The organism is Azonexus sp. R2A61, assembly GCF_021401135.1.
GTDB lineage: Bacteria > Pseudomonadota > Gammaproteobacteria > Burkholderiales > Rhodocyclaceae > Azonexus.
Genome location: NZ_JACBFO010000006.1, coordinates 115343 through 171582, shown reverse-complemented (window position 1 = coordinate 171582; position 56240 = coordinate 115343). Strand labels below are relative to the sequence as shown.

Annotated in this window: 51 protein-coding genes and 1 tRNA gene (2 of these 52 running past the window's edge); 35 read left to right on the top strand and 17 right to left on the bottom strand. The window is 65.3% G+C overall.

The annotated features are described in order from the left end of the window. Nucleotides 1-59: the beginning of an HD domain-containing phosphohydrolase gene (locus L0962_RS17285; protein WP_234087763.1), read on the bottom strand. 1039 nt of this gene lie to the left of the window's left edge; the window shows 59 of its 1098 coding nt (coding positions 1-59); it begins with the start codon at nucleotides 57-59; the stop codon falls past the left edge of the window. 135 nt (nucleotides 60-194) lie between these two features. Between L0962_RS17285 and ispB the strand changes: the two genes are divergently transcribed. From ispB to ampD, 6 genes are all read left to right on the top strand, one after another. Continuing rightward, complete coding sequence (gene ispB, locus L0962_RS17280) at nucleotides 195-1163, top strand: octaprenyl diphosphate synthase (protein WP_234087762.1); 969 nt, start codon at nucleotides 195-197, stop codon at nucleotides 1161-1163. 14 nt (nucleotides 1164-1177) lie between these two features. Beyond that, nucleotides 1178-1254, top strand: a tRNA-Pro gene (locus tag L0962_RS17275). 70 nt (nucleotides 1255-1324) lie between these two features. Continuing rightward, a complete protein-coding gene (locus tag L0962_RS17270) occupies nucleotides 1325-1552 on the top strand; it encodes a PP0621 family protein (RefSeq protein ID WP_234087761.1) in 228 nt (75 codons plus the stop codon). Nucleotides 1553-1554: 2 nt separating this feature from the next. Continuing rightward, complete coding sequence (locus tag L0962_RS17265; protein WP_234087759.1) at nucleotides 1555-3168, top strand: nitrogen regulation protein NR(II); 1614 nt, start codon at nucleotides 1555-1557, stop codon at nucleotides 3166-3168. Beyond that, entirely contained in the window at nucleotides 3126-4478 is a 1353-nt protein-coding gene (locus tag L0962_RS17260; protein ID WP_234087758.1) for a sigma-54 dependent transcriptional regulator, read from the top strand. Before L0962_RS17265 ends, L0962_RS17260 begins: the two co-directional genes overlap by 43 nt. Next, nucleotides 4475-5059: a 1,6-anhydro-N-acetylmuramyl-L-alanine amidase AmpD gene (gene ampD, locus L0962_RS17255; RefSeq protein ID WP_234087757.1), complete on the top strand. Its 585-nt coding sequence runs from the start codon at nucleotides 4475-4477 to the stop codon at nucleotides 5057-5059. The genes L0962_RS17260 and ampD overlap by 4 nt, the downstream gene beginning before the upstream one ends. Here the strand turns inward: ampD and L0962_RS17250 are convergent. Beyond that, nucleotides 5046-6206, bottom strand: a complete 1161-nt coding sequence (locus L0962_RS17250) for a pyridoxal phosphate-dependent aminotransferase (RefSeq protein ID WP_234087756.1) — start codon at nucleotides 6204-6206, stop codon at nucleotides 5046-5048. The two genes, ampD and L0962_RS17250, sit on opposite strands and share 14 nt — an antisense overlap. Before the next feature lie 64 nt (nucleotides 6207-6270). Further along, nucleotides 6271-8115 (bottom strand): phosphoenolpyruvate carboxykinase (GTP), encoded by a 1845-nt coding sequence (locus L0962_RS17245; RefSeq protein ID WP_234087755.1) that lies wholly within the window; start codon nucleotides 8113-8115, stop codon nucleotides 6271-6273. 245 nt (nucleotides 8116-8360) lie between these two features. Between L0962_RS17245 and L0962_RS17240 the strand changes: the two genes are divergently transcribed. After that, nucleotides 8361-10640 (top strand): NADP-dependent malic enzyme, encoded by a 2280-nt coding sequence (locus tag L0962_RS17240; protein ID WP_234087754.1) that lies wholly within the window; start codon nucleotides 8361-8363, stop codon nucleotides 10638-10640. Nucleotides 10641-10744: 104 nt separating this feature from the next. Further along, entirely contained in the window at nucleotides 10745-11800 is a 1056-nt protein-coding gene (pbpG, locus tag L0962_RS17235; protein WP_234087753.1) for a D-alanyl-D-alanine endopeptidase, read from the top strand. Between the two features lie 46 nt (nucleotides 11801-11846). Here pbpG and L0962_RS17230 read toward each other — a convergent pair whose 3' ends face one another. Further along, complete coding sequence (locus L0962_RS17230) at nucleotides 11847-12575, bottom strand: IclR family transcriptional regulator (RefSeq protein WP_234087777.1); 729 nt, start codon at nucleotides 12573-12575, stop codon at nucleotides 11847-11849. 130 nt (nucleotides 12576-12705) lie between these two features. On the opposite strand from L0962_RS17230, the gene L0962_RS17225 reads away from it, so the two are divergent. The 7 genes from L0962_RS17225 to L0962_RS17195 are packed head-to-tail and all read left to right on the top strand — an operon-like array spanning nucleotide 12706 to nucleotide 17830. Further along, on the top strand, nucleotides 12706-13449 hold the full coding sequence (locus tag L0962_RS17225; protein ID WP_234087752.1) for a (Fe-S)-binding protein: 744 nt from the start codon (nucleotides 12706-12708) through the stop codon (nucleotides 13447-13449). Continuing rightward, entirely contained in the window at nucleotides 13446-14891 is a 1446-nt protein-coding gene (locus tag L0962_RS17220) for a lactate utilization protein B (protein ID WP_234087749.1), read from the top strand. The genes L0962_RS17225 and L0962_RS17220 overlap by 4 nt, the downstream gene beginning before the upstream one ends. Before the next feature lie 2 nt (nucleotides 14892-14893). Next, the gene (locus L0962_RS17215) at nucleotides 14894-15595 is read left to right on the top strand and encodes an aldehyde dehydrogenase family protein (RefSeq protein WP_234087748.1); all 702 of its coding nucleotides are present in this window, start codon (nucleotides 14894-14896) and stop codon (nucleotides 15593-15595) included. Then, on the top strand, nucleotides 15592-16548 hold the full coding sequence (locus L0962_RS17210; RefSeq protein WP_234087776.1) for a D-2-hydroxyacid dehydrogenase: 957 nt from the start codon (nucleotides 15592-15594) through the stop codon (nucleotides 16546-16548). Before L0962_RS17215 ends, L0962_RS17210 begins: the two co-directional genes overlap by 4 nt. A 2-nt stretch (nucleotides 16549-16550) precedes the next feature. Beyond that, on the top strand, nucleotides 16551-17192 hold the full coding sequence (locus L0962_RS17205; RefSeq protein WP_234087747.1) for a lactate utilization protein C: 642 nt from the start codon (nucleotides 16551-16553) through the stop codon (nucleotides 17190-17192). A gap of 6 nt (nucleotides 17193-17198) precedes the next feature. Continuing rightward, on the top strand, nucleotides 17199-17612 hold the full coding sequence (locus L0962_RS17200) for a DUF2721 domain-containing protein (RefSeq protein WP_234087746.1): 414 nt from the start codon (nucleotides 17199-17201) through the stop codon (nucleotides 17610-17612). After that, nucleotides 17609-17830, top strand: a complete 222-nt coding sequence (locus L0962_RS17195; RefSeq protein WP_234087745.1) for an RNA-binding S4 domain-containing protein — start codon at nucleotides 17609-17611, stop codon at nucleotides 17828-17830. Before L0962_RS17200 ends, L0962_RS17195 begins: the two co-directional genes overlap by 4 nt. A 3-nt stretch (nucleotides 17831-17833) precedes the next feature. Here the strand turns inward: L0962_RS17195 and L0962_RS17190 are convergent, their stop codons facing one another. The 5 genes from L0962_RS17190 to ccoG all read right to left on the bottom strand — a co-directional run bounded on the left by L0962_RS17190 (nucleotide 17834) and on the right by ccoG (nucleotide 24792). Continuing rightward, nucleotides 17834-18475: a DUF47 domain-containing protein gene (locus L0962_RS17190; RefSeq protein ID WP_234087744.1), complete on the bottom strand. Its 642-nt coding sequence runs from the start codon at nucleotides 18473-18475 to the stop codon at nucleotides 17834-17836. Then, nucleotides 18472-19515, bottom strand: a complete 1044-nt coding sequence (locus L0962_RS17185; protein ID WP_234087740.1) for an inorganic phosphate transporter — start codon at nucleotides 19513-19515, stop codon at nucleotides 18472-18474. The genes L0962_RS17190 and L0962_RS17185 overlap by 4 nt, the downstream gene beginning before the upstream one ends. Before the next feature lie 94 nt (nucleotides 19516-19609). Beyond that, the gene (locus L0962_RS17180) at nucleotides 19610-22276 is read right to left on the bottom strand and encodes a PhnD/SsuA/transferrin family substrate-binding protein (protein ID WP_234087736.1); all 2667 of its coding nucleotides are present in this window, start codon (nucleotides 22274-22276) and stop codon (nucleotides 19610-19612) included. Further along, on the bottom strand, nucleotides 22273-23253 hold the full coding sequence (locus L0962_RS17175; protein ID WP_234087735.1) for an ABC transporter substrate-binding protein: 981 nt from the start codon (nucleotides 23251-23253) through the stop codon (nucleotides 22273-22275). Before L0962_RS17175 ends, L0962_RS17180 begins: the two co-directional genes overlap by 4 nt. Before the next feature lie 129 nt (nucleotides 23254-23382). Then, on the bottom strand, nucleotides 23383-24792 hold the full coding sequence (gene ccoG, locus L0962_RS17170) for a cytochrome c oxidase accessory protein CcoG (RefSeq protein ID WP_234087734.1): 1410 nt from the start codon (nucleotides 24790-24792) through the stop codon (nucleotides 23383-23385). 308 nt (nucleotides 24793-25100) lie between these two features. Here ccoG and L0962_RS17165 point away from each other — a divergent pair, with 308 nt between their 5' ends. The 3 genes from L0962_RS17165 to L0962_RS17155 all read left to right on the top strand — a co-directional run bounded on the left by L0962_RS17165 (nucleotide 25101) and on the right by L0962_RS17155 (nucleotide 29386). Further along, nucleotides 25101-26417, top strand: a complete 1317-nt coding sequence (locus L0962_RS17165) for a sigma-54 interaction domain-containing protein (RefSeq protein WP_367398038.1) — start codon at nucleotides 25101-25103, stop codon at nucleotides 26415-26417. A 195-nt stretch (nucleotides 26418-26612) separates the two neighbouring features. Next, on the top strand, nucleotides 26613-28484 hold the full coding sequence (locus tag L0962_RS17160) for a TolC family outer membrane protein (protein ID WP_234087728.1): 1872 nt from the start codon (nucleotides 26613-26615) through the stop codon (nucleotides 28482-28484). Then, nucleotides 28481-29386 carry an amino acid ABC transporter substrate-binding protein gene (locus tag L0962_RS17155; protein ID WP_234087727.1) on the top strand — a complete coding sequence of 302 codons (906 nt, stop codon included), beginning with the start codon at nucleotides 28481-28483 and terminating at the stop codon, nucleotides 29384-29386. Before L0962_RS17160 ends, L0962_RS17155 begins: the two co-directional genes overlap by 4 nt. A gap of 50 nt (nucleotides 29387-29436) precedes the next feature. On the opposite strand, the gene L0962_RS17150 is transcribed toward L0962_RS17155, so the two are convergent. After that, entirely contained in the window at nucleotides 29437-30147 is a 711-nt protein-coding gene (locus tag L0962_RS17150) for a response regulator transcription factor (protein WP_234087725.1), read from the bottom strand. A 164-nt stretch (nucleotides 30148-30311) separates the two neighbouring features. Here L0962_RS17150 and L0962_RS17145 point away from each other — a divergent pair, with 164 nt between their 5' ends. The 12 genes from L0962_RS17145 to L0962_RS17090 all read left to right on the top strand — a co-directional run bounded on the left by L0962_RS17145 (nucleotide 30312) and on the right by L0962_RS17090 (nucleotide 43458). Further along, the gene (locus L0962_RS17145) at nucleotides 30312-30698 is read left to right on the top strand and encodes an Hpt domain-containing protein (RefSeq protein ID WP_234087724.1); all 387 of its coding nucleotides are present in this window, start codon (nucleotides 30312-30314) and stop codon (nucleotides 30696-30698) included. A gap of 3 nt (nucleotides 30699-30701) precedes the next feature. Next, nucleotides 30702-33062 carry an ATP-binding protein gene (locus L0962_RS17140; protein WP_234087722.1) on the top strand — a complete coding sequence of 787 codons (2361 nt, stop codon included), beginning with the start codon at nucleotides 30702-30704 and terminating at the stop codon, nucleotides 33060-33062. Beyond that, nucleotides 33059-33433 carry a response regulator gene (locus tag L0962_RS17135; protein WP_234087721.1) on the top strand — a complete coding sequence of 125 codons (375 nt, stop codon included), beginning with the start codon at nucleotides 33059-33061 and terminating at the stop codon, nucleotides 33431-33433. Before L0962_RS17140 ends, L0962_RS17135 begins: the two co-directional genes overlap by 4 nt. Nucleotides 33434-33511: 78 nt before the next feature. Beyond that, a complete protein-coding gene (locus tag L0962_RS17130; RefSeq protein ID WP_234087720.1) occupies nucleotides 33512-33811 on the top strand; it encodes a c-type cytochrome in 300 nt (99 codons plus the stop codon). A gap of 105 nt (nucleotides 33812-33916) precedes the next feature. Next, nucleotides 33917-34909: an efflux RND transporter periplasmic adaptor subunit gene (locus L0962_RS17125; RefSeq protein ID WP_234087718.1), complete on the top strand. Its 993-nt coding sequence runs from the start codon at nucleotides 33917-33919 to the stop codon at nucleotides 34907-34909. Between the two features lie 3 nt (nucleotides 34910-34912). After that, complete coding sequence (locus tag L0962_RS17120; protein WP_234087716.1) at nucleotides 34913-38116, top strand: efflux RND transporter permease subunit; 3204 nt, start codon at nucleotides 34913-34915, stop codon at nucleotides 38114-38116. Beyond that, on the top strand, nucleotides 38113-38340 hold the full coding sequence (locus L0962_RS17115) for a DUF2892 domain-containing protein (RefSeq protein WP_234087715.1): 228 nt from the start codon (nucleotides 38113-38115) through the stop codon (nucleotides 38338-38340). The genes L0962_RS17120 and L0962_RS17115 overlap by 4 nt, the downstream gene beginning before the upstream one ends. A 58-nt stretch (nucleotides 38341-38398) precedes the next feature. Continuing rightward, nucleotides 38399-39973, top strand: coding sequence for a DUF4139 domain-containing protein (locus L0962_RS17110; protein WP_234087713.1), 1575 nt, complete (start codon nucleotides 38399-38401; stop codon nucleotides 39971-39973). A 46-nt stretch (nucleotides 39974-40019) separates the two neighbouring features. Next, on the top strand, nucleotides 40020-40886 hold the full coding sequence (locus L0962_RS17105) for an NAD(P)-dependent oxidoreductase (RefSeq protein ID WP_234087712.1): 867 nt from the start codon (nucleotides 40020-40022) through the stop codon (nucleotides 40884-40886). Further along, nucleotides 40883-41737, top strand: a complete 855-nt coding sequence (locus L0962_RS17100) for an NAD(P)-dependent oxidoreductase (protein ID WP_234087711.1) — start codon at nucleotides 40883-40885, stop codon at nucleotides 41735-41737. Before L0962_RS17105 ends, L0962_RS17100 begins: the two co-directional genes overlap by 4 nt. Continuing rightward, entirely contained in the window at nucleotides 41734-42474 is a 741-nt protein-coding gene (locus tag L0962_RS17095; RefSeq protein ID WP_234087710.1) for a flagellar brake protein, read from the top strand. Before L0962_RS17100 ends, L0962_RS17095 begins: the two co-directional genes overlap by 4 nt. Before the next feature lie 114 nt (nucleotides 42475-42588). Beyond that, nucleotides 42589-43458: a ZIP family metal transporter gene (locus L0962_RS17090; protein WP_234087708.1), complete on the top strand. Its 870-nt coding sequence runs from the start codon at nucleotides 42589-42591 to the stop codon at nucleotides 43456-43458. Here L0962_RS17090 and L0962_RS17085 read toward each other — a convergent pair. The 3 genes from L0962_RS17085 to L0962_RS17075 are packed head-to-tail and all read right to left on the bottom strand — an operon-like array spanning nucleotide 43448 to nucleotide 45541. Continuing rightward, nucleotides 43448-44596: an ATP-binding protein gene (locus L0962_RS17085; RefSeq protein ID WP_234087706.1), complete on the bottom strand. Its 1149-nt coding sequence runs from the start codon at nucleotides 44594-44596 to the stop codon at nucleotides 43448-43450. The two genes, L0962_RS17090 and L0962_RS17085, sit on opposite strands and share 11 nt — an antisense overlap. A 1-nt stretch (nucleotide 44597) precedes the next feature. Beyond that, nucleotides 44598-45278, bottom strand: a complete 681-nt coding sequence (locus L0962_RS17080; RefSeq protein ID WP_234087705.1) for a response regulator transcription factor — start codon at nucleotides 45276-45278, stop codon at nucleotides 44598-44600. Then, complete coding sequence (locus L0962_RS17075) at nucleotides 45260-45541, bottom strand: hypothetical protein (protein ID WP_234087704.1); 282 nt, start codon at nucleotides 45539-45541, stop codon at nucleotides 45260-45262. The genes L0962_RS17080 and L0962_RS17075 overlap by 19 nt, the downstream gene beginning before the upstream one ends. Nucleotides 45542-45564: 23 nt before the next feature. On the opposite strand from L0962_RS17075, the gene L0962_RS17070 reads away from it, so the two are divergent. After that, entirely contained in the window at nucleotides 45565-46200 is a 636-nt protein-coding gene (locus L0962_RS17070) for an EF-hand domain-containing protein (RefSeq protein ID WP_234087703.1), read from the top strand. A gap of 7 nt (nucleotides 46201-46207) precedes the next feature. On the opposite strand, the gene dmeF is transcribed toward L0962_RS17070, so the two are convergent. The 3 genes from dmeF to mtnA are packed head-to-tail and all read right to left on the bottom strand — an operon-like array spanning nucleotide 46208 to nucleotide 48919. Next, nucleotides 46208-47164, bottom strand: a complete 957-nt coding sequence (gene dmeF / locus L0962_RS17065; protein WP_234087701.1) for a CDF family Co(II)/Ni(II) efflux transporter DmeF — start codon at nucleotides 47162-47164, stop codon at nucleotides 46208-46210. Beyond that, complete coding sequence (locus L0962_RS17060; protein WP_234087700.1) at nucleotides 47161-47826, bottom strand: class II aldolase/adducin family protein; 666 nt, start codon at nucleotides 47824-47826, stop codon at nucleotides 47161-47163. Before L0962_RS17060 ends, dmeF begins: the two co-directional genes overlap by 4 nt. After that, nucleotides 47819-48919: an S-methyl-5-thioribose-1-phosphate isomerase gene (gene mtnA / locus L0962_RS17055; protein WP_234087699.1), complete on the bottom strand. Its 1101-nt coding sequence runs from the start codon at nucleotides 48917-48919 to the stop codon at nucleotides 47819-47821. Before mtnA ends, L0962_RS17060 begins: the two co-directional genes overlap by 8 nt. A 48-nt stretch (nucleotides 48920-48967) precedes the next feature. On the opposite strand from mtnA, the gene L0962_RS17050 reads away from it, so the two are divergent. The 3 genes from L0962_RS17050 (at nucleotide 48968) to L0962_RS17040 (ending at nucleotide 51401) form a co-directional block, all read left to right on the top strand. Continuing rightward, nucleotides 48968-50137, top strand: a complete 1170-nt coding sequence (locus L0962_RS17050) for a pyridoxal phosphate-dependent aminotransferase (RefSeq protein ID WP_234087698.1) — start codon at nucleotides 48968-48970, stop codon at nucleotides 50135-50137. A gap of 83 nt (nucleotides 50138-50220) precedes the next feature. Further along, nucleotides 50221-50646 carry a large conductance mechanosensitive channel protein MscL gene (gene mscL / locus L0962_RS17045; protein ID WP_234087697.1) on the top strand — a complete coding sequence of 142 codons (426 nt, stop codon included), beginning with the start codon at nucleotides 50221-50223 and terminating at the stop codon, nucleotides 50644-50646. Nucleotides 50647-50759: 113 nt separating this feature from the next. Beyond that, entirely contained in the window at nucleotides 50760-51401 is a 642-nt protein-coding gene (locus tag L0962_RS17040; protein WP_234087695.1) for a hypothetical protein, read from the top strand. Between the two features lie 3 nt (nucleotides 51402-51404). On the opposite strand, the gene glnE is transcribed toward L0962_RS17040, so the two are convergent. Beyond that, nucleotides 51405-54101 carry a bifunctional [glutamate--ammonia ligase]-adenylyl-L-tyrosine phosphorylase/[glutamate--ammonia-ligase] adenylyltransferase gene (gene glnE, locus L0962_RS17035; RefSeq protein WP_234087693.1) on the bottom strand — a complete coding sequence of 899 codons (2697 nt, stop codon included), beginning with the start codon at nucleotides 54099-54101 and terminating at the stop codon, nucleotides 51405-51407. 32 nt (nucleotides 54102-54133) lie between these two features. Between glnE and L0962_RS17030 the strand changes: the two genes are divergently transcribed. Then, nucleotides 54134-56240: the 5' portion of a YhdP family protein gene (locus L0962_RS17030; RefSeq protein WP_234087690.1), read on the top strand. Its footprint extends 1844 nt past the window's final position; the window shows 2107 of its 3951 coding nt (coding positions 1-2107); the start codon lies at nucleotides 54134-54136; its stop codon lies off the right edge, out of view.

Sequence of the window (56240 nt, the reverse complement as noted above, 5' to 3'; positions counted from 1 at the left end):
AATTCTTCGAGCGCTTCCTTGTCTTGAACGACGGGCGCGATGATGGCGCGGATGTCCATGGTTTTCCCCTCTCCTCCAATTCCGGAAGTTTAACAAACGGAAAGGGCCGGCAAGCCTCTTTCGAAGGTTCTCCGACCTTGACGATGGGGCAGGGGCCCCCTAACATTCCGCGCTTGACTGAATTGGCGCGCATCGTGACTCTGGAACAACTTTATGCCTTGATCGGGCCCGACATGAAGGCGGTGGATGCGGTGATCCGCGACCGTCTGCACTCCGATGTGGTTCTTGTCCGGCAGGTTGCCGAATACATCATCAACAGCGGCGGCAAACGCATGCGACCGGCCTTGGTCCTGCTCGTTGCCGGTGCGCTGGATTACCGGGGCAGCCACCATCACGAACTGGCTGCCGTCGTCGAGTTCATTCATACCGCCACGCTGCTGCACGACGATGTGGTCGACGAATCGGCGTTGCGGCGCGGGCGCGATACCGCCAATGCCGCCTTTGGCAACGCCGCCAGCGTGCTGGTCGGCGATTTCCTCTATTCGCGGGCCTTCCAGATGATGGTGGCAATCGACAACATGCGCGTCATGCAAGTGCTGTCCGATGCCACCAATGTCATCGCGGAAGGCGAGGTACTGCAGTTGATGAACTGTCACGATGCGGATGTCGACGAAGTCCGTTACATGCAGGTCATCCACTACAAGACCGCCAAGCTGTTCGAGGCTGCGGCTCAACTCGGTGCCATCGTCAGCCATGCCGAGCCGCAGATCGAGCGTGCGCTCGCCCTGTACGGCATGCATTTGGGCACCGCCTTCCAGTTGATCGACGACGTGCTCGATTATTCCGGCGAGGAAGCCGATACCGGCAAGCACATCGGTGACGATCTGGCCGAAGGAAAGCCGACCTTGCCACTGATCTACGTCATGCAGCATGGAACGCCGGCGCAGGCTGCGTGCGTGCGGCAAGCGATCGAGAGCGGTGGGCGCGATGACTTCCCGGCCGTGCTGGCTGCCGTGCGCAGCAGCGGTGCGCTCGATCATGCAAGACGCCGCGCCGAACAGGAAGCCGAGTGGGCAAGAGATGCGATTTCTTGCCTTGGGGATTCAAATTACAAAAAAGCTCTGCTACAATTATCCTTCTTTGCAGTTGAGAGAAATCACTGACGTCTCTCGGCCTTCGGAGTGTAGCTCAGCCTGGTAGAGCACTGCGTTCGGGACGCAGGGGTCGCATGTTCGAATCATGTCACTCCGACCAAATCAGAAAAAAAGCTCGGGAATTTCCCGGGCTTTTTTCATTTTGGCGATGGATTTGATAGGCTCGCAAGATGCTGAAATATCTACTCCTGTTCGCGGTACTCCTGGTGTTCTGGCTGGCCTGGTCCGCCCGGCGGCGGGCGCGCGATGATTCGGGCCCGGCCGGAACGCCGCCAGTCTCACGGATGATCCGCTGTGCGCATTGCGGTCTTTATCTGCCCGAAGGCGAGGCGCAGGCCGGTGGCGGCGAGCTCTATTGCAGCGAAGCACATCGCCGGGCCGGTCCCCGGCCGCTCTGACGATGCGCGATTGGTCCTGGCTGTCGTCGACCTGGGAGCCAAACTGGCGCTCGTTCCAGTATTTCAACCTGTATCGCCTGATTCTCGCGTGTCTGCTGCTGCTGGTCCTGCCGTTTCCGAACGAATGGACGAGTCGCCTGCATCTGCTTCCCTCGACATCGCTGTATTCGCTGCTGTTCGTCTATCTGCTTCTGCTGGCCGGCGGTTGGCTGGCATCCCGCTTCTGGCCGCAGCATTTCAATGCGCAACTGTCGCTGCAGGTCTTGTCCGATGTCGTTGCAATCAGTGCGCTGATTTATCTTGCCGGTGGCGTCAGCAGCGGTCTCGGATTGATCCTGCTGGTTTCCCTGGCCGCCGCCAGTCTGGTCGGCCAGGGCCGTCTGGTGCTGTTCTATGCCGCCTTGGCGTCGCTCGGTGCGCTGCTGGTGCAGTGCCTGTGCATCTTGCTGCAGGATGCCGATTTCGGGACGGTGATGCATGCCGGTTTCCTGTCCGCCGGCTATTTTGCGACTGCGGTTCTGGCGCGCCTGCTCGGCCAACGGGTGATGGCCAATGAAGATTTGGCGCGCCGCCGTGGCATTGCGCTGGAAAACCAGATCCGGATCAGTCGGCGCATCGTCGAGCGGATGCAGGACGGGGTCTTGATCGTGACCCGCGACGGCGAGATTCTGCGCCATAACCCGACGGGTGCGCAGTTGCTGTCCTTGCCGGCCGAGGGCGGGCGCTTGCAGGACTGTGCCCCAACGCTGGCGGCAGCGCTTGATCTCTGGTTGCAGGGGGCTTCGGACGATAGTCTCGCGCTGGCTGGCGCCAGTCATGGCGAGTTGAATGCCCGTTTCGAGCCGACGGCCAGCAGCGATGGCGAAGTGTTGATCTTCATCGAGGACATGGGCCGGATCAAGGAGCGGGCCAAGCAGATGAAACTGGCAGCGTTGGGGCGGTTGACCGCAAGCATCGCGCATGAAATCCGCAACCCGTTGTCGGCGATCAGTCATGCCGGGGAACTGCTGCGCGAGGAGCCGCTGGGCGCGGTGCATGACAGGCTGCTGCGCATCATCGGGGACAATACGGTACGCCTGGATCGCATCGTCAAGGATGTGCTCGAGCTTGGGCGACAGCGCATGGCCCAGGTTGAGCATGTCGATCTGCAGGAGTTCTGCGTCAGCTTCATCGAGTCGCTGGCCGCCAGCGAGCATTTGCCGGATGGCGTCATCAGCGCCGAGATCGTGCCGGGCTCTCACATCTGTTTCGACCCGGCGCAGCTCTACCAGGTGCTGTGGAACATCGGTAGCAATGCGCTGCGCCACGCCTCGCGTCAACCGGGCGCGGTGCGTTTTCAGGTCACCCCGGGCAAGCGGGCCGGTTCGGTAGAATTACACGTGTTCGATGATGGTCCCGGGGTGCCGGCTGCCGTTGCCGAGCAGATTTTCGAACCCTTCTTCACGACCCATCACCAGGGAACCGGCCTCGGTCTGTTCATCGCCCGCGAACTGTGCGGTGCCAATGGTGCAGAGCTGTTGCTGGCGCCGGGCGACGGCGGTGGGCATTTCATTGTTAGCGGGAGGAGCGACAGGTGCCTGTTGTCCGAAGCGAAAGACGTCCTCGCAGCGAGCTGAATCGTGTACTCGTGGTCGACGACGAGGCCGATATCCGGGAGTTGATCGACCTCACCCTGTCACGCATGGGCTTGGCCGCCGAATGCGCCGGCACCGTTGCCGAGGCCCGCGCGGCGTTGTCCGCTGGCGATTTCCAGTTGTGCCTGACCGACATGCGTTTGCCGGATGGCGAGGGCCTGGACATCGTGCGCCTGATCGGCGAGCGCTACCCGGAAGTTCCGGTGGCGGTGATCACCGCCTTCGGCAGTGCCGAGAATGCCGTGGCGGCGCTCAAAGCCGGCGCCTTCGATTACCTGGCCAAGCCGGTCGGGCTGGATCAGCTGCGGACGCTGGTCAAGTCGGCCCTGAGTTTGTCCGAGGTCGGTGGTGAAAACGATGCTTCCCGGGCGTTGACCGGAGACTCCGCCGGCATGCAGCAGGTTCGTGCGCTGATCGAGAAAATGGCGCGCAGTCAGGCACCGATCTACATCTCGGGCGAGTCGGGCAGCGGCAAGGAACTGGCGGCGCGCTTGATTCACCAGCGCAGTTCGCGGGCGGGGGGCCCCTTCGTGCCGGTCAATTGCGGTGCGATTCCGGAAAACCTGATGGAGAGCGAGTTTTTTGGTTACCGGAAAGGTGCTTTCACCGGCGCGGATGCCGATCGCGACGGTTTCTTCCAGGCGGCCAGCGGCGGTACGCTCTTTCTCGACGAGGTCGCCGACCTGCCCCTGGCGATGCAGGTCAAGCTGTTACGGGCGATCCAGGAAAAACGTGTCCGCAAGGTCGGTTGCGTGACCGAGGCGCCGGTCGATCTGCGCATCATCTGCGCCACCCACCGCAATCTGCGCGATTGCGTGGACAAAGGCAGTTTCCGCCAGGATCTTTACTACCGCCTGAACGTCATCGAACTGCGCATGCCGCCGCTGCGCGAGCGTCGTGAGGACATTGCGCCGCTGGTCGAAACAATCCTGCACAAGCTGTGCGGCGATGCGCCGCCCCGCCTGTCTGCCGAAGCGCTGGCGGCGCTGGAGCGCTATCCGTTTCCGGGCAATGTCCGGGAATTGGAGAACGTGCTGGAGCGTGCCACGGCGCTGTGTGCGGACGATTGCATCGAGGCCGCCGACCTGCAGATCGAACCCGAGTCTTGCGGCGATGCGCCGGCCGGCGGTTGGGGCAGCGAGACGCTGGACGATTATCTGAACCGGATCGAACGCCAGGCCATCCTCGATGCGTTGCAGAAGACCGACGGTAACCGTACTGCGGCGGCGCGCCTGCTTGGCGTGACTTTCCGTTCGATGCGCTACCGGCTGGAACGGCTGGGCATCGAATGACGGTAGCGGCAGACGAATGGCTGGAAAATGGCTGGCTGGCTGCGGTCGACCGCAAGGAATCGCCGAATTTCGGCGAACGGCCGATCGATGCCGAGGTGTCGTTGATCGTCGTGCATAACATCAGCCTGCCGCCCGGCGAGTTCGGCGGCAACTGGGTCGAGGATTTTTTCCTGAACCGGCTCGATGCTGCGGTCCACCCTTATTTTGCGGAGATTTCCGGACTCGAGGTGTCGGCCCATTTCTACGTTCGGCGCGACGGACGCATCGTTCAGTTCGTCGGCTGCGACCTGCGCGCCTGGCATGCCGGGCGCTCGCAATGGCGTGGCTGCGAGAACTGCAACGACTACTCGGTCGGCATCGAACTGGAAGGTTGCGACGATCGGCCGTTCGAGGCTGCGCAATACGCCGCGCTGGTCCGGCTGATCGACGCCCTGCGTCGGCGCTATCCGATCGCCGCGATTGCCGGGCACAGCGAAATTGCACCAGGGCGCAAGACGGATCCCGGCGATGCTTTCGACTGGGCCTTCGTGGCCGGCCGTTATCCCGGACTGCGCCCGGCCGCCGGGCTCAGCGACCGATGAAGCGGGCGATCCGGTCGACCGCCTCGGCCAGTCGGTCGAGATCGGTGGTGTAGGCGAAGCGCAGGTAGCGTTCCGGCGCATTGCGGCCGAAATCGAGCCCCGGTGTGGCCGCCACGCCGGCCTGTTCGAGCAGTTCGCCGGCAAAGCGGAAACTGTCGGCGGACAAGGCGGAGCAGTCGCAGTACAGGTAGAAGGCTCCCTCCGGACGGGCAACCACGCGCAACCCCAGGTTTTCCAGCGCCGGGGCCAGGAAATCCCGGCGCCGCCGGAACTCGGCCCGGCGTTCTTCGAGCAGGGCGATGGTTTCCGGCCGGAAGGCCGCCAGCGCACCGTACTGGGCCGGCGTCGACGGGCACAGCGTGAGGTTCTGCGCCAGCTTCTCGACATCGCGCACGAAGGCTTCCGGCATGACCAGCCAGCCGAGCCGCCAGCCGGTCATCTGAAAATACTTCGAGAAGCTGTTGATCACCCAGATGTCGTCGCCGGCAGTGCAGGCGGTCGGCGCGTCGGTTTCGTAGGTCAGGCCGTGGTAGATCTCGTCGACCAGGAAATGGCCCTCGCGTTCGCGGCAGACGCCAGCCAGCGCCTGCAGTTCGGCGTGGGTCAGCAAGGTGCCGGTCGGGTTGGCCGGGGAGGCGACCAGCAGGCCGGCCGTATCGCCGTGCCAGGCCGCCGCAACCTGTGCGGGTGTCGGCTGGAAGTTGCTTTCCGGGCCGACCGGGATGGCTTGCGGTCGACCCTCGTAGGCCCGGAAAATGTGCCGGTTGCAAGGGTAGCCGGGATCGGCCAGCAGCCATTCGCTGCCGGGCTCGACCAGGCAGGCGAAGGCGAGGTTCAGCGCGCCGGAGGCGCCGTTGGTCACGGCGATCCGGCGGGGCGGCAGCTCGATGCCGTAGCGTGTGGCGTAAAAACCGGCAATCGCCTCGCGCAACTCAGGCAGGCCGAGGGCCTCGGTGTAGCGGGTTTTTCCCTGGCGGATCGCGTCGACCGCAGCCTCGGCGATCGGCGCCGGCGTCGGAAAATCCGGTTCGCCGACTTCCATGTGGATGATGTCGCGACCTTCGGCTTCCAGCTGACGGGCGCGGGTAAACAATTCGACGACATGGAAAGGTTCGATGTCATCGAGACGGCTGGCGTGGCTGAGCATGTTCCGCTTCCTCAAAACAAAACGGCCACCCGCAGGTGGCCGTCGATCATACCGCTCCGATCGCTCAGGCGGCGTCCTTGAACAGCGACATTTCGAACAGTTCGCGCTTCAGGCTGAATTCCTTCGGCAGCTTTTCGCCCATCTTGTCGAACCATTCCTTGTGGCCGGCCAGTTCGGACTTCCAGGCGTCGGCATCGATGGTCGTCAGCTTGTCGAATTCGGCCTTGCTGATGTTGAGGCCGGTCCAGTCGATATCCTCGAACTTCGGCATCCAGCCCAGCGCCGTTTCCTTGGCGGCGACGGTGCCCTTGCAGCGTTGGACGATCCACTTCAGCACGCGCATGTTGTCGCCGAAGCCCGGCCACATGAAGTTGCCGTTTTCGTCCATGCGGAACCAGTTAACGCAGAAGATCTTCGGCGTTGCGTCGACGGCCTTGCCCATCTTCAGCCAGTGGTTGAAGTAGTCGCCCATGTGGTAGCCGCAGAACGGCAGCATGGCGAACGGGTCGCGACGCACGACACCTTGCTGGCCGAAGGCGGCCGCGGTGGTTTCCGAGCCGAGCGTGGCGGCCATGTAGACGCCGTAGTTCCAGTTGAAGGCCTGGTAGACCAGCGGCACCGTGGTGGCGCGACGGCCGCCGAAGATGAAGGCGGAAATCGGCACGCCGGCGGGATCTTCCCAGGCGGCGTCGACGGACGGGCACTGGTTGGCCGGGGCGGTGAAGCGGGAGTTGGCGTGAGCGGCCTTCTTGCCGGCCTTGCCGTCTTCCGGCGTCCAGTCGTTGCCCTGCCAGTCGATCAGGTGCGCCGGGGCTTCCTTGGTCAGGCCTTCCCACCAGACGTCGCCGTCGTCGGTCAGCGCGACGTTGGTGAAGATGATGTTTTCCTTGAGCGTGGCCAGGGCGTTGTAGTTGGTCTTGGCCGAAGTGCCCGGGGCGACGCCGAAGAAGCCGGCTTCCGGGTTGATGGCGTAGAAGCGGGTGACGCCGTCCTTGTCGACGCGCGGCTTGATCCAGGCGATGTCGTCGCCGATGGTGGTGATCTTCCAGCCGTTGAGCGGCTGGGGCGGGATCAGCATGGCGAAGTTGGTCTTGCCGCAGGCCGACGGGAAGGCGGCGGCAACGTAGGACTTTTCACCTTCCGGCGATTCGACGCCGAGGATCAGCATGTGTTCGGCCAGCCAGCCCTGATCGCGGGCCATCGTGGAGGCGATGCGCAGCGCGAAGCACTTCTTGCCGAGCAGGGCGTTGCCGCCGTAGCCGGAGCCGTAGGACCAGATTTCGCGGGTTTCCGGGTAATGCACGATGTACTTGACGGTCGGGTTGCACGGCCAGGCCACGTCCTTCTGGCCGGCTTCCAGCGGTGCGCCGACGGTATGCACGCAGGGAACGAATTCGCCGTCGGTGCCGAGCACGTCGAACACCTTGGCGCCCATGCGGGTCATCGTGCGCATGTTGACGACGACGTAGGCGGAGTCGGAAATCTCGACGCCGATGTGGGCGATCGGCGAACCGAGCGGGCCCATGGAGAAGGGGATGACGTACATCGTGCGGCCCTTCATGCAGCCCTTGAACAGGCCGTTGAGGGTTGCGCGCATCTTGGCCGGTTCTTCCCAGTTGTTGGTCGGGCCAGCGTCTTCCTTGTTCTCGGAACAGATGTAGGTGCGGTCTTCGACGCGGGCAACGTCGGACGGGTCGGAAAAGGCCAAGTAGGAATTCGGGCGCTTCTGTTCGTTGAGCTTGATCAGCGTGCCGGCTTCGACCATTTCCGCGCACAGGCGGTCATACTCTTCTTGAGATCCGTCGGCCCAGTGGATGCGGTCCGGCTGGGTCAGTGCGGCGATCTCGGCGACCCATTTCTTGAGACCTTCGTGCTTGACGTAGTCGGGGGCGTTCAGCGGTGCGGTCATGGCGGTTGTCTCTCTATAAGTTACTGATAATAGGAAGTTTCTGCGCCAGTCGCCGGAGTTGCCACCAAGACTACGAGCGGCATGGAAGCCGTCGGCTGGGAAGCCCATAATTATGCATGAATGGAAGGGAAATATCTACTTGACTTTCTCGGGCTAAGTGTTATCCGATGGGGGTTTCGGGTGTTGAAATGGTATGATTTCCCGCGATACGGTTGTTGTTTTCACAATATAAAAAGGAGGAAGACATGGATTCTCGTCAATTGCGCGAAGCCGCACTGCATTACCACCGCCAGCCCAAGCCCGGCAAGATCGCGGTGACCCCGATCAAGCAACTGACCAACCAGTACGATCTGTCGATGGCCTATTCGCCGGGCGTTGCTTTTGCCTGCGAGGAGATCGTCGCCGATCCGGGCGAAGCGAGCACGCTGACTGCCCGCGCCAACCTGGTCGGTGTCATCACCAACGGTACCGCCGTGCTCGGTCTCGGTCCGATCGGTCCGCTCGCCGCCAAGCCGGTGATGGAAGGCAAGGGCGTGCTGTTCAAGAAATTCGCCAACATCGACGTCTTCGACCTGGAGATCGACGAGCGCGACCCGGACAAGCTGATCGAGACGATCGCCTCGCTGGAGCCGACTTTCGGCGGTATCAACCTCGAGGACATCAAGGCGCCCGAATGCTTCTACATTGAGAAGAAGCTGCGCGAGCGGATGAAGATCCCCGTTTTCCACGACGATCAGCATGGCACCGCGATCGTGGTCGGTGCGGCCATCCTCAACGGTCTGCACCTGATCGGCAAGGACCTGACCAAGGTCAAGATCGTCACCTCCGGTGCCGGTGCCGCGGCGCTCGCCTGTCTTGATCTGCTGGTCATGCTCGGTGCGCCGGTCGAGAACATCTGGGTGACCGACATCAAGGGCGTGGTCTACGAAGGCCGCGTCGAGGAAATGGACGAGATCAAGGCGCGCTACGCCAAGCAGACCGATGCCCGCAGCCTGGGCGAAGTGATCGCCGATGCCGACGTCTTCCTCGGCCTGTCGGCCGGCGGCGTGCTGAAGCCGGAAATGGTCGCCAAAATGGCGTCGACCCCGGTGATCATGGCGCTCGCCAACCCGACGCCGGAAATCCTGCCCGAGCAGGTCAAGGCGGTGCGCGACGATGCCATCATCTGCACCGGCCGTTCCGATTACCCGAATCAGGTCAACAATGTGCTGTGCTTCCCGTTCATCTTCCGCGGTGCGCTCGACGTCGGTGCGACGACGATCACCGAGGAAATGAAGATGGCGGCGGTCAAGGCGATCGCCGAACTGGCGCGCGCCGAGCAGTCCGAAGTCGTCGCCTCGGCCTATGGCGAAAAGGTGTCCGGTTTCGGTCCGGAATATCTGATTCCGAAGCCTTTCGATCCGCGCCTGATCGTCAAGATCGCGCCGGCGGTGGCGAAGGCCGGCATGGATTCCGGCGTGGCAACGCGTCCGATCCAGGACTGGGATGCCTACCTGCAAGGGCTCAACGAATTCGTCTATCACTCCGGCCTGATCATGAAGCCGGTGTTCTCGCAGGCCCGCCTGACGCCGAAACGCATCGTCTTCGCCGAGGGCGAGGACGAGCGCGTGCTGCGTGCGGTGCAGGTGGTGCGCGATGAAGGGATCGCCTGGCCGGTGCTGATCGGCCGTCACTCGGAAATCAGCCGGCGCATCGAATCGGCCGGCCTGCGCATCCGCGAGGGCGAGGATTTCGAAGTGATCAACGCCGACGACTGCGCATTCTTCGATGCGCATTTCGAGGAGTTCTGGACGACCTATCACCGCTTGATGGAGCGCAAGGGCGTCTCGCCCGATTACGCCCGGCGCGAGGTGAGGCGCCGCAACACGCTGTACGGCGCGCTGATGGTCCGTCTGGGCTACGCCGACGGTCTGATCTGCGGTACTTTCGGTCGCCACGAGACGCATCGCGAATACGTGCAAAGCGTGATCGGCACGCGCGACGGACTGGACCGTTACTACGCGATGAACCTGCTGATGCTGCCGGGCCGCACCGTGTTCATCGGCGATACCTACGTCAACTACGATCCAAGCGCCGAGCAACTGGCCGACATGACACTGATGGCCTGCGAGGAAATCCGCAATTTCGGGATCGTGCCGAAAGTGGCGCTGTTGTCGCATTCGACCTTCGGCACTGAAAACACGCCGACGGCCGTGAAGATGCGTGACGTTCTGGCCGAACTGAACCGGCGAGCGCCGGAACTGGAAGTCGAAGGCGAAATGCACGGCGACGCGGCGCTCGACGAGCAGATCCGCCGGGCGGCCTTCCCGAACTCCCGTCTCAAGGGGCAGGCCAACCTGCTGGTGATGCCGACGCTGGATGCAGCGAACATCTCGTTCAACCTGCTCAAGGTCGCTGCCGGTGACAACCTCACCATCGGTCCGATCCTGCTCGGTGCGGCCAAGCCGGTGAACATATTGACGCCGACGGCCACGGTGCGGCGCATCGTCAATATGACGGCTTTGACGGTGGTCGATGCTTCTTGAATGTTGGCTTTAATTTTTCGCCCTATCCCCATGGTTTAATTGAAAAATATTTTCAGTTTGCTAAACTCGGATAAAATTCGGGCGCGATTCACGGAGGGATGGGGATGCGGCGAAAAATTCTGATTCTGGTGGCTTCTTGCGTCCTCGCAGCGGCCCCGCTGGCGGGGCATGCGGCCAAGACCAAGAGCGATGCCACGGCCAGCAAGAAGACGGCCGGCAAAACGGCCGCCAAGGCGGCGCCGAAAAAAGCCGCCAGCGGCAAGTCGACCGGAAAAACGGCCAGCACCGGCAAGACTGGCAGCAAGACCGTTTCGGCAAAATCGACCGGTGCCCGCAAAGTGGTTGCCGACACCCCTCGCAAGCCGCCGCGCAATGTGGTTTTCGACGACGATCCGGGCCGTCTGGCACTGAATTCGGCTTCCGCGCTGGTGCTCGATCAGGCCAGCGGCAAGGCCATTGTCGAAAAGCAGCCCGACGTGGTGACGCCGATCGCTTCGATCAGCAAGCTGATGACCGCGATGGTCGTGCTCGATGCCCGGCTCGATCTCAATGAAGTGATCGAGATCGGCCACGAGGATGTCGATTCGCTGAAGGGAACGCGCTCCCGCTTGCCGGTGGGCACCACGATGACGCGCGAGACCGCCATGCTGCTGGCGCTGATGTCGTCGGAAAATCGTGCCGCCAGTGCGCTCAGCCGTCATTACCCGGGTGGCCAGCGGGCTTTCGTGCAGGCGATGAATCGCAAGGCGCAGGCTCTCGGCATGTACAACACGCGCTTCGAGGAAGGCACCGGCCTGTCGAGCAATAACGTGTCGACGGCCCATGACCTGGCCCGGATGGTCACCGCGGCGGCGCGTTATCCTGAAATCCGCATGTACTCGACGACGGCCGAAGCCAAGATCGAGCTGAACGGTCGTATCCAGACTTTCGGCAATACCAATGCGCTGGTGCGCAGCGATACCTGGCAGATCGGTCTGTCGAAGACCGGTTACATTTCCGAAGCCGGCCGCTGCCTGGTGATGCAGGCGCGTGTCGCCGACAAGCCGGTGGTCATCGTGCTGCTCGATTCGCAGGGCAAGATGACCCGTGTCGGCGATGCCAACCGGATCAAGCGCTGGATGGAAAGCGCCGGGCTGACCAAGACGATGAAATCGTCCTGAGCAACGCGTGGTTCAGGTGCAATCAGGCCGCCGGCAGGCGGCCTTTTTATTTCCGGGGGCCGGCGTAGCCGAGTGCGTGCGACACTTCGTCGGCCGTTTCGCGTACTTGGCGGGCCCAGTCCGGGTCGTGGCGGTCGGCCGGCGCCGATACCGACAGTGCGGCGACGACATGCCCCTCGTCGTCGTGGATGGGGGCGGCGACGCACTTGAGGCCGAGTTCGGCTTCTTCGTCATCGTAGGCGATGCCGTGGCGACGAACCTTGTCGAGTTCCTTTTCCAGCGCCAGCAAGGTGGTCAGCGAATGCGGCGTCTTGCCCGGCAGGCCGGTGCGTTTGGCGTATTCGCGGACTTTCTGCGGCCCGTCGGCAGCCAGGAAGAGCTTGCCGAGCGAAGTCAGATGCAGCGGCGCGCGGCCGCCGACGAGATAAACGACGCGCACCAGCGAGCGGCCGGAGGATGTCCGTTCGAGATAGACGATCTCGTCGTCGTGGCGGGCACCGAGATTGATCGCTTCGCCGATCTTTTCATGCAGCGTCTGCATGAAGGGCAGCGCGACTTCGCGCAGGTTGATGCGCGATTTGACGATGTTGCCCAGTTCGAGCAGGCGAATGCCGAGACGGTAGCTGCCGGCGTCCTGACGTTCGACGAAGCGCGCGGCGGTCATGGCGGCCAGGATGCGGTGCGCGGTAGACGGGTGCAACTGGGTTTCCTGAGCGAGCTGCTTCAGGCTTGCCGCTTCCGGTGCGGTCGCCAGCGCGTCGAGCAGGGACATCATGCGCTCGATGACCTGGATGGATCCCGGGGATTTGGCGGAAGCGCCGGCAGGCTCGGACAACTGGATTCCTTTATTCTCGCTGTTTCAGTAGCATTCGCCACTGCGTCTTCTTGTGCGGCGCAATATTAGCATGCGCGTTGCCCTCTACGTTACCTGCCTCGTCGACCTGATGCGTCCCGCCATCGGTTTCGCCGCCCTGCGGCTGATCGAGGCCTGCGGCTGCGAGGTCGTCGTGCCGCCGGCCCAGACCTGCTGCGGTCAACCGGCCTGGAACGCCGGAAATCGCCCGCTGGCGATCGAACTGGCCAGGAAGGCGATCGGCGAACTCGAAAACTACGACGCGATCGTCGTGCCGTCCGGCTCGTGTGCCGACCAGATTCGCAACGTCTATCCGCAACTCCTCGCCGACCAGCCAGCCTGGGCCGAACGGGCCCGGCGCGTTGCCGGGAACTGCCGCGAGCTGACGACGTTTTTGCACGAAATGTCGCGGTCGACCGCAGAAATCCCCGATTTCCCCGGTGAATTCGCCGGCAGCGCGACTTACCACGATTCCTGCAAGGGACTGCGCGCGCTCGGCGTCAAGGAACAACCCCGCGAACTGCTGGCCAGGGTGCGCGGGCTGACATTGCGCGAGATGGACGAGTGCGAGGCCTGCTGTGGTTTCGGCGGCGCCTTCTCGGTGCGTTTTGCCGACGTGTCGACGCGTATCGTCGACGACAAGTGTGCGGCCATCGCACGGACCGGCGCCGATGCGGTGATCGGCGGCGACCTCGGTTGCCTGCTCAATATCGAAGGGCGTCTGCGCCGCCTGGGCGACCAGACGACGCGCGTGCTGCACATCGCCGAAGTGCTGGCCGGGGGCGACGGGTCGTGAGCGGCGCCTCGCAGGCGATGCATTTCAAGGCGCGGGCCGGCGACAAGCTGGCCGACCGCATCCTGCAGGGGGCACTGAAGAAGGCGCAGCCGCTGTTTACCGCCAAACGCCGCAAGGGCATGGCCTCGCTGGCCGCCGACGGGCTGGATTTCGCGGCAATGCGCGCGGCGGCACAGGCAATCCGCCAGCGCGTGCTCGACGATCTGGATGTCTGGCTGGAAATCTTCGAGGCGCGGGCTGTCGCTGCCGGCGCCGAAGTCCTGTGGGCGCGCGACGGCGCCGAGGCGGCGCGCCTGATCGTCGAACTGGCGCAGCGCGAGGGCGTGCGCACGGTGACCAAGTCGAAGTCGATGCTGTCCGAGGAAGCCGGCCTCAACGCGGCGCTGACCGCAGCCGGCATCCGGCCGGTGGAGACCGATCTCGGCGAATACATCGTGCAACTGGCGCAGGAGCCGCCGTCGCACATCATCGCGCCGGCGGTGCATAAAACCATCGCCCAGGTCGAAGCATTATTTGCCGAAGCGCACGGTCGACCGCAGCTGGCACGGACTTCCGCCGACATTCCGAAAATGGCCGACGAAGCGCGGCAGGTGCTGCGCCGCGATTTCCTGGCGGCCGACATGGGCATCTCGGGCGCCAATTTCCTGATTGCCGAAACCGGCTCGGCGGCGTTGGTCACCAACGAAGGCAACGGCCGCATGGTGACCACGCTGCCGCGCTTGCACGTGGTGCTGACCGGCATCGAGAAGATCGTGCCGACGCTCGAGGATTTCGCCACGCTGATGCGACTGTTGCCGCGCTCGGCGACCGGCCAGGACATTTCCAACTACGTGTCGCTGTTGACCGGAAGCCGCCGCGACGGCGATCTCGACGGCCCGCAGAAGACTGTCTTCGTGCTCGTCGACAACGGTCGGGCCGGACTACTCGGCGGCGCGTTCGAGCCGATGTTGCGCTGCATCCGCTGCGGCGCCTGCATGAACCATTGCCCGGTCTATTTCGCGCTCGGCGGTCACGCCTACGGCTGGGTCTATCCCGGGCCGATGGGCTCGGTGCTGACGCCGCTGTACACCGGGCTGGAAAATGCGCTCGACCTGCCGCACGCGTCCACCGGCTGCAACCAGTGCGGCAGCGTCTGTCCGGTCGGCATTCCGTTGCCGGACTTGCTGCATGGCCTGCGCGAGGCGCAGAATGCGCGCGGTCTGCGGCCGCCCGGCGAGCGCCTGACGATGCGTCTGTGGGGCTGGTTGGCCCGGCATCCGCGCAGTTATCGCCTGCTCATCCGGCTGGCCGCCCGCTACCTGCACTGGCTGGGCGACGACGATGCCGCCGGCCGGCGCATCCGCATTTTTGGCCTGGCGCCGGCGTGGACCGCAGGACGCGATCTGCCGGTCGGCCCCGGGCGCAGCTTCTTCGAACAATACGCAGCCAGAAAGAGAGACTGAACATGGAACTCGCACACGACGGCCCGATGGCCATTCCGCTGTGGATCGGCGGCCGGGCCTACCTGACGGTGGGCGACAGCTTCTTCGACGTGATCAATCCGGCGACCGGCCGTGCGCTGCGTCGCGTGCCGATGTGCAGCGCCGAGGAAAGTGCCAAGGCCGTGGCCGCCGCCCGCGACGCGCAAGCGGGCTGGCAGGCGGCGAACGGCGAGACGCGACGGGCCGCGCTGAGCGCCCTGGCCGATGCGCTGGAACGCTATGCCGGTCATTTTGCCCGGTTGTTGACCGAGGATCTCGGTCTGGACGAGGTGCGTGCCCAGGCCGAAGTCGGCGAAGCGGTGCACGCCCTGCGTGCGCCGTCGCCGGGCGAGTCCGGCGTGTGCGCCCTGGTGGTCGATGCGACGCGCCCGTTGGCCGGGCTGGCGGCCGCGGCGGCCGGCCCGCTGCTGGCCGGTGCGACGCTGGTCGTCAAGCCGAGCCCGCAGGCGCCATCGGTTGCCTACGCGCTCTGCGAACTGGCGCAACGGGGCGACTGGCCGGCCGGTGTGCTCAACCTGGTGCACGGCGACGGGCCGGCGATCAGCGGCCTGTGCGCGGCCGGCGTCGATCGCCTGATCTACGCCGGCGCACCGGCGCTGGGCGCCCAGGTCGGCCTGCTGGCCGAAGCGGCCGGTGTGCCGTTCGAATTGCGGCTGACCGACTGATGCGCATCGTCCAGCTCGAAGGCGAATCGCTGATTGCCGACCTCCGTCGTCCGGCGTTTGCGCACGAATGGATCGAACATCCGAAGAGCGCGCCGGCCGACGTGATCGAACGGCTGGCCGGCGCCGACATCGCAATCACCAACAAGGTGCCGATTCCGGCGGCTGCGGTCGACGCGCTGCCGCAGCTGAAAATGATCGCCATCTCGGCGACCGGCACCAACAATGTCGACCTCGACGCCTGCCGGCAGCGCGGCATCGTCGTCAGCAACATCCGCGGTTACGCCGAGCACACCGTGCCCGAACACGTCTTCGCACTGCTGCTCGCGCTGTCGCGCAACCTGATCGCCTGGCGCGAGACGCTGCTCGCCGGCGGCTGGCAGCGGGCCGAGCAGTTCTGCCTGTTCGATCACCCGATCCGCGACCTGCACGGCGCGACGCTCGGCCTGATCGGCAGCGGCAGCCTGGGCAACGGCGTGGCGCGCCTGGCCGAAGCCTTCGGCATGCGCGTGCTGCGGGCCGAGCATCGCGGGGCGACGCAGGTTCGCCCCGGTTACACGGCCTTTGCCGAGGTGCTGAAAGCCGCCGACGCGATCAGCCTGCACTGCCCGCTGAACGACGCGACGCGCGGCCTGATCGGCGAGGCCGAATTGCAGGCGATGCAGCGCTCGGCCCTGCTGATCAACACGGCGCGCGGCGGCATCGTCGACGAAACCGCACTGATCCGCGCCTTGCGCGAAGGCTGGATTGCCGGTGCCGGTTTCGACGTGCTGACCGCCGAGCCGCCGCCGGCCGATCATCCGCTGGTCGATCCGGCGCTGCTGGCGCTGCCCAACTTCCTGCTGACCCCGCACGTCGCCTGGGCCAGCCGGCCGGCGATGCAGACCTTGGCCGACCAGTTGATCGCCAATATCGAAGCGTTCGCGGCCGGCCGGCCGCAGAACCGGGTGGCCTGAACATGAGCGACGCCCGCGCGGCGATATTCGGGCAGCTCCGCGCCGGCCTCGGCAAGGGCGACGCAACGGCCCGCCGGGCCGCGCTCGAAGCGGCGTTGGCGCAGCCGCCGCGTGGACCGCAACCGCAACGACCGGCCGATCTGGCCGCGCGTTTCCGCGGGCGTGCCGAAGCCCTGTCCAGCACGGTCGACGCGGTTGCCGCCCGGGCCGACGTGCCGGCCGCCGTGCTGCGTTATCTGGGCGCGCGCGGCTTGCCGCCGCAGGCAGTGGCGACGCCCGAACTGGCCGGTGCCGACTGGGGCGCGCTGAGCCTGCGCTTCGCGGCTGCGGTCGACGCCGATTCGGTGGGAATTTCCGGCTGTTTCTGCGCGATCGCCGAAACCGGCTCGTTGATGCTGCTGTCGGCGCCGGAAACGCCGGCGACGGTCAGCCTGCTGCCGGAAACGCACATCGCGCTGGTCGACGTACACCGCATCGTGCCGACCATGGAAGACGCCTTTGCGTTGCTGCGAACCGAGCGCGGTCGACTGCCGCGGGCGGTCAATTTCGTTTCCGGGCCGTCGCGCACCGGCGATATCGAGCAGACCATCGTGCTCGGTGCGCACGGTCCGCGTCATGTCCATCTGATCCTGATCGGGAGTTAGTCCGCCATGAACCTGACCACGCCGGCCCTGTTGTTTCCGGCCATCTCGCTGCTCTTGCTGGCCTACACCAACCGCTTCCTGACGCTGGCCCAGGTCATCCGTCAGTTGCACCTGTCGCCCGAGCGGGCGGCCGATACCGTACAGCGGCAGTTGCCCGGCCTCAAGCTGCGCATCGCGCTGACCAAGTACATGCAGGGCTTTGGCGTGCTCAGTTTCCTGCTCTGCGCGCTGTCGATGTTCGCGCTGTTCGTCGATGCCCCGTTGCCCGGCCAGTGGCTGTTCGGCATCAGCATCCTGACCCTGGCGCTGTCGCTGGTGCTGTCGTTGATCGAGGTGCTGCTGTCGACCGAAGCGCTGTCGATCGTCCTGAAAGATCTCGAACGGGCCGCGCATGTGCCGGCCGATGAAAGGCCGTCATGAATACCTTGCAGTTCGCCGTCCGCGGCGAGTTCATCCAGCTCGACCAGTTGCTCAAGGCGACCGGCCTGTGCGAATCGGGCGGTGCCGCGCATGCGGCGATCGGCGACGGACTGGTCCGCGTCGATGGTGCGGTCGACACCCGCAAGCGGGCAAAAATCCGGCCCGGCCAGCAGGTCGAATTCGCCGATACCCGGCTCGACCTGGTGGCCGGCGGCTGAATCTCAGCACATCTTGACGACGATGTCGTGCAGCGTGTTGGCGCAGTGCGCCATGCGGTCGGCGGCGTTCGACAGGTGACGGTAGATTTCGCGGCGCTTGAACATGTGGATGTAGTCGTCGCCCTGGAACAGGTCGGCCAGCGCATGCCGGTAGTTTTTCTCGACCCGGCGTTCGGCCTTGCGCGCGTTGTCGGCGTCGTCGGCGGCGGCTGAGGGGGCGCTGGCCAGCTTGCCGTAGCCGGCGGCCAGCGCGTCGGTGCCGAGTTTGATGTGCATCGCCATTTCCAGGCAATGCTTGTCCGGCGATAGGCCGAGCACATCCATCTCGCTGACCGTCGTCTTGCAGTAATTGACGATTTCGTCGAGGTCCATGATGGCGCGGTACAGGTCTTCGCGATCGATCGGCGTCGAAAACGCCTCGTTCAGCGCGTGCAGGTTGCGCACCTTGATCCGGTCGGCCTCGTGCTCGTCGCGGCGTATCTGGCTGCCGATTTCGGGATTGCCGGTTTCCATGAAGTCGACCAGCAGGCCGGTGGTGTGCGTCACCTGGTGACACTGATCGGCGAGCATGACGAAGAAGTCCGGCGTTTTCGGAAAGACGCGGTCGATCAGCCGGCGCAATGCCGACGCCTGGTCCTGGCTCATGGTGGTTCTCCGAGAAACAGATGCAGCAGGGCGTAGGCCTGGATGGCGACCAGGGCGGCGCCCGGGATGGTGACCAGCCAGGTCGTCGCGATGTCGCGCGCCTTGGCCCAGCGCACGGCCCGCGGTCGCTCCGAGGCGCCGATGCCCATGATCGACGTGGCGACCACATGGGTGGTCGAGACCGGTGCGCCGCCCAGCGATGCAGCCATGATCACCAGGCCGGCGGTCAATTGCGAACCGAGCGCGTGGATCGGCCGCACGCGGTAGATGGCGAACCCCAGCGTGCGGACGATGCGCCAGCCGCCGGACAGGATGCCCAGGGTCATCGATACGGCGCAGGCCAGCATCACCCAGAAGGGGACCTCGAAATGCGGAATGAAACCGCCGAGCAGCAGCACCAGGGTCAGGATGCCCATGCTTTTCTGGGCATCGTTGGCGCCGTGCGAGAAAGCCAGGCCGGCGGCTGTGAGGAACTGGGCCAGGCGCAGCCGGGCATTGGCGGCCGGGCTGGCGGCCCGGAGTAGCAAGGCGAGCAGGCGGTGCAGCGCGAAACCGGCCCAGAAGCCGATCAGCGGTGACAGGATCAGTGCGGCCAGTACCTTGATGATGCCGGTGAGGTGGCCGTCGGCCAGTTCGCGCAGGCCCCAGACGATGTGCTCGGCGCCGACCGCAACGCCGACCGCGCCGATCAGTCCGCCGACCAGGGCGTGCGACGACGACGAGGGAATGCCCAGATACCAGGTGCCGAGGTTCCAGACGATGGCACCGATCAGGCCGCACAACAGGATGGATAGCGACAGCGTCGGCAATACGCCGTCGAGCGCGACAAAGCTGCCGATGGTGTTGGCGACGGCGGTGCCGCCGAGCAGCGGGCCGAGGAATTCGAAACCGGCGACGACGATCACCGCCTGCACCGGCGTCATTGCGCGCGACGCGATGACCGTGGCCACGATGTTGGCCGCGTCATGGAAACCGTTGGTGTAATCGAACAGCAGGATGACGACGACCGTCGCGAGCGCCAGCATGAACAAGGTATCCATGTCTCCCCCGCGGGCCTTTCCCGCGTTGTCGTTATCGTTCGAGCCAGTATAGCGCCGCCTGCGACCGCTCGCGCAAGCCTGCGGTCGACCGTCGTCAACCGGGATTTTTGTCCCGTTTCTCCAGCCAGCGGAGCAGGGTGGCATAGAGGCGCTCCGGATCGACCGGTTTGCCGATGAAATCGTTCATGCCCGCCGCCAGGCAGCGTTCACGGTCTTCTGCGAAGGTGTTGGCGGTCATCGCCAGAATCGGTATCCGGCGGCCGTTGGACAGTTCGCGAATGCAGCGCGTCGCCCCGAGGCCGTCCAGCCCCGGCATCTGCATGTCCATCAGGATCAGGTCGTATGCCTGCTGGCTGGCGAATTGCACGGCTTCCCGGCCGTCGACCGCGCAATCGACACGCAACCCGGCGTCGCTGAGCAGGTCGCGGGCGATTTCGCGGTTGACCGGTTCGTCTTCGGCGAGCAGCAGGCGGCTGCCGCCGTGTTGATTGATCAGCTTGTCGAGCGCGCTGCTCGCCAGTATCCGGACCGGTTCCGGCGCGGCCAGGGCGCGCCCGAGCCTCGCCGTGAACCAGAACGTGCTGCCGGCGCCGGGCTCGCTGTCGACGCCCGTCTCGCCCTGCATCAGCGCGGCCAGCTTGCGGGTGATTGCCAGTCCCAGGCCGCTGCCGCCGTAGCGCCGGGTGGTCGAGTTGTCGGCCTGTTCGAAGACTTGGAACAGGCGACCGGCGATCTCGGGAGCGATGCCGATGCCGGTGTCGCGTACCCAGAAACGGAGCAGGACATCGTCGGCGCCTTCCTCGATCAGTTCGCAACCCATGCGAACGCAGCCCTCGCTGGTGAACTTGATGGCGTTCGACAGATAGTTGAGCAGGCCCTGTTGCAGGCGCGTGACATCGCCACGCAGACGCAGCGCCGGCAATGGCGCGACTTCCAGCGGCAGTTGCTTGGCGGCGGCGCGATCGCTCATCATCGACGCGACGTTGGCGAAAAGTTCCTCCAGGGCGAAGTCGACCGTATCGAGCGAGAGTTTCCGGGCTTCGATCTTCGACAGGTCGAGGACGTCGTTGATCACCGACAGCAGGTGCTGGCCGGCATGATCGATCTTGTCCAGGCGCTCGGCCTGGTTCGGCGGCAGCCCTTCGCGCCGCATCACATAGGCGAGGCCGGTGATGGCGTTGAGCGGGGTGCGTATCTCGTGGCTCATGTTGGCCAGGAAAGCGCTCTTCGCCTGATTGGCGGCTTCGGCCTGGGCCAGCGCCGTCTGCAGTTCGGCGGTGCGCTGGTTGACCAGTTCTTCGAGTTGTTCCTGATGCCGGCGCAGGGCTTCTTCGGCGCGCACGCGCTCGGTGATGTCATGGCCGACCCCGAGCACCCCGATCAGCCGGCCGTCGTCGAGATACATCGGTGTCTTGGTGGTTTCCAGCAGGATTTTCCCGCCGTCATTGGCCAGCGTGATCCATTCTTCGTTGATGTGCGGCTTGCTGGCGGCAATCGCCGCCAGGTCGTTGGCCCGGAAGGCGTCGGCGATTTCCGGCGAGACGAAGTCGTAGTCGGTCTTGCCGAGGATGCGCTTTTCCGGGGCGCCGAAAAATAGCTCGAAGGCCGGGTTGCACGCCAGGTAGGCGCCTTCCGGATTCTTGAGCCAGACCAGGTCGGGCAGCGTCTGGATCAGGGTTTTCAGGACCTGTCTGTCGTGTTCCAGGCGGGCCGCGTAATCGGCTTCGTTGCGGCGCGCCTGGGCGAGGCGGCGGTTGCTCAGGCTGAGCTGGATGGCCAGGGCAATGATTGCCGCGCTGGCCAGGATGGCCGGCAGCAGAACGTTGCGGTAACGGTCCCAGACGTCCTGCCAGGTAAAGTGCGGCAAGCGGTCGAAAGGCGCCTGTCGCAATTCGCGCATGGCTTGCTCGACCGGCGTGTAGTCGGCGGCAGGGTTGAATCCCTGGATGCCGGCCTGACGGGCAGCCGGGTGCTCGGCGTCCAGCGACATCAGGGCGACGAGCACCTGACGGGCAAGCTTGCGGTCGACATGGGGCAGGGCGATGAAAGGCGATTCGGGATAGAGATGCGTGGATAGCTGGTAGGGATAGCCCGCGAGATGCTGGGCGTTGATGATCTTCAGGTCGTCGGGGCGCAGGCGCCCTTCGGCGATCATCGCCTCGATGACGCCGGTACGGACGAATCCGGCGTCGCTCCTGCCTTGCACGACGGCCTCGACGACCCGGTCGTGCGGTTGGCCGGTAAACAGGAAATCGATGTTGCGGGCGGCTATGCCGGCATGCTCGAGTTCGAGCCGCGGTGCCACATAGCTGCCGAGGTAGCCGGTGCCGGTCGAGGCGATCCGCAGGCCGCGCAGGTCGGCCAGCGATTCGATGTCGCTGCGCCCGCGTCGCGCGATGATGACGCCGCCCAGCCCCGGTGCGGGCAGGCCGTTTTCCAGGCGGGACAGTGTGGCGAGTGCGCTGGTCAGGACGCTGTTCTCGCGGATCTGGATGAAGTGCGTCGGATTGGTGAGCAGGAAATCGAGTTGGTTGTTGTGCAGTGCGGCATCGATTTCGTCCTGGCTGAGGACGCTCAACGCCACTTTCTGGCCGCCCAGCGCCTGGCTCAGGTAATCGGCCAGCGGTTGCCATTCCTGTTCGGTGATTTCTTTGGGACGGAAGGCGTAGATGCCGAGATGCAGCGGCGGCTCGGCGGTCCAGGCGGGGACGGTGGCGAGTGCCAGCAAGAGGGCGACGAGGCGGGGGCAGAGAAGGTTCATGATGCTTCGCTCGGCGGAAGATAGCCGGCGTCGACCAGCCCGCGCAGATTGTCGTTGCTGCCGATCAGGCCGTGGCGCTGGAGGATCTCGGCGATCGCCGGTGCGCTCCGCGCGATGCCGCCGTCGGCCGAGAGCAGCAGCCGGTTGTGTGGAATCCCGGGGAAATTCAGGCCGCGCAGGCTTTCCGGCACGGCGTCCACGGCCAGGCCGAAACGTTTGGCCAGGCGGTACGCGCTGTCCACGGGGTTGGCCTGCAGTTGCCTGAGTGCCCGGAAGTGGGCGGCGATCAGGCGACGCAGCGATTCCTGTTGCCCGGGGGTGATATCCGTCCGGACGGCCAGGACGTCGAAAATGCGTTCGGGGAAATCCCGGCTGTCGAGCAGCCGGATGGCGCCGGCCTTGCGCAACAGGCTGGCCGTCGGCTCGTAGGTGACGATCGCGTCCAGGTGACCGGCCTGCCATGTCAGCAGGTGGTCGTCGATGGTCAGCGGGACCTGGATCACGTCGCTCGGTGTCAGTCCGGCACGTTCGAGCAGCAGGGCGAGCATCAGGGCGCCGACGGCGGTTTTTTCCACGCCGATGCGTTGACCGCGCAATTCTGACGGTGCCGTGAGGGGGCGGCGCGTCAGTACGGCATCGGCACCGGCCGAGATGTCGAAGACCAGGACGATTTCCAGCGGAATGCCTTCGCTCCGGACCCGAAGGACCTCGTCCAGGGTCAGTGCCGCCCCCTGGATTTGACCGCGGCGCAAGGCATCGATCGATTCGGTGGCCGAACGGGTTTCCCGGAGCACGATCTCATCCGGCAGCCAGCCTTCGTCGCGGGCCATGAACATCAGTTCGTAACCCGGCCAGAGCTGGCTGGCGATACTTAGCCGCGCTGGAGAGGTGCAGGCGGTGACGAGGTTCAGCAACAAGGCGCCGCTGCCAGTGATCAGACGGCGGCGCGCGAATGACTGGGGAAATGATCGCGGCATCGTTTGTCCGGGTTTTATCTCCCGATGACTATAGAGCAAATCGATCCGATTTGCAGGCCAGTGGCGCGACGGTGAACGAAAAAAGGGCGGGAGTGGAACTCCCGCCCAAGCGGAGTCTGCCCCGGAGTTTCAGGGCAGGAGGAAAGAAGCCTTTTCACGCAGCGTAATGCTGCTGTTCTGCTCGGCGGTGATCGTGAAATGAATCGGGTTCGAGCCTTTCTTGCCCGATTCGGGCGGGGCGCTGACCACGGCGTTGAACGAGGTAAGTCCCGCCGCCTTGGCGTCGACTTCGTCGGGCCCGCTGATTTTCACTCCGTCCAGGCCGTCGACCGCAATCTTGTAACGATGGGGCTGTTCATCCGTATTCATGATCTGCAGCATGTAGACGTTTTCGATGCTGCCATCGTCCGCCTCTCGGGCCAGCACCGCCCGGTCGCGGATGATGTCCACCTTCAGCGGAATCCGGTGAATCAGGAACCAGCCGGCAATACAGGTGATCAGGATCAGGATGGCGGTATAGATCAGGATGCGCGGGCGAACGACGTGGCGCACGATGTCGGTCTGCGGCAGCTTCTGCTGCATGGCATTTTCGGTCGAGTAGCGGACCAGTCCGCGGGGCAGGCCGACCTTGTCCATCACCTGGTCGCAGACATCGACGCAGGCGGCGCAGCCGATGCACTCGTACTGCAAGCCATTGCGGATGTCGATGCCGGTCGGGCATACCACCACGCACTGACCGCAATCGACGCAGTCGCCGAGCTGGCGGGTATCGCTCCCTTTCTTGCGGGCGCCGCGCGGTTCGCCGCGTTCCGGGTCGTAGGTGATGATCAGGGTGTCGGGATCGAACATCACGCTCTGGAAGCGGGCGTACGGGCACATGTACTTGCACACCTGCTCGCGCATGAAACCGGCCATCAGGAAAGTGAAGCCGCCATAGAAGAAGATCCAGAAGGTTTCCCAGGGCCCCAGGGTGTTGGTGATGACGTTGTTGATCAGCTCGTGGACCGGCGTGAAATAGCCGACCAGCGTGAAGCCCGTCCATAGGGCGAGAATCCCCCAGAGCAGGAACTTGGTGGTCTTGATGCGGAACTTGCGCGCCGTCATCGGGCCCTTGTCCAGTTTCATGCGGGCATTGCGATCGCCTTCGACCCGGTTCTCGATCCACATGAACAGTTGGGTGTAGACCGTTTGCGGACATGCGTAACCGCAGAACAAGCGCCCGGCGACGGCCGTGACCAGAAACAGGGCATAGGCCGAGATGATCAACAGGATGGCCAGGTAGATGACATCCTGCGGCCAGAAGACCAGGCCGAAAATGTAGAACTTGCGTTCGACGAGATGGAACAGTAGCGCCTGTCGGCCATTCCACTCCAGCCAGAGACCACCGTAGAACAGCGCCTGGGTCAGGATGACCAGCACGATCCGCCAGTTGTCGAAATAACCGCGGACGCCCTTGGCGTAGATTTTTTTGCGTTTCTCGTATAACGAGACCTGGGGGGCAGTCGTTTCCTGACTGCTGCTGGCTTCCGGCTGGCTCATTGTTCCTCTGTCGATAAAAAGTCAATGGCGGAAACCGGGCCCGAGTACGAACGACGTCATCAAGCAAGCCTGCGGGGCGAACTAAAGGGGGAAATGCCGCCGCTCGGTGACTCCGGTGCGGAACATCACGTTCTGCGGGAGAGGCCCGGTATCCGTTCAATGTATTAACAAGATGCGTGCCTGTTGTCGTGATTCGGTTTTCGATCTTTGAATCAACGACTTGATTTTTGTTGTCATAAAAAAACGAGGGGTGTTTCGCTGTTTGTGCCAAAATTGGCGCCAGTTTTGTCATCACAGACGGAGTTGTCGTGGCCACGCATGCACTGGAAGAATTGATTTCCTTTCTCGAAGGCTTGCCGGAGCCTCGTATCCTGATGGATGCCGATTACCGGATCATGGCCGCCAATGCGGCTTATCACCGGGAGTTTGGCGGCGGGGATGTGCTTGTCGGCAGGCGCTGTTACGAAGTTTCGCATCACTTTCAGGTGCCCTGCGATCAGGCCGGGGAGTCTTGCCCCCTGCGCCGAAGCCTGGAGTCGGCCGAGTCGCAGACCGTATTGCATCTTCACCACACCCCGCGGGGCGAGGAACACGTGCTGGTGGAGACGGCGCCCGTACGCGACGAGAACGGCAAGGTTGCCTACTTCGTCGAAACCATGCACACCTTGCGCCAGGCGAGTACCCGACCGGTGGCCCAGGGGCTGGTCGGCCGGTCGCCGGCGTTCATGGGAATGCTGGAGAGGGTCCTCCGGGTCGCCAAGTCGAATGCTTCCGTACTGTTGCTGGGCGAGACCGGGACGGGCAAGGAATTGATCGCGCATGCCATCCATGAAGCGAGCGATCGGGCGGAGCGCCCTTTTGTTGCGGTCGACTGTGCCGGAATGACCGAAACGCTGTTCGAGGCAGAACTCTTCGGGTACGAAAAAGGGGCTTTTACCGGAGCGACATATCGCAAGGCCGGTCTGGTCGAAGTGGCTGCCGGCGGAACCCTGTTCCTCGATGAAATCGGAGAACTGCCGCTGGCCTTGCAGGTCAAGCTGCTGCGCCTGCTGGAAACGGGAACCTATCGGCGCGTCGGTGGGCTCGAATGGTTGCCTGCCGATTTCCGGCTGGTTTGCGCAACTCACCGCAACCTGAAGGAAATGGTGCGTAACGAAGTGTTCCGGCGGGATCTTTATTTCCGGATCAATGCCTTCCCCATCCATGTGCCGGCGCTGCATGAGCGGCCGGAAGACATTCCTTTGCTGGCCGAGTCGTTGCTGGCTCGTGTAGACCGGCGCAGTGGCCGGCGGTTCACGCCTGCGGCCCTGTCCTGGCTGGCCGGGCGTCGCTTTACCGGGAACATTCGGGAATTGCGCAATCTGATCGAACGGGCCTCGCTGCTGGCCGACGCCGAGCGGCTCGATGTCGGCCACGTCCGTGCCGGCGCCGATGACGACGATGAGGATATGGCGGCGCTGCCCGGCGACAAGGATTTCAGGATTTCCAGCCCGGTTTCGCTGAACGAACTGGAGCGGCGCTATCTCGCGTGGGTCACGGCAAACTGGCAAGGCGGGCATGACGAACTATCGATGACGCTTGGCGTCAGCGGGCGCACGCTTTATCGAAAACTGCCGAAGGGGTGATTTGTTTTTCTTGACATTGTTTCGGATTTAATGAAATTTATGCCGGTCCGTGTTGTTTGTTTTACCAAACCTTACAAAGTGCTCAGGAACTTGTTCTAGAATCCCGCTGGAATGCCGTTTTCTGATCCGTTAGGCGTCTTTTCTCGACACCCGATGCGGATTGTCACCCAACAATAAATCCTTGAGTTATATCCCATGAGACAGAAAATCCTGCCCCTGCTGCTGGCAACAATCGTGATTCCTGCATTTGCGCAGGAGACCGCAAAATCTCCCGATCTTCATTCCACGCTCAAACAGGTTGCCCAACAGGCCGTCCTGCAGAGCCCGGAAGTCACCACCAAGTGGCGTAACTACCGGGCGGCCGAGGAAGAAATCGGGGTTGCTCGCGGTGGATTCTTCCCGCGTGTCGATCTGACCGCCGGAAAAGGCCGTGAAAATCTGCAACAGGATCCGACCGCCAAGGAAAAATACACGCGTACCGGTTATGCCGTGACGCTGAATCAGATGCTGTTCGATGGCTTTGCAACCCGTAACGAGGTCCGTCGTCTGAACAAGGCGATGCTGGTCCGCTACTACGAGTTGCTGGAAGCCTCCGAAAACACTTCGCTGGAAGCGGCCAGGGCATATCTCGATGTGCTGCGCTACCGTTTCCTGTTGGACCTGGCTGAAGACAACTACGTCCAGCACAAGGCAACCTACGAGCAATTGCTGCGCAAGACCCAGTCCGGCGTCGGTCGCCGGGTCGATCTGGAGCAGGCGGGAAGCCGTCTGGCCCTGGCCGAAATCAACCTGGCTACCGAGTCCGCCAACCTGCATGATGTTTCGGCTCGCTACCAGCGTCTGGTCGGTACCCAGGCGCCCGATGTCATCTTCCCGCCGGCCCAGGCAAGCGCAGCTTTCCCGGAAAATGCCAAATCCGCGCTGGATATGCTGCACAAGAAGAACCCGACGCTGCATGCCGCCATCGAGAATATCGAGGCCGCCCAGTACGATCTTTACGTCAAGCGTGCGGCGTATTCTCCGAAGCTTGACCTGAGAGGACGCACCGAGAGCACCGAAAACTATCTCGGCAATCCGGGTGATCGCGATTACAACGTGGCGGAAGTCGTCGTTACGTGGAACTTGTTCAATGGCGGCTCCGATCGTGCGCGCGAAAAGCAGTTCATGGAACGCAAGCATCTTGCGATCGAAATGCGTGAAAAAGCCTGTCGCGATACGCGTCAAACCCTGTTGATCGCCTATAACGACGTCCTGCGCCTGCGCGAACAGTCGAATTACCTGGCGCAGCAGGTCAGCCTGCTGGAGAAGACCCGCGATGCCTATCGCGATCAGTTCAACGTTGGCCAACGCACCCTGCTCGACTTGCTGGATACCGAGAACGAACTGCTGTCGGCTCGTCGGGCCGCGGTCAACGCGGACAGCGACCTGACCCTGGCCTATCTGCGTACCTATGCCGGCATGGGGACCTTGCTTGAATTCCTGGGCCTGCAACGTCTAGATTCGCCGACGCCGGGTACCGACGAATTGGCCGAGGTCGATCCGAAGGATTTGTGTCCGGCGGATCCGGTTGCCGTGCTGCAACCGAACCGCGAAGCGCTCGACAGCAAGGCAATGGCGTCGCTGGAAGCACCCAAGGCCCCGGTCATTCTCCCTGCCACGGCACCTGCTGCATTGCCGGCTAGCGATGAAAGTGAAATTGCCGCCCGCATGAAGTCCTGGGCGGCAGCCTGGTCGGCCAAGGATTACTCCGCTTACAGCAGCTTCTATGCCCCGACGTTCACGCCGGACGGCGGCCTGTCGCGCGAGGACTGGGACCAGTTGCGTCGTGCCCGTATTTCGCCGCGTGAGCGGATTTCCGTCGAAGTCGAGGACATCCGCGTCCGCATGGATGGCACGGACCGTGCATTTGCCGAATTCCGCCAGACGTACCGCTCGAACATTTTCAACGATACGGTTTCCAAGACGCTGGAAATGATCAAGGTCAATGGCAAGTGGCTGATCAATCGTGAAAGCTCCGTGCCTTGCGCCGGGAATACCGTTGGTGGCTGCAAGGGCGGTGCAAAATGATGCGGCGCTTCCTGTCCGCCTTGTGCGGGATGCTCGCAGCCTGTGCCTGCCTTTCCGTGCAGGCGCAGGAAGTGCAATCCAGCCAGACTTTCGAGCGAGTCGCCAGGACAGGAACCATCTTTCTGGCGTATAGCGAAGGGGCGCCGCCGTTCTCATACGCATTGCCCGGGCAGGACAGGCCGCTCGGCTACAGTTGGGATGTCTGTTTGAGCATCGTCAAGCAGATCGAGGCTCGCATCGGCAAGTCGCTGACGGTGGTGCCGGTTGTTACCGGTACCAACAGCCGTTTCCTGACCGTCAAGGCGGGTATGGCCGAGTTGGAATGCGGGGCGACCACCAATACGGTCGCCCGTCAGAAGCTGGCCAATTTCTCCAATACGATCTACGTTGCCGAGACTCGTATCCTGGCCAAGTCGGATCTGGGAGCCAGAGGCTTTGCCGATCTGGCGGGCAAGCGGGTGGCAACCGTCAATGGATCGACCGCCGAGCGCCTCGTCCAGTTGGCCATGCTGCAGAGAGGTCTGGCGCTGACACTGGTGTCGACCCGTACCCAGGCGGAAGCGGTGCGCATGCTGGAGGCCGGCGAGGTCGATGCGATTGCCGGTGTCGATGCCGCGCTGGCATTGGCTCGGGCAAACAGCAAGCTGGCCGCGCAATTGACCTTGTTGCCGGAGAGCATGTCTGTCGAGCCTTACGGTCTGATGCTGCCGGTCAAGGATGCGGTGTTCAAGAAGTTCGTGGATGAGACTCTGGTCGGCATGATGAAGTCGGGCGAGCTCGCCGCGATCTACGACAAGTGGTTCGTTCAGCCGATCGCCCCGTGGGGTGTTTCATTGGGCTTGCCGCTCTCGGAATTGAACAAGGGAACGTTTGCCTATCCCAACGACCGACCGGCCAATTGACTCAGTTAGTCTGTCGCTTGCAGAAGGGGCCCGTCGGGCCCCTTTTTTCATCAGGGCAGAATGTCTACCGGCGCGATGAAGACATAGCCCTGAGAGCGCAATGTCTTGATGAATGCTCCGCCGTCCGCCTGTTTTCCAAGGATGCGCCGGATCTGGCTGACATGCACATCGATGATCCGGTCATAGGGCACGTATTCACGCTTCAGGACACGCGAGAGCTTTTCACGGGACAGCGGTTCGAACGGGTGAGCCAGGAAAGCATTGAGCAACGCGTAGCCCGATACGCCGAGCGGTGCCGGGCTGCCGTCGGCATGGTGCAACTCGCGGGAAGCGGTATCCAGCGTCCAGTCGCCGAAGCGTAAGCGACGGGCATCCACTTTGCTGTGCGAGTCGTTACGAATCTGGCTGCGGCGCAACAGGCTCCGGGTGCGTGCCAGCAGTTCCCGCATGTTGCAGGGTTTGGGCAGAAAGTCGTCGGCGCCGATTTCGATGCCGATGATCCGTTCGATCTCGTCCGAACGCGTCGAGTGGATCAGGACCGGGATCTCGGAATTCTGGCGCAGCTGCCGCAAGAGCTCCAGGCCGTCGGCATCGGGCAGGCTGAGGTCAAGAATCAGTACATCCGGCTTCGTCTCCAGCAGCTTCCACATGTCGGCGCCGGTTTCGGCAAAGGTGCTTTCAATACCGGCTGTAGCAAGTGTTGCGCTGATGACGTGGCGCGTGCCGGGGTCGTCTTCAACGATGAGAGCAGTCTGTGACATGGCCAGTGAGGGATATTCCGTGATGGTAGGCGAACGGATTGTAATCCAATGTAAAAGCTCTCGACCATTGTTGTCTTGCAGGCAGCGTGCTATTTACCTTTCTTAATCCTTCCCGTGCGCCAAGTAAGCGAAAATTCCCACTCTCTGCCAACCGGTTTCCCGCCATGATGTTCATTCCCCTGCAACTTGAAGGTTTCGATGTTCCGGATGCCGTTGCTCGCATGCTGGACCGGCCCGAGTTGTGGTGGCAGTCAGTCGGATTGTTCCTCGGGCACTTTGCCGATTGGAATGTTCGCTGGGCGGAGTCGCTCGGTGATCGCTCCGCCGAGCGGCGGTGCGTGCATGCGATACGCAGTGCTGCCACCAATATCGGCGCCATTGCGTTGGCCGAGCGGGCGGCGCGCCTGGAGTGCTGGTTGAACGATGAAACGGCAGATCCCGGTGGCGTGAAGGAATTGCGAGGCGAACTGGCTGAGGCGTTTGCAAGAACCTGGCAAGTCTGCAGCGAGGCCTGGCAGCAGTCCGGTGGCGAATTCGGCACGGTCGCCTGAGTGATGGAGCTGCCGTCGCTGCGACAACGTCTGGCCCGGATCAATTTCCGGGTGATGCTGCCGGCCTTTGTCGGGTTGTCGCTGCTGATTGCTGCAACGGGCACGTGGATCAGTCTGGTGGCGTTGAAGGACCGCGGGTTTGCCCGCCTGACGCTGCTCCAGGGCGTGATTGCAACGCAGGCGGATGGACTCGGCGTCGAGCTGCCCCCGCTGCTTGGCGCGATGCTCGATGCGATGCCGGAAAGCGTTGCCTTCGGCGTGCTTCGTCCGGATGGCGAACTGCTTGCCGTGTATGGCGATAGCGCCTTGCTGGCGGTGGATCGGATACCGCAGCAGCCGGTTAAGACCCAGGTGTTTGCCGGCGACCACATCATGCTCTACCAGCCGCTGTTCGATGCGGAAACGTTCCATGCCTGGGCGATCATGCGGCTGGATACGCTGCCGCTGTATCAGCGTCTGGCCTGGTTCATTGCCGCATTGTTGGTGCAGGTGGCGCTTGTCCTGCTGATCATCCTGCGACAGCAGCGCAAGCAGGTCGCTCAACTGATGCAGCCGTTCGATGAACTGGCGGCGCACATGAACGAAGTGCGCCTCGGCTATTCGGGAATCCGGGCGACACAAGGCGGTTTTGCCGAGGTCGACAAACTGGCCGACGGCTTCAATCAGATGGTCGCCCAGATCGAGGAGCGCGACCACTGGCTGAAGGTGCACCTCGGCAATCTAGAACAGATCGTCGAGCAGCGAACCCGCGAATTGCGTCAGGCCAAGGAAGCGGCGGAGGCTGGAAGCCGGGCGAAAAGCGAGTTTCTGGCAACGATGAGCCATGAGATCAGGACGCCGATGAACGGGGTGCTCGGCATGGCCGAATTGCTCCAGGAAACCGAGTTGACCGCAACACAGCAGCAGTTTGTCGACGCCGTGGCGCGGTCCGGCTATCACTTGCTGGGCATCATCAACGACATCCTCGATTTTTCGAAGATCGAATCGGGGCACCTGACGCTGGAGCAGGCGCCGTTCGACATGAGCAGCCTGCTCAAGGACTCGGCCGAGCTGTTTGCCGTTGCGGCGCGCCGCAAGGGCGTCGCGGTATTGCTCGAACTGCCTGCGGAACCGGTTCCTGCGTTTGTCGGCGATGCCTTGCGCGTCCGGCAGGTCGTGACCAATCTGCTGAACAATGCGATCAAATTCACCGATCAGGGCGAAATCCGCCTGACGCTGACGCTCGGTGCGCCCGGTGATGGTGCCCGGGCGATGAGCATTGCGGTCAGCGATACCGGGATCGGGATTCCGGCAGAGGCGCAGCAGAAGATTTTCGAGCATTTTGCGCAAGCCGACGGCGCAACCAGCCGCAAGTACGGCGGAACCGGTCTGGGGCTGGCGATCTGCCGCCAGCTGGTCGACATGATGGGTGGCTCGATCGCGGTCGATAGCCAGCCGGGCCAGGGTGCGCGGTTTACCGTCAGCCTCTCCCTGCCGGTGACGACGGCGCCGGTTTCGGGGGAGGGCGGGGATCTGCCGGTGCCCAGGCTGGATCCCGGCGTGCCGCCGTTCCGGTTGTGGGGGCGGGTGCTGGTCGTCGAGGACAACGAAAGCAACCAGATCGTTGCCCGTGCCCATCTCGAACGTTTCGGACTGCAGGTCGAGATGGTCGGCGACGGCCAGTTGGCACTCGACCGTCTGGCGCAGGAAAGCTTCGACCTGATCCTGCTCGATTGTCAGATGCCGGTGGTCGATGGCTTTGCCGTCTGCAGCGAAATCCGGCGACGGGAAGGTGACGGTCCGCACGTTCCAATCGTCGCGCTGACGGCCAATGCAATGCTGGACGACCGGCAGCGCTGCCTCGCTGCCGGGATGTCCGATTATCTGGCCAAACCCTACAGCGGCGCTGAAATAGCCAGCGTACTGGCGCGCTGGCTGCGGCCGGAGCGCCGCAAGGATCGTGCGGCCGGCGAGGCAGTCGAAGTCGTCGAGGTGACCGGCGGCGCGCACGAGTCGACACCGGGAATTGCCGGCCTTGCGGCGGTCGACCGCAGCGTTCTGGACCAGATGCGTGCGCTGTCCCCGGACGACGACAGCCTGGTGCAACAACTGCTGGGGGCCTTCCTCAACGGTGCTCGGGGCTATGTCGAAACGCTGGGCGCGCCGGCCGCCGAGTGCGACGAGATCGCGCGGGCGGCGCACGCGCTCAAGTCCGGCTGCTTCAACGTTGGTGCACTCGATCTTGCCGAACGTTGCAAGGTGGTCGAGGCGTGGGCCCGCGCCGGCGACGAAACCGCCGTCCGTGCCGCGCAGCCGGCACTGTTGCGCGCCTGGCTGCGGGCCGAGGCCGAACTGCAGGCCATGCTGGACGATATTGCGGCATGAATCCCGTCCTCTGTCGCGTCCTGGCGGCCGACGATGACCCGACGGTCGCCCTGTTGCTGCGCGCGACCCTGAAGGCGCCGGCCTTTGCTTTGACGGTGTTCGATAACGGCCTGGCTGCGGTCGACGCCTGCCGTCGGCAAATATTCGACATCGTCCTGCTCGACGTCGAAATGCCGGGCTTGGACGGCTTGGCGGCGGCGGCAGAAATCCGTGCGATGCGCGGCGCCGGTTTGCCCCTGGTGCTGGTGAGCGGGCGGGAAGATGCCCCTTTCATCGCCGAGTGCGAGCGGCTCGCTGCGCGCAGGCTGGCCAAGCCGGTCGACTGGCGGACCCTGGCGGAACGGCTGCGTGCCTGGTCCGGACAAGGCTGAAGCGGCTGCCATCATCGGCGAACTCGGGTTAGACTGAATCCCGGCCGTGATTGGCCGGCTACATCATCGGAGGGGAGAATGAAAAAACTGGTTGCCTTGGCAATGGGCTTGCTTCTGTTCGGCGGCGTGCACGCCTCGGAAGAATTGGCCAAAAGCAAGAACTGCATGACCTGCCACAATCCCGAACGCAAGATCGTCGGGCCGTCGTACAAGGAAATCACCGCCAAGCGCGGGGCGGACAAGGGCGCGGTGGCGGCGCTGGCCGGCAAGATCAAGAACGGCAGCAAGAATGAATGGGGCGCTGTCCCGATGCCGCCGAACGCGGTGAGCGATGCCGAAGCGACGACGCTGGCCAAATGGGTGCTGTCGCATAAATGATCGGTGATGCGGTGCCGGGTGATTTGCCCGGCACCGCGTGACAAGCGATCCCGGGCACACGATGCGGCTTGATGCAGCAACGTAAATCAGCGTATTCTTATATACATGATTGCCCAAGAAATCCGTTCCCTTTTCCCCTGGCTCTGGCTGCTGCTTGGCACTGCGCATGCCGCCGACGGCGGGCTTGCCGTGTTGACCGTGAAACCGCATCCGGTCGATCTGAGCTTTCCGGCGGAGTCGATCGTTGAAGCGGTGCAGCAGAGCACGGTTGGGGCGCAGCTTGCCGGTCGTGTCCTGGAGGTTCGTGCCGACGCCGGTCAGCCGGTGCGCAAGGGGGAGTTGCTGATGCGCATCGACGGCCGCGAGGCCGCCGAAGCGGCGCGTGCGGCGGAGGCGCAGTATGCGGTCGCCAAACTCAACTACGAACGACAGCGCCAGCTCAAGGCGCAGAAGTTCGTCAGCCAGGCGGCGGAGGACAAGGCCAAGGCCGATTTCGATGCGGCGGCGGCCAATCGTGCGGCGGCCGGCGCCAGCCAGAGCCATGCGGCGATCCTGTCGCCGATCGATGGCATCGTCGCGCGCCGCCATGCCGAACTGGGCGACATGGCGATGCCCGGCGTGCCGCTGTTCACCATCTACCAGCCGGGCGCCCTGCGCGTCACGGCCAGCGTGTCGCAGTTCCGGCTGCCGGCCATGCGTGCGGTCAACACGGCCAGGATCGAATTTCCCGATCTGGGTAAATGGGTCGATGCAACGTCGGTGCAGGTGCTGCCGACGGTCGATGCGGCGACGCACGTGGTGCAAGTGCGGGTCAATCTGCCGGCGGTGCCGGCGCTGGCGCCGGGCATGTTCGCCCGCGTGCATTTTGTCGTCGGCCGGGCCGACAAGCTGACCGTACCGGCCGGCGCCGTGTTGCGGCGCGGCGAGGTGACGGCCGTTTACGTCCAGACGGCCGACGGGCGTCTGGCCCTCCGCCAGTTGCGTCTCGGCGAAGGCGTCGGGGCCGGCGAAATCGAGGTGCTGGCCGGGTTGACCGCAGGCGACAAGGTGGTCGCCGATCCGGTCAAGGCCGCCATCCAGCTGAAATCGGGAAAGTAAGCCATGCGCGACGAAGCGAAGGGGCTCGGGATTTCCGGGCGCATCGCGGCCGCCTTCCAGGCCTCGCGGATGACGCCGCTGCTGGCGCTGGTCGCCTTGCTGATGGGGCTGTTCGCAACGCTGGTCACGCCGCGCGAGGAAGAGCCGCAGATCGACGTGACGATGGCCGACGTGCTGGTTGCCTGGCCCGGCGCTTCCGCCAAGGACGTCGAGAGCCTGATCGCCACGCCGGCCGAGCAGGTGTTGTCGCGCATGCACGGCGTCGAGCATGTCTTCTCGATGGCACGTAGCGGCCTGGCGATGATCACCGTGCAGTTCGAAGTCGGCGTCAAATACAACGACGCGGTGCTGCGTCTGCACGACACGGTGATGTCGCATCGCGACTGGCTGCCGCCCAATCTCGGCGTCCAGGCGCCGGTGATCAAGCCGCGCGGCATCGACGACGTGCCGATCCTGTCGCTGACCTTCCATACCGCCGATCCGGCGCGCTCGGCCTACGACCTGCAGCAGGTCGCCCATGCCGTCGAGATCGAGTTGAAACGGATTCCGGGAACGCGCGACGTGTCCACGCTGGGCGGGCCCGAACGGGCCGTCCGCGTGCTGCTCGATGCCGAGCGGATGAACGCCTGGGGCGTCACACCGCAGGATGTGGCCGTCGTGTTGCAGGGGGCGAACGCCCTGCAGTCTTCCGGCGCGCTGACCGCCGGCAATCGCGAGCTGCTGGTTGAGACCGGTACCTGGCTGGCGTCGGCGGCCGATGTCCGGCAGGTGGTGGTGGCCGTGCGCGACGGCAAGCCGGTGTTCGTCGGCGATATCGCCGGCGTCGAAGACGGCCCGGAGCAGCCGGTGCGCTACGCCTGGTTCGGCACCCGCGATGGGGAATTCCCGGCGGTGACGGTCCAGTTGTCGAAACAGCCCGGCGTCAATGCGGCGGATGTGGCGAATGCTGCGGTCGACCGCATCGAAGGCCTGAAAAACGTCGTCATTCCCGAAGGCGTCGAGGTTGCGGTCACGCGCAACTACGGCGAGACGGCGACCGAAAAGGCGCAGAAACTGATCGGCAAGCTGATCTTCGCCACGGCCTTCGTCGTCGCCCTGGTCTTCTTCGCGCTCGGCCGGCGCGAGGCGGTGATCGTCGGTGTCGCCGTCACGCTGACCCTGGCCGCGACGCTGTTCGCCTCCTGGGCCTGGGGCTTCACGCTGAACCGGGTGTCGCTGTTCGCGCTGATCTTCTCGATCGGCATTCTGGTTGACGACGCCATCGTCGTCGTTGAAAACATCCACCGCTGGCAGGGCTTGCATCCGGACAAGGGGCTGCTTGAGATCATTCCGCATGCGGTCGACGAAGTCGGCGGGCCGACCATCCTGGCCACCTTGACGGTGATCGCCGCGCTACTGCCGATGGCCTTCGTGTCCGGCCTGATGGGGCCGTACATGAGCCCGATCCCGATCAACTCGTCGATGGGCATGGCGATTTCGCTGGCCATCGCTTTCGTCGTCACGCCCTGGCTGGCGGCGAAACTGCTGAAGCCGCCTGCCGGCAGCCATGCCGAACACCCGCCGTCGACGCTGGATGCCCGGCTCGACAGCACCTTCCGCCGCCTGCTGACGTCCTTCCTCGATCCGGTCAGCGGCGGCGCGGCGCGGGTCAGGCTGGCCATCGCCATCGGCGTGCTGATCCTCGGTTCGGTGTCGCTGGCGTATTTCCAGTGGGTCGTGCTGAAGATGCTGCCGTTCGACAACAAGAGCGAATTTCAGGTCGTCGTCGACATGCCGGTCGGCACGCCGGTCGAAGAGACCGCGCGCGTGCTGCAGGAAATCGGCAGCGAACTGGCCAAGGTGCCGGAAGTGATCAACTACCAGGCCTACGCCGGAACCGCCAGCCCGATCAACTTCAACGGCCTGGTGCGCCAGTACTATCTGCGGTCGACGCCGGAAAAGGGCGATATTCAGGTCAATCTGGCGGACAAGCACCAGCGCAGCCGGAAGAGCCACGAGATCGCCGTTTCGGTCCGCGACGCGGTCGAGGCCATCGGCAAGCGCAACGGCGGCGTTGCCAAGGTCGTCGAAGTGCCGCCGGGGCCGCCGGTGATGTCGCCGATCGTCGCCGAAGTTTACGGGCCGGACGAGGCCGGGCGGATCGCTGTCGGCAAGCGCGTGCGCGAGGCCTTTGCGGCGACGCCGGACATCGTCGCGGTCGACGACACCATCGATGCCGATTCGCGCAAGCTGGTGTTGCGCGTGCTGCAGAACAAGGCGGCGCAACTGGGCGTGGCGCAGAGCGACATCGTCGCCGTGGTCAGCATGGGTCTGGCCGGCCAGGACGTGACGCCGCTGCGCAATACCGGCGCCAAATACGAAGTGCCGGTGCGCATCGTGCTGCCGGCCGAGCGCCGATCCTCGCCGGACACGCTGCTCAAGTTGCGGGTGCGCGCCGGCGACGGGCGCCTGGTGCCGATTTCGGAAGTCGTCGAAGTCCACGAGCAGTGGCGCGACAAGGCGATTTACCACAAGGACCTGCTGCCGGTCGTCTATGTGGTCGGCGACATGGGCGGCAAGCTCGATTCGCCGCTCTACGGCATGTTCGACATCCGTGCCAGGATCAATGGCATGGCGCTGCCGGAAGGCGGCACGCTCGGCGAACGTTTCATCCGCCCGCCCGACGATCCTTACGCCGGCTACAGCGTCAAGTGGGACGGCGAATGGCAGGTTACCTACGAAACCTTCCGCGACATGGGCATCGCCTACGCGGTCGGCCTGATCCTGATCTACCTGCTGGTCGTCGCCCATTTCGGCTCGTATCTGGTGCCGCTGATCATCATGGCGCCGATCCCGCTGACCCTCATCGGCGTGATGCCGGGGCATGCGCTGTTCGGCGCACAATTCACGGCGACCTCGATGATCGGCATGATCGCGCTGGCCGGCATCATCGTCCGCAACTCGATCCTGCTGGTCGATTTCATCCGGCAGCAAGTGGCTGCCGGCATGAATTTCCACGACGCGGTGATCCAGTCCGCCGCCGTGCGCGCCAAGCCGATCGCGCTGACTGCGCTGGCTGCGATGCTGGGCGCGCTGTTCATCCTCGACGACCCGATCTTCAACGGTCTGGCGCTGGCCTTGATCTTCGGCATCCTGGTGTCCACGCTGCTCACCCTGGTCGTCATTCCGGTACTTTATTACGCAGCCTTCAGGAGGGAACACCCATGACCATCGAACGCATGATCCGCATCCTCGCCGGCTTTTTCGTCCTGCTGTCGCTGGCGCTCGGCTGGCACGGCAGCCTGCTGTTCGTCTCCGAATGGTTTCTGGCGTTTACCGCCTTCGTCGGGCTGAACCTGCTGCAGAGCGGCATCACCGGTTTTTGCCCACCGGAAAAACTGTTCGCCAGGCTCGGTTTCAAACGCGGCGACGGTCCGGCCTGCGGGCGTTGATCCGCCGCTGAGCGGCGCACCGCTATAATTTCCGGACTTCGTTCCGGGAATCCGCCGCATGAAACCGCTTTCGCTCCCCGCTGCCGCGCTCTGTCTGCTTGCGCTGTCGGCAGCCGTTCCGGCCATCGCCGGCCAGCCGGCGCCGGTCAGCCGCGTCGTCCTTTATCCCGGTAGCGCGCTGGTCGAACGCACGGCGCTCGTCCGCGCCGGCGACGGGCAACTGGAGATCGAGGGCCTGCCGGCCAATTTCGACGTCGATAGCGTGCAGGTCGATGCCGATGCCGGTATCGAGATCGGCGAACTGAGCTGGCGCGACAGTGCCCGCAGCGCGCCGCTCAACGCCGAGGAGGCGCGCCTGGAAAAACTGGTCCGGACGCTGGTCGACCGCAGCGATGCGCTGAATGCCGAACGCCAGGCCGCCGAACGTTCGCTGAAATACCTCGATGCGCTGGCTTCGACCAGCGACAGCATCCATGCCGGCAATCCGGCCAGGTTGCTCGACACCATCCGCCAGGGCAGCCTGCAGGCGCAGCGCCGCATCCTCGAAATCGATGCCGGTAAGCGCGACCTGGAGCGCGAACTGGAAGCCCGCCGCCAGGATCTGGAGCGCGTGCGGCCGAGTGTGAGCAGCGTGCGCCAACTGTTGGTCCGCCTTAATGCCCGCAAGGACGGGCAGGTCCGCATCCGCTACCTCTTCGCCGACGCCGGCTGGCGGCCGGCCTACCGGGCGACGCTGGACAGCGAGGGGCGCCAGGTCGCGTTCGAGCGCATCGCACAGATCGCCCAGCGCAGCGGCGAGGACTGGCGCAATGTCGCACTGACCTTGTCGACCGGCCAGCCACGTCAGCGCGTCGCCGGGCCGCTGCCGAATGCCTGGAACCTGTCGTTGCGTCCGGAACGTCGCGCCGAAGCGATGCCGATGCTGGCCGCTGCGCCGGCGCCGCTGGCGATGCGCGCCAAGTCGGCCGAGGCCGTGGCCGACAAGCCGCTGTTCGAGGTGGCGGTCAGCGAAAACACCTTCGCGACCGAATACGCCATGCCCGGCCGTTTCAGCCTGCCGGCCGACGGCAGCAAACTGGCCGTCTCGCTCGGCCGGCAAGCGTTGCCGGTGGACCTGCAGGTCCAGGTCGCCCCGCGTCAGGAGGCAGCGGCCTATCTGGTTGCCCGCGGCAAGCTGCCGGAGGGCGTCTGGCCGGCCGGCGACATGCAGTTCTATCGCGATGGCGCCTATGTCGGCCGGACCTTGTGGAATCCGGCGCAGGCCACCGAGCTCGAACTGCCTTTCGGTCGCGACGAGCGGATCAAGGTCGTCGTGCGCAATCTGGCTGCCGACAGCGCCAGCGCCGGCTTCGTCGGGCAGCGCGCCGAGCGGCGCATCGCCGATGTGTTTACCGTCACCAGCCAGCACAAGCGGCCGGTGAGGCTGCTCGTGCTCGATGCCAGCCCGGTCGCGCGCGACAGCCAGATCGAGGTCGATGCCGGATTCACGCCGCCGGTGACGGTGCGCGACTGGCAAGGCCGGCCCGGTGTCGTAGCCTGGACGCAGACGCTGGAGGCGGGCGCGGTGCGCGAGTTCACCGCCGATTACCGGATCCGCTGGCCGAAGGAACGCAGCGTCGTCGGCTTGCCCTGAATCAGGCCGGCGGCGCCGGCATATCAACGAAACACGGAGTATTCGCATGAAGATTGGATTTATCGGCCTGGGCATCATGGGTCGTCCGATGGCCCTCAACCTGATCAAGGGCGGGCATCAAGTCAGCGTCTGGGCGCGTCGCGCCGAATCGATGCAGCCGCTGCTCGACGCCGGCGCCGTCGGTGCCGCGTCGCCGGCACAAGTGGCCAAAGGCCAGGATCTGGTGATCTCGATGGTCGCCGATGCGCCGGACGTCGCCGACGTCATGCGCGGCGTCGCCAGCGCCGGCAACCGCGGGCTGGTCGCTGTCGACATGAGCACCATCGCGCCGGCGGCGGCGCGCGCCATCCACGCCGAGCTGGCGGCGGCCGGCGTCGATTTCATCGACGCGCCGGTGTCCGGCGGCGAAGTCGGCGCCATCGCCGGCAGCTTGTCGATCATGGCCGGCGGTTCCGAGGCCGCCTTTGCCCGGGCCCTGCCGGCTTTTGCCTGCATGGGCAAGAATGTCGTCCACGTCGGCGGCCCCGGCGCCGGGCAGGTGACCAAGGCGGCCAACCAAATCGTCACCGGCATGGGCGTGCTGGCGGTCGCCGAGGCGATGGCTTTTGCCTCGAAAAACGGTGTCGACCGTGGCAAGGTGCGCGAGGCGCTGCTCGGCGGCTTCGCCTACTCGAAGATCCTCGAGAATCACGGTCAACGCATGCTCGACCGCAATTTCCAGCCGGGTTTCAAGAGCTGGATGCACGAGAAGGACCTCAACATCGTGATGCAGACGGCGCACGAGCTCGGGCTGTGCCTGCCCGGCTCGGCGGCGACCGCGCAGATGTTCAACGCGATGGTCGGCTCGGGCCTCGGCGAGGAGGATTCGATCGCCGTGCTCAAACTCCTGGAAAATCTCTCGGGACAGGCATGAAGGTCGGCTTCATCGGTCTGGGCGCGATGGGGCGCCCGATGGCCCTGCACCTGCACGCGGCCGGCCAGGAATTGCACGTCTGGGCGCGTCGACCGCAAACTTGCGCCGGCCTGCCGGCCACCGTCCATGCCACCCCGGCGGCGCTCGGCGCCGCCTGCGAGGTGGTGTTCACGATCATCACATCGAGCGCCGACGTCGCAGGCGTTGCCCTCGGCGAAGATGGCCTGATCCACGGCATGGCGCCGGGCAGCGTGCTCGTCGATTGCTCGACCATTGCGCCCGACGTTGCCCGGCGCATCGCCGGCCAACTGGCCGAAAAAGGCATCCACATGCTCGACGCGCCGGTCTCCGGCGGCGAGCAGGGGGCGAAAGACGCGACGCTGGCGATCATGGCCGGCGGCGACGCCGCGGTCCTCGAACGGGTACGCCCGCTGCTCGAGACGCTCGGCCAGCGCATCGTCCATGTCGGCCCGAACGGCGCCGGTCAGGTCGCCAAGGCCTGCAACCAGATGATCATGGTCGCCGCCATCGAGGCGGTCGCCGAAGCGATGCACCTGGCGAGGGCTGCCGGCGTCGATCCGGCGAAAGTGAAACAGGCGCTGGCCGGCGGCTCGGCCGGCTCGCGCGTGCTGGAAATCATGGGCCGGCGCATGGTTGACCGTGACTTTGCCGCCGGCATCGAGGCCCGCCTGCATCACAAGGATTTCGGGCTGGTCCTCGCCGCGGCGCGCCAGAGTGGCGTGCCGGTGGCGTTGACGGCGAGCGTCGCCCAGCAGCTCAACGCGCTGATGGCGCTGGGTTTCGGCAAGGACGATACGAGCTCGCTGCTGCGCGTGCTGGAGGCGGCATGACGCAGATCGCGACGATGTCGGAAAGCGAGTTCGAGGATCGTTTCCTGATCACCGGCCCGCGGGCGATCGCCTTCACCCTGGCGGCGCTGGCCAGGGAGGCGACGCCGTTCTCGGTCCATTTCGGGGGCGAACTGTTCGTCACCCGGCTGCTCGATGCTTCGCCGGAGGATGGGTGCCTGTATTTCGACTACAGCGGCGTCGAGCGGCTGAACAAGCGCTTGCTCGGCGAGGGGCGCTGCAGCTTTGCCGGCAGTCCGAACGGTATTCAGGTGCAATTTGCGGTCGACCGCGTCAGCGAGACGGTTTTCCAGGGCGGGCGGGCATTTTCGGCCCCCTTGCCGGCGCGTATCCTGCGCCTGCAGCGCCGGGAGAGCTTCCGGATCGCCACGCCGCGCGGCCGCCCTTTCCCGTTTTTCGGCCGGCTGGCCGAAGGTGCCTTGTGGGAAAGCAGCGTGCACGACCTCTCGGTGGCCGGCATCGGCCTGCAGGTCGGCAGCTTGCCCGAGGCGCTGGCGGTCGGCGAGCGCCTGTGGCGCTGCCATTTTCATCTGGCCGAGGAAGCGCACGAGCTGTATTGCAATGCGACGATCCGTCACCTGACCGAGCAGGAAGCGCGTGCCGGCAACCGTCTGTGGCGCGTCGGCCTGGCCTTCGAGGACCTGCCGATGAACGACCAGAACCGGATCCAGCGCTACATCGCCCATGTCGAGCGGGAGCGCAAGGAGATGGGCGTCTGAGGCCGTCCGGGAACCTTGCGGCGCGGTGGCTGTCATTTGGTGCCCTGTCGCGAAAGGTATAACATCGCGCATCTTTTTCCGGGCCCGTGCCCGGCATTCTAGGAATTCCCAGCAATGACCACATTAGGCATGATCCTGCTCGCCTGCCTGGCGGGCGGCCTGATCAGCATGGCGGCGGCCGCCGCCGTGGTTTTCCGCCTGTCCCGGCAGTCGACCGCAGTCCTCGTCGCTTTCGCCGCCGGGGTCATGCTGTCGTCGGCCTTCCTGCACATCCTGCCGGAAGCCTTCGCCACGCTGCCGGCGGCGGAGGTGCATGCCCACGCCGCGGCGGCGTTGCCGGAAGGGCACCACGAGAACGACGGTCACGATCATCACGAGCACGCGGCCGCCCATGTCGGCCACGATCATGGTGCGACCGGTCCGGCGACGACGCTGTTCGGCATCATGCTGCTCAGCCTTTTTGTCTTTTTCTCGCTCGAACGGCTGGCGCTGTGGCGCCATTCGCACGGCGACTGCGCATCGCACGAGGGGCACCACGCGACGGTGACTGCGCCGCTGCTGATCCTGGTCGGCGACGCCTTCCACAATTTTGTCGACGGCCTGCTGCTGGCGGCGGCCTTCCTGGCTGATCCGATGCTCGGCGTGACCACCACGGTGGCGATCATCGCCCACGAAATCCCGCAGGAAATCGGCGATTTCGTGCTGCTGCGCAACGGCGGCTGGAGCAATGCCAAGGCCTTCCTGGCCAATGCCGGTTCCAGCCTGAGTTCGTTGCTCGGCGGCGTGCTCGGTTACTTCACGCTGAGCTCGGCCAGCGCGGCGTTGCCCTACGTGCTGGTGATCGCCGCATCGAGTTTCATCTACGTGGCGCTGGCCGACCTGCTGCCCTTGCTGCACAAGCAGCGCGACAGTTTCGTCCGGCAGAGCCTGCTGATTGCCGCCGGCGTTGCCGTCGTGCCGCTGGTTGGCCTGTTCACGCACTGATCCGCGGCAGTTCGATGGTCACCCGCAGGCCGCCCGTCGGGCGGTTTTTTGCCGAAATCCGGCCGTCGACCGCATGCAGCGCACGCCGGGCGATGGTCAGGCCCAGGCCGTAACCGCCGGGTTTGCCGTCGAGCCGGCGGAACGGCGCAAAGATGTTTTCCAGTTCCTGTTCCGGCACGCCGGGCCCGTCGTCGTCGATCAGCATGCGGCAGTGCGTGGCGTCCGCCGTGACCCGGATGGCGACGGTGCCGCCGACAGGCGAATGGCGCAGGGCGTTGCGCACGACGTTTTCGACGGCGCGCAGCAGCAGTTCCGGCGCGGCCCGGGTCAGCAGTTCGGGCGGCGTGTCCAGCGTCACCGCAATGCCGTGCTGGTCGGCTTCGAAGCGGGCATCCTCGACCAGTTCGGCGAGCAGTTCGCTGAGATCGACGATTTCCGCCGTGCCACCGGTGCCGGCATCGATCCGCGACAGGGTCAGCAGTTCGCCGACCAGACGATCCATTCGCTCGCCCTCGCGTTCCAGCCGCTCCAGCGTTTCCGGCGTTCGCGCCGGTTGCTGCCGGGCCAGGCCGATCGCCGCGTGCATGCGGGCCAGCGGCGAGCGCATTTCGTGCGAAACGTCGTGCAGCAGGCGTTGCTGCGTATCGAGCACGCCAGCCAGGCGGGTGGTCATGCGGTCGAATTCGCGGCCGAGCTCGGCCAGTTCGTCGCGCCGGCGACCCAGCGTGGGGCCGATCCGCACCGACAGATCGCCGCTGCCGGCGGCGACGAAGGCGGCTTTCAGTCGGGCCACCGGGCGGCTGACCATCCAGGCGATTGCCGCCGCCGACAGCAGGCTGGCGACGATGCCGGCCAGGATGTGCATGAGGGCCGGCGGCGGGATGTCCGGCGGCGGTTCGCCGGCGGGTCCGGCGAACGGCGGTGGCGGTCTCGCTCCGGCGTCGGGCGGCGGCCCGGGCGGGGCGAACGGCGGGAACGGACGGGGCGGCGGTGCTTGCCATCCTTCGGCCTGCAGACGGCTGGCGAATCGTGCCTCGATCGCCTGGCGGTCCGTCCAGAAATAAAGGCTGGTACCGAGCGCCGCGGCGAGCTGGGCCAGCCAGACGATCAGGAAGAACTTCCAGAACAGGCGGCCCATGTCAGCAGGGAATCATCTGGTAGCCCTGACGGAATACCGTCTGGATGCACGAGCGGCCGTCGGGCAGCGGGCCGAGCTTGTGGCGGATGCTCGACAGGTGGACGTCGATGCTGCGGTCGAAGCGGTTGAGCGGCCGGCCGAGGGCGTGCTCGGAGAGCTCCGCCTTGCTGACGGTGCGGCCGGCATTGCGGGCGAGGACTTCGAGCAGGTTGAATTCGGTGCTGGTCAGATCGATCGCCTGCCCCTGCCATTCCGCCGTGCGTTGGCGCGGGCGCAGACAGAGCGGGCCGACCGTGACGTCGTCGTCGTTGCTCGGCGCATCGCTGCTGCGGCGCAGGATGGCGCGCAGCCGGGCGGCCAGTTCGCGCGGCAGGCAGGGTTTCGGGACGTAGTCGTCGGCGCCCAGTTCGAGACCGACGATGCGGTCCATGCCGTCGCCCCGCGCCGTCAGCATCAGGATCGGTATCCGGCTCTGGGCGCGGATCCGGCGCAACACTTCGACGCCCGACAGGCCGGGCATCATGACGTCGAGCACGGCGATCGCATAGCTGCCGCTCAGGGCTTCCCGCACGCCGCTTTCCCCGTCCGCCACGTGGCGGACGACGAAGCCTTCGTTCCGCAGGTAATCGCCGAGCAACTCGGCGAGTTCCTGGTCGTCATCAATCAGTAGTACCGCTGCCATGTCCCGTTTTCCTTTGCCGCCGCCCTGTCCTTGCAGGCGGAAACCCGCGTCATTCCACGTTTTCCGGATGCCGGCAAGTTTTTGCCGGGCGGCGAATTTTGCCGATCTGGCGTGATTTTCGACGATTTTTCGACGTTGACCGCAGGTTTTCCGTGGGTTCTTAACCGACTTTTACCTGCTTTAACCCGTTTCGCCGCAAATTTTGGCCGGCCTTGGTCGATAAATTGCTCAAACAGGGCAACCGGACGCGTCTCCGGCTTCAATCATTGCATTCAAGGAGTTCATCATGGTCACCAGTGTCAGCGGCAGTTCCTCCCTCAGCCAGTTATTTTCAAAGATCGACAGCAAGAGCCAGGGTTACATTGAAAAGAGTGACCTGGCCTCCATCTTTCAGTCCATTTCCGGCAGCGGGGACGACAGTTCGGTTGAAGACCTGTTTTCGATGCTCGACAGCGACAGCGACGGCAAGGTCACCGAGCGCGAGTTCTCGACCACGCTGAGCAAGCTGCAGCAGCAACTGGAAGACCAGTTCGGTCAGATGCGGATGCAGCAGGGCATGCAAGGCATGCCGCCACCGCCGCCGCCGCAAAATGACGAGGGCTTCACGCAGGACGAGTTGCAGGCGCAACTCGAGGAAATCGGCGATACCGACAGCCAGCGTGCCAGTCTGATTTCGAACATCGTGTCGAATTTCGAGGCGGCCGACAGCGATGGCGACGGCAAGGTCAGCTTTGCCGAGGCGATGGCTTACGACAAGTCGCAGCAGGGCGGGGGCAGCGATAGCGCAACGACGAGCGCATCGACGACGGCCAGCGGCGAGAGCAGTCAGTACGATGCGGTGAGCCGGATACTGCAACTGCTCCAGGCTTACAGCCGTCCGGACGACAACAACATCAGCAGCCTGCTCGATACGCTGGCGTGAATGGGGTTCAGTCCGGGCACTCGTCGCAGCGGTGGATTTCCACGGTGACGTGGACCAGTTCCTCGTGGATGGCGAGCGCCTGGCGGACGGCCAGCGGGGTGAGGGCGGGATCGTGCGTCAGCAGCGACAGCGCGCAGGCGTAGGCGCCGTTGCTGACGCGCCAGACGTGCAGATCGGTCAGGTGCGTGCCGGCCGGCAGGCTGGCGATCACCTCGCGCACTTCCTCGACCACCGGGTGATCCATTTCGCGGTCGAGCAGCACGCGGCCGGTGTCGCGCAGCAGGTTCTTTGCCCAGAGCGCGACCAGCCCGGCGCCGACCAGCGCGCAGACCGGGTCCAGCCAGTCCCAGCCCCACAGCCAGCCGCCGGCCAGTGCGGCAATGGCCAGCACCGAGGTCAGCGCATCGGTGATCACGTGGATGTAGGCGGCCTTCAGGTTCAGGTCGTGATGGCCGTGCGGCGCATGGTCGTGCCCGTGGCCGTGGCCGTGCGAATGCCCGTGGTCGCCGGCGCGGTGCAGAATTGCCGCGCAACCGAGGTTGACCGCAAGACCGATGGCGGCGACCAGCATCGCTTCCAGGTAGTGGATCGGTGCCGGTTCGATCAGGCGCTCGACGGCGCCGAACACCATCAGTCCGGCGACGACGAGCAGGAACAGCGCGCTGGTGTAGCCGGCCAGCACTTCGATCTTCCAGGTGCCGAAAGTGAAGCCCGGGTCGCCGGCGTACTTGCGTGCCGCGGCGTAGGCAAAGGAAGCCAGGCCGATGGCCAGGGCGTGCGAGCTCATGTGCCAGCCGTCGGCCAGCAGCGCCATCGAGTTGAACCACCAGCCGGCGGCGATCTCGACCACCATCATCGCCAGCGTGATCCACAGTACCCAGCGTGTGCCGGCTTCGGCGCGGGCGTTGCCGGCGCCGAAATCGTGCGATTGTTCCCAGCGGCTCAGGTCGTGTTCGGCGTTCATTTCTGTCCGTATCCCTTGAATTTCTCGATGACTTCGGCCATCTCGGCGGCGTCGAGCAGCACCGGGTCGCCGAGCTGGCAGGCCCGCCAGTATTGTTCGCAAAGTTCTTCCAGTTCGACCGCCAGCGCGAAAGCTTCGTCGAGATCGCGACCGGCGACCAGCAGGCCGTGGTTGGCCAGCAGGCAGCCCTTGCGCTCCGTCATCGCGGCCATTGCTGCGGTCGACAGCGCCGGCGAACCGAAAATCGCGTAATCGGCGCAACGGATCGTCGCCCCGCCGAAGCGGGCGATCATGTAGTGGAAGGGCGGAATGTCGCGACGCAGGCAGGCCAGCGTGACGGCGAACGGCGAGTGGGCATGCAGCACGGCGCCGACTTCCGGTCGGGCGGCGTACAGGTCGCGGTGGAAGCGCCATTCGGACGACGGCTTGCGGCGGCCGGTCCAGCTTGCGTCGGCGCTGTCGTGTGCATTTTTGTCCGCCGGGGTGTCGATGCGCATGTGCGGAATGTCGTCGGCGCTCAGCGCGTCGTAGGCCAGGCCGGTCGGCGTGATCAGGAAGCCGTCGCCGTCGCGCACGCTGAGGTTGCCGGCGGTGCCGCGGTTCAGCCCGGCCGGGCGCATGGCGCGGGCGGCGGCGATCAGTGCGGCGCGCGGATCAGTCATCAGCGGTCTCCGGATAGAGCGTGCGCAGACCGTCGCGGCTGGCCGGGCAGGCGCCGCGTTCGGTGACGATGGCCGTCACCAGCCGGGCCGGTGTCACGTCGAAGGCCGGGTTGCCGACCGCCTGCGCTGCCGGCAACTGGCGCACGACGGCCGGCGTGCCGTCTTCGGCGAGGCCGTGCACCAGCCGGAATTCGTCGCCGTCGCGTTCCTCGATCGGGATACCGGCACCGTCCGGGCAGGCAAAATCGAGCGTCGAGCGCGGCGCGGCGACGTAGAAGGGAATCCCGTTGTCGGCGCAGGCCAGGCCCTTGAGGTAAGTGCCCACTTTGTTGGCGACGTCGCCGTTGGCGGCAATGCGGTCGGCGCCGACGATCACCGCATCGACCTTGCCCTGACGCAGCAGGATGCCGGCCGCGTTGTCGGCGACGACGGTGTGCGGCACACCGTGCTGGGCCAGTTCCCAGGCGGTCAGCAGGCCCTGGTTGCGCGGCCGCGTCTCGGATACCCAGACGTGCACCGGCAACCCGGCATCGTGCGCGGCATAGACCGGCGACAGCGCGGTGCCGTGGTCGACGGTGGCCAGCCAGCCGGCGTTGCAGTGCGTCATCACGTTGAGCACGCGGCCATGGCGGCGCGGCAGGCGGCGCAACAGGTCGAGCCCGTGCCGGCCGATGGCGGCATTCTGCGCGACGTCTTCCTCGGCGATGGCGGCGGCTTCGGCCCAGGCGGCGGTGCCGCGTTCTGCGGTCGACAGGCCGCGCAACGCATTTTCCATGCGGGCCAGCGCCCAGTGCAGATTGACCGCCGTCGGCCGCGTCGACCGCAGCAGCGCCGCGGCCTCGTGCAGGCGCGCGTCGGAGGCGTCGTCGCCCTCTTGGCCACTGAGCGCCACCGCCAGCCCGTAGGCCGCCGTGGCGCCGATCAGCGGCGCGCCGCGCACCTGCATGGCGCGGATCGCATGTGCCGCTTGCGCCAGCGTGGCGACGGGCAGCCAGTGCAGCGCGTGCGGCAGGCGGGTCTGGTCGATGATCTCGAAAGTGCGCCGGGCCGGGTCGGCGCGCAGCGTGCGGGTGGGGATGCCGTCGATGTTCATGGTCGGCATTGTGGCATAGTGAAAGTCTTCGAAAAACCTTGCCAGACCATGGAAACCCCGATCCGCATCGCCTCCCGCTTTCCCGACATGGGCACGACGATCTTCACGGTGATGTCCAAGCTCGCCGCCGATTGCGGCGCCGTCAACCTGTCGCAGGGCTTTCCCGATTTTCAGGCCGAGCCCGAACTGTTCGACGCGCTGCACCGACACATGAAGGCCGGCCGCAACCAGTACGCGCCGATGGCCGGCATGCCGGAACTGCGCGCCGCCATCGCCGACAAGGTCGCCGCGCTGTACGGCACGCGTTTCGATGCCGACAGCGAGGTCACCGTAACGGCCGGCGCCACCCAGGCGATCTTCACGGCGGTTGCCGCCTTCGTCCGGCCGGGCGACGAGGTGATCGTCTTCGAGCCGGTCTACGACTCGTACGGGCCGGCGATCGAAGCGGTCGGCGGTACGGTCGTCCGGGCCCGGCTGCAGTTTCCCAATTACGCGCCGGACTGGGCGCAGGTGCGTGCGCTGGTCAGCGAACGGACGCGGATGATCATCCTCAATTCGCCGCACAATCCGACCGGCGCCGTGCTGTCTGCGGTCGACCTGGGCGAACTGGCAAAAATCGTCGCCGGTACCGACATCGTGCTGCTGTCCGACGAAGTCTACGAGCACATCCTGTTCGACGGCCGACCGCACCTGAGCCTGTGCGGCCATCCCGAACTGGCGCCGCGCAGCCTGGTGGTCAGCAGTTTCGGCAAGACCTATCACATCACCGGCTGGAAGATCGGCTATGTGGTCGGGCCGGCGGCGCTCTGCGCCGAGTTCCGCAAGATCCACCAGTTCAACGTGTTCACCGTGCATGGACCGTCGCAGCTGGCGCTGGCCGACTACATGCAGGACGCGTCGCGCCATCTCGGGCTGGCCGCCTTCTATCAGGAAAAGCGCGATGCCTTCCGCGCCCTGCTGGCGGCGACGCCCCTCGAATTGCTGCCCTGTGCCGGCACCTATTTCCAGCTTGCCCGCTACACGGCGATCTCCGGGCTGCCGGACCGCGCCTTTGCCGACTGGCTGACCCGCGAGGTCGGCGTCGCGGTGATCCCGGTCTCGGCCTTCCACGCCGACGGTCACGATGAGCGGGTGGTCCGCTTCTGCTTTGCAAAACGGCCGGAAACGCTCGAAGCGGCGGCCGGGCGCCTGTGTAAAGGCTTTGCGAAACAATGTTGAATAATGCAAAGCGGCTTGACGCTGTTTCGGCCGCGCAAGAATAATGCCCCACCCATAAACCATCATTCCCCGAGGAAAACAGCATGAGCATGATGCAGGAATTTCGTGAATTCGCCGTCAAGGGCAACGCCGTCGATCTCGCCGTCGGTGTCATCATCGGCGGCGCTTTCGGCAAGATCGTCGATTCCATCGTCGGCGACCTGATCATGCCGCTGGTCGGCAAGGTGGTCGGCAATCTCGACTTCTCCAACCTGTTCGTCGTGCTCGGCGACAACCCGAACAACCTGAGCACGCTGGCCGACCTGAAGAAGGCCGGTATCGCCGTGTTCGCCTACGGCAGTTTCCTGACCATCCTGGTCAATTTCGTCATCCTGGCCTTCATCATCTTCTTGATGGTCAAGCAGATGAACCGGCTGCGCAAACCGGAAGCGCCGGTCGTCGAAGAAGCCCCGGCTACGCCGGAAGACATCGTGCTGCTGCGCGAAATCCGCGACTCGCTGCAGAAGTGATCCGGCTCGGCGCCCGTCGCGGCGCCGATTGCAACAGTTCGTAAATCCGGTCGGCCGCGCGTCGGCCGGTGCGTTATTCCGGCATTGGCGTCTCCCCGATGGAGGAACAAGGAATGCGCAAGCTGTTGCTGGTGATGTCTGCAAGTCTCGCCCTGGGCGGCTGTGTCGTCGCCCCGGCTTACGATGAGGCGGTGGTGGTGGCACCGCCGCCGCCGCGCGTCGAATATCCGGGCTATCCGCCGGTCACCGGCTATGTCTGGATGGGCGGCTACTGGAACTGGATCGGTACGCGTTACGAATGGGTCGGCGGCCGCTGGTCGCCGCCGCGTCCCGGTTATCGCTGGGTCGAACCGCGCTGGGTCAACGACGGTTCCTACTGGCGTCATCAGGGCGGTCGCTGGGAAACGGACCGCTACGGGCCGCCACCATCCCGGGTCGTGACTCCGCCACCGCCACCGCCACCGCCGCCGCGCAGGGCTTGGGAAGAACCGCCGCGCAGCGAACCTCGGCGTGGCGAACCGCCGCGACCGGAATACCGTGAACCGCCGCGTCCCGCACCTCCGCCGGAGCGTGGCGAGATGCGCCGTCCCGATTTTCGTCCCGCACCGCCGCGCGACATGCCGCAGGCCGCGCCGCCGGCGGGCTGGGAAGGCCGTCCCGAAGGGCGCCGCCCGGACGGCGAACGGCGGGGCGGTGACGATGGCCGCCATCGCGACGGCCCCAGGGGCGGTCCGCCGCGCGGCGACGACCGCTGAGTGTCAGTCGCCGAAAACGGCCTGCCAGAGGGTGTCGACCGCAAGAATGTGCTTTTCCACTTCCTCGCGCGGCACCGGCGCCTTCGGTGTGGCCGACAGCCGGCGGGCATGCTGCAGCCGGCGGAATTCGCGGTAGGCGTCGCCGGCCGCCCGGGCCTGCGCCGGATCGATCAGGCCCAGTTCGCCGGCGATCCTCAGCAGCGCGATGTTGCCGAGGTTGCCGGTGAGTTCGGCATGGCGGTGGGCGTGGCCGAGGACCAGATACTGCACGATGAACTCGACGTCGATGATGCCGCCCTTGTCGTGCTTCAGGCCGAAATGGGTGGCGCTGTGGCCGGCGTGCGCGTCGTACATCTTGCGGCGCATGGCGACGACTTCGTCCTTCAGCGTCGCCAGGTCGCGCGGCAGGCGCAGGATTTCGCAGCGGATTTCTTCGAAGCGCTGGCCGACCGCCGGATCGCCGGCGCAGAAGCGGGCGCGGGTCAGCGCCTGGTGTTCCCAGGTCCAGGCGTTCTTCAGTTCGTAATCGCGGAAGGCATCGACGGTCACCGCCAGCAGGCCGGAATCGCCGTTCGGGCGCAGCCGCAGGTCGGTCTCGAACAGGATGCCGGCCGGCGTCTGGCTGGACAGCCAGGTACCCAGGCGCTGGCCGAGCCGGGTGTAGTTTTCCTGGGCGTCCTGGTCGGCATCGTCGTAGAGGTAAACCAGATCGAGGTCGGAGGCGTAGCCGAGTTCCTTGCCGCCCATCTTGCCGTAGCCGATGACGGCGAATTTCGGGGTGTCGCAGTGCCGGTTGCGGATCTTGCCCCAGACCAGCGGCAGCGTTTCCCGGACGATGGTGTCGGCCAGTTCGGTCAGATGGTCGGACAGCGATTCGATGGTCTGCAGCCCGGCCAGGTCCTGGGCCAGCAGCCGGAAGACCTGGGCGTGGTGCATCTCGCGCAGGATGTCCATCTCGCGCTCGGTGTCGCCGGCATGGGTGGCGAGGTTGACGCGCAACTGCTCGCGGAAACCGGTCCAGTCGGTGGCGCCGTCGTACAGGCGCTGGTCGAGCAGTTCGTCGAGCAGCAGCGGGTGGCGGTTCAGGTAGTCGGCAGCCCAGGCCGAGGCGCAGATCATGTCGGCGACGCGGCGCAAGGCCATCGGGTATTGCTGCAACAGCGCCAGATAGGAACCGCGGCGGGCGATGTTCTCGAGGAAGCCGATGCCGCGTTGCAGCGTCGTGTCCGGTTCCGGCGTGGCGCCGGCCGCTTCGATCAGGCGCGGGCCGACCGCGTCGAGCCGCTGGCGGTTGCTGGCCGGCAACTGCTGGTAGCGGCTCGATTCGCGCAGCGCGGTCAGACTGGCGATGGCCTCCTGCGGACGGCGAAAGCCGAGGTTGCCGAAGGCTTCGAAAGCGGTGTCCTCGTCGAGCTGGCCGAGCCACAGGCCGGTCAGCGGGTGTTCGCCCGATTCCGGGTCGGAGAAGACTTCGTCGAAATGCCGGCTGACCCGCGTGCGGTGCGCGTCGAGCACGGCGAGCATGGCCGGCCAATCCGGGAAATCCATGCTGCGGGCGATTTTTTCCCGTTCGCCGGCGTCGACCGGCAGCATGTGCGTCTGCTGGTCGCCGACGTATTGCAGGCGGTGTTCGAGGCGGCGCAGGAAAACGTAGGCCTCGCGCAGTTCGCGCTCGCTGTCGGCCGGCAGCAACTGGCGTTCGACGAGCAGCGCCAGCACATCGAGCGTGGCGCGGATCTGCAGTCCGGCATCGCGGCCGCCGCGGATCAGCTGGAACACCTGGGCGATGAACTCGATCTCGCGGATGCCGCCGGGGCCGAGCTTGACGTGGTCGGCCATGTCCTTGCGCGCCACCTCGCGGCGGATCTGCGCGTGCAGGTCGCGCATCGCGTTGATCGCGCCGAAGTCGAGGTACTTGCGGAAGACGAAGGGGCGGGCGATCTTCTGCATCGCATCGACCCAGGCCGGCTGCAGGTTGTCGCCGGCGTTCATCGTCCGGCCCTTGATCCAGGCATAGCGTTCCCACTCGCGGCCCTGGGTGATGAAATAGTTTTCCAGCGAGTCGAGCGAGCAGACCAGCGGCCCGGAATCGCCGTGCGGGCGCAGCCGCATGTCGACGCGGAAGACCTGGCCGTCGGCGGTGATGTCGCCGAGCGCCTGGATGATCTTCTTGCCCAGCCGGTTGAAGAAATCGTGGTTTTCGATCGACTTCGGCCCGGCGGTGTCGCCTTCCTCGGGGTACACGAAGATGTAATCGACGTCGGACGACACGTTCAGCTCGCGGCCGCCCAGCTTGCCCATGCCGATCACCAGCAGGCGCTGCGGATTGCCGGCCGCGTCGAGCGGTTCGCCGTAGGTGGCGACCAGTTGCCGGTGATAGTGGGTCAGCGCGAAGTTGGTCGTCACGTCGGCCAGCAGCGTCATGCTTTCGACGACTTCGGCGAGCGGCGCCAGGCCGCACAGGTCGCGCAGCATGATGTGCGCCATCGCCCGCTGGCGCAGCCGGCGCAAGGCCCGGCGCAGTGCTTCGTCGTCGGCGAATTCGCCGGCCAGCGGTGCCTGCAGCAGTGCTTCGTCGAGCGGCGTGTGCCAGCTGGCCTGCAGTTCGGGAATCAGTTCGGGGCGGGCCTGCAGCAGCGTGCTCAGGTAACGGCTGTGGGCCAGCGCGTCATGCCAGCGGGGATCGGGGGATTGGGCCATGGATTCGGGCGGCGTCGAGCCGGCAAGGTAGAATGCGTAGCAAACCACCGATTGTAGTGACCTCCTTCCGTTTCTGGCAAAGCGCAGCCCGTTTGACCGATTCCCGACCGCCTTCTCTCACGCCGCCCAGCCCGGAACATGCCGCGCTCTATTACCGCCTGCGCGGCCCGCGCGCCTGGCTGGCCCGGCCGCCGGTCCGGCGCGCGTTGCGCCTGCTGGGCTGGGCGACTTTCGCCGGCTGGCTGGCCTTCGTCGCGCTGCTGCTGGTGCTGCGCTACCTGGTGCTGCCCGGCGTCGCCGATTACCGGGGCGACATCGAACGACTGAGCAGCGAGGCGCTCGGTCAACCGATCGCCATCGGGCGGCTGGCCGCCGACTGGCATGGGCTGAATCCCGAACTGGTGCTCGACGAGGTGTCGGTGCTCGACCGCGAAGCCAACCCGGCACTGACCCTGGCCCAGGTGCGGGTGGTGCTGTCGTGGCACAGCCTGTGGCGGCTGCGACCGATCTTTTCGCTGCTCGCCATCGAACAGCCGGTACTGCAGATCCGGCGCGGCGAGGACGGGCGGATCAGCGTCGCCGGCATCGAACCGAGCGGCAACGACGATCCGGCCGCGCTCGAATGGCTGCTCGAACAGAAGCGCATCCGCATCCGCGACGCCACCGTGGTCTGGGAAGATGCGCTGCGCGGCGCGCCGCCGCTGATTCTCGAAGACTTGCAGTTCGGCCTCGACAACAGCGGCCGGCGCCACCGTTTCGGCCTGTCGGCGGCGCCGCCGGCGGCGCTGGCGGCGCGCATCGACCTGCGCGGCGAAGTCCATGGCGATCTGCACGACGCTTTCGAGCACTACGCCGGCAAGCTTTTCCTCGAACTCGGTTACGCCGATCTCGCCGGCTGGCGGGCCTGGATCGACTACCCCGTTGATCTGCCGCAAGGCCGCGGTGCGCTGCGCGTGTGGGGCGATCTCGACGACGGCCAGGGCCAGTTGACCGCCGACGTGGCGCTGGAAGATGTCCACCTGCGCCTGGGCAAGCGCCTGCCGATGCTCGATCTGCTGAACCTGCGCGGCCGTCTGGAAGGGCGTTACCGGGCCAACGACTGGAGCGTCGCCGGCCAGCGCCTCGAACTGTCGGCGCGCGACGGTACCCGGCTGGTGCCGACCGATTTCCGGCTTGACTGGCAGCAGCGCGGCGCTGCGGTCGACGGCAAGGCGCAGGCAAATTTGCTCGATCTCGGCGTGCTGGCCAGGCTCGCCGCCTATCTGCCGCTCGATGACGGGACCCGGCAACGACTGGCGACGCATGCGCCGGAAGGGCGCCTGAGCGACCTGCGCGCCAGCTGGTCCTACGCCGACCAGCAACTGGGCCGTTATGCGCTGAACGCCGGTTTCATGCGTCTCGGCCTGCGCGCCGACGGCGCCGTGCCGGGCGGCAGCGGCCTCAGCGGCAGCATCGAGGCGACCGAGAAGGGCGGCCGCCTGAAGCTGGACAGCGAGCAGGCCGACCTTTCGTTGCCCTCGGTCTTTCCCGAGCCGAACATGAGCTTCGACACGCTGAACGGCAGCATCCGCTGGCAGCACGAAGCCGGCGGCAGCGGCGCCTGGCAGGTGGACATCGAGCGCCTGGCCTTCGCCGGCGACGACGCCACCGGCGAAACCTCGGGCAGCTATCGCTACGACGGCAACGGCCCCGGCGTCATCGACCTGCGGGCCAGCATCGACAAGGCGCGCGGCGATGCGGTCTGGCGCTACATGCCGCACGCGGTCAACGTCGATGCCCGGATGTGGCTCAAGCACGGCATCGTCAGCGGCACGGCGCGCGATGCCCGGCTGGTGCTCAAGGGCGACCTGCGGCATTTTCCGTTCCGCGACCCGTCGACCGGACAATTCCTGGTGACCGCCCGCGCCGTCGACACGCGGATCGATTACGCCGAAGGCTGGCCGCTGATCGACCAGGTCGATGCCGACATGCGTTTCGGCGTCGGCATGGAAGTCCGCGCCCACAAGGGGCGCATCCTGGGTGCGCAGCTGGGCGAGGTCAAGGTCGTCATCCCCGATTTCGAGTCCGACGAGGAAATGCTGCTCGTCCGCGGCGGCGCGCACGGGCCGACCGCCGAATTCCTGAAGTTCGTCGAGCGCA

Bases quoted from the DNA above. Each gene is read 5' to 3' on its own strand.
- L0962_RS17265 (WP_234087759.1), top strand. From the start codon at position 1,555: ATGCGCGATTGGTCCTGGCTGTCGTCGACCTGGGAGCCAAACTGGCGC.
- L0962_RS17155 (WP_234087727.1), top strand. From the start codon at position 28,481: ATGATGCGGCGCTTCCTGTCCGCCTTGTGCGGGATGCTCGCAGCCTGT.
- L0962_RS17215 (WP_234087748.1), top strand. From the start codon at position 14,894: ATGGAACTCGCACACGACGGCCCGATGGCCATTCCGCTGTGGATCGGC.
- L0962_RS17180 (WP_234087736.1), bottom strand. From the start codon at position 22,276: ATGAACCTTCTCTGCCCCCGCCTCGTCGCCCTCTTGCTGGCACTCGCC.
- L0962_RS17150 (WP_234087725.1), bottom strand. From the start codon at position 30,147: ATGTCACAGACTGCTCTCATCGTTGAAGACGACCCCGGCACGCGCCAC.
- L0962_RS17190 (WP_234087744.1), bottom strand. From the start codon at position 18,475: ATGAGCCAGGACCAGGCGTCGGCATTGCGCCGGCTGATCGACCGCGTC.
- L0962_RS17125 (WP_234087718.1), top strand. From the start codon at position 33,917: ATGATTGCCCAAGAAATCCGTTCCCTTTTCCCCTGGCTCTGGCTGCTG.
- pbpG (WP_234087753.1), top strand. From the start codon at position 10,745: ATGCGGCGAAAAATTCTGATTCTGGTGGCTTCTTGCGTCCTCGCAGCG.
- mtnA (WP_234087699.1), bottom strand. From the start codon at position 48,919: ATGAACATCGACGGCATCCCCACCCGCACGCTGCGCGCCGACCCGGCC.
- dmeF (WP_234087701.1), bottom strand. From the start codon at position 47,164: ATGAACGCCGAACACGACCTGAGCCGCTGGGAACAATCGCACGATTTC.
- L0962_RS17250 (WP_234087756.1), bottom strand. From the start codon at position 6,206: ATGCTCAGCCACGCCAGCCGTCTCGATGACATCGAACCTTTCCATGTC.
- glnE (WP_234087693.1), bottom strand. From the start codon at position 54,101: ATGGCCCAATCCCCCGATCCCCGCTGGCATGACGCGCTGGCCCACAGC.
- L0962_RS17240 (WP_234087754.1), top strand. From the start codon at position 8,361: ATGGATTCTCGTCAATTGCGCGAAGCCGCACTGCATTACCACCGCCAG.
- L0962_RS17230 (WP_234087777.1), bottom strand. From the start codon at position 12,575: ATGATGTCCCTGCTCGACGCGCTGGCGACCGCACCGGAAGCGGCAAGC.
- ccoG (WP_234087734.1), bottom strand. From the start codon at position 24,792: ATGAGCCAGCCGGAAGCCAGCAGCAGTCAGGAAACGACTGCCCCCCAG.
- L0962_RS17200 (WP_234087746.1), top strand. From the start codon at position 17,199: ATGAACCTGACCACGCCGGCCCTGTTGTTTCCGGCCATCTCGCTGCTC.
- L0962_RS17145 (WP_234087724.1), top strand. From the start codon at position 30,312: ATGATGTTCATTCCCCTGCAACTTGAAGGTTTCGATGTTCCGGATGCC.
- mscL (WP_234087697.1), top strand. From the start codon at position 50,221: ATGAGCATGATGCAGGAATTTCGTGAATTCGCCGTCAAGGGCAACGCC.
- L0962_RS17100 (WP_234087711.1), top strand. From the start codon at position 40,883: ATGAAGGTCGGCTTCATCGGTCTGGGCGCGATGGGGCGCCCGATGGCC.
- L0962_RS17175 (WP_234087735.1), bottom strand. From the start codon at position 23,253: ATGCCGCGATCATTTCCCCAGTCATTCGCGCGCCGCCGTCTGATCACT.
- L0962_RS17130 (WP_234087720.1), top strand. From the start codon at position 33,512: ATGAAAAAACTGGTTGCCTTGGCAATGGGCTTGCTTCTGTTCGGCGGC.
- L0962_RS17270 (WP_234087761.1), top strand. From the start codon at position 1,325: ATGCTGAAATATCTACTCCTGTTCGCGGTACTCCTGGTGTTCTGGCTG.
- L0962_RS17135 (WP_234087721.1), top strand. From the start codon at position 33,059: ATGAATCCCGTCCTCTGTCGCGTCCTGGCGGCCGACGATGACCCGACG.
- L0962_RS17105 (WP_234087712.1), top strand. From the start codon at position 40,020: ATGAAGATTGGATTTATCGGCCTGGGCATCATGGGTCGTCCGATGGCC.
- L0962_RS17160 (WP_234087728.1), top strand. From the start codon at position 26,613: ATGAGACAGAAAATCCTGCCCCTGCTGCTGGCAACAATCGTGATTCCT.
- L0962_RS17120 (WP_234087716.1), top strand. From the start codon at position 34,913: ATGCGCGACGAAGCGAAGGGGCTCGGGATTTCCGGGCGCATCGCGGCC.
- L0962_RS17185 (WP_234087740.1), bottom strand. From the start codon at position 19,515: ATGGATACCTTGTTCATGCTGGCGCTCGCGACGGTCGTCGTCATCCTG.
- ampD (WP_234087757.1), top strand. From the start codon at position 4,475: ATGACGGTAGCGGCAGACGAATGGCTGGAAAATGGCTGGCTGGCTGCG.
- L0962_RS17195 (WP_234087745.1), top strand. From the start codon at position 17,609: ATGAATACCTTGCAGTTCGCCGTCCGCGGCGAGTTCATCCAGCTCGAC.
- L0962_RS17080 (WP_234087705.1), bottom strand. From the start codon at position 45,278: ATGGCAGCGGTACTACTGATTGATGACGACCAGGAACTCGCCGAGTTG.
- L0962_RS17090 (WP_234087708.1), top strand. From the start codon at position 42,589: ATGACCACATTAGGCATGATCCTGCTCGCCTGCCTGGCGGGCGGCCTG.
- L0962_RS17110 (WP_234087713.1), top strand. From the start codon at position 38,399: ATGAAACCGCTTTCGCTCCCCGCTGCCGCGCTCTGTCTGCTTGCGCTG.
- L0962_RS17225 (WP_234087752.1), top strand. From the start codon at position 12,706: ATGCGCGTTGCCCTCTACGTTACCTGCCTCGTCGACCTGATGCGTCCC.
- L0962_RS17085 (WP_234087706.1), bottom strand. From the start codon at position 44,596: ATGGGCCGCCTGTTCTGGAAGTTCTTCCTGATCGTCTGGCTGGCCCAG.
- L0962_RS17060 (WP_234087700.1), bottom strand. From the start codon at position 47,826: ATGACTGATCCGCGCGCCGCACTGATCGCCGCCGCCCGCGCCATGCGC.
- L0962_RS17115 (WP_234087715.1), top strand. From the start codon at position 38,113: ATGACCATCGAACGCATGATCCGCATCCTCGCCGGCTTTTTCGTCCTG.
- L0962_RS17095 (WP_234087710.1), top strand. From the start codon at position 41,734: ATGACGCAGATCGCGACGATGTCGGAAAGCGAGTTCGAGGATCGTTTC.
- L0962_RS17245 (WP_234087755.1), bottom strand. From the start codon at position 8,115: ATGACCGCACCGCTGAACGCCCCCGACTACGTCAAGCACGAAGGTCTC.
- L0962_RS17140 (WP_234087722.1), top strand. From the start codon at position 30,702: ATGGAGCTGCCGTCGCTGCGACAACGTCTGGCCCGGATCAATTTCCGG.
- L0962_RS17040 (WP_234087695.1), top strand. From the start codon at position 50,760: ATGCGCAAGCTGTTGCTGGTGATGTCTGCAAGTCTCGCCCTGGGCGGC.
- L0962_RS17205 (WP_234087747.1), top strand. From the start codon at position 16,551: ATGAGCGACGCCCGCGCGGCGATATTCGGGCAGCTCCGCGCCGGCCTC.
- L0962_RS17050 (WP_234087698.1), top strand. From the start codon at position 48,968: ATGGAAACCCCGATCCGCATCGCCTCCCGCTTTCCCGACATGGGCACG.
- L0962_RS17070 (WP_234087703.1), top strand. From the start codon at position 45,565: ATGGTCACCAGTGTCAGCGGCAGTTCCTCCCTCAGCCAGTTATTTTCA.